General features: G+C 60.8%; 54 protein-coding genes (2 of these 54 only partly in view). 25 read left to right on the top strand and 29 right to left on the bottom strand.

Annotated elements, in window-relative coordinates; translation table 11 throughout:
* The 8 genes from FF098_RS10660 to FF098_RS10625 form a co-directional block, all read left to right on the top strand.
* Positions 1–972 carry the 3' portion of a bifunctional folylpolyglutamate synthase/dihydrofolate synthase gene (locus FF098_RS10660; protein WP_188544099.1) on the top strand. 351 nt of this gene lie to the left of the window's left edge, so 972 of the gene's 1,323 nt are visible here — the last part of the coding sequence; the start codon falls outside the window, past its left edge; its stop codon occupies positions 970–972.
* A 74-nt stretch (positions 973–1,046) separates the two neighbouring features.
* Complete coding sequence (locus FF098_RS10655; protein ID WP_155140305.1) at positions 1,047–2,036, top strand: glycoside hydrolase family 5 protein; 990 nt, start codon at positions 1,047–1,049, stop codon at positions 2,034–2,036.
* Between the two features lie 78 nt (positions 2,037–2,114).
* Positions 2,115–2,591, top strand: a complete 477-nt coding sequence (gene dut / locus FF098_RS10650; protein ID WP_229714575.1) for a dUTP diphosphatase — start codon at positions 2,115–2,117, stop codon at positions 2,589–2,591.
* A gap of 199 nt (positions 2,592–2,790) precedes the next feature.
* Entirely contained in the window at positions 2,791–3,543 is a 753-nt protein-coding gene (locus FF098_RS10645; RefSeq protein WP_155140303.1) for a HesA/MoeB/ThiF family protein, read from the top strand.
* An 83-nt stretch (positions 3,544–3,626) separates the two neighbouring features.
* Positions 3,627–4,391, top strand: a complete 765-nt coding sequence (locus FF098_RS10640; RefSeq protein WP_155140302.1) for a tryptophan 2,3-dioxygenase family protein — start codon at positions 3,627–3,629, stop codon at positions 4,389–4,391.
* On the top strand, positions 4,391–5,509 hold the full coding sequence (locus tag FF098_RS10635; protein ID WP_155140300.1) for an aminotransferase class V-fold PLP-dependent enzyme: 1,119 nt from the start codon (positions 4,391–4,393) through the stop codon (positions 5,507–5,509). Before FF098_RS10640 ends, FF098_RS10635 begins: the two co-directional genes overlap by 1 nt.
* 10 nt (positions 5,510–5,519) lie before the next feature.
* Positions 5,520–6,149, top strand: coding sequence for a YceI family protein (locus FF098_RS10630; RefSeq protein WP_166426481.1), 630 nt, complete (start codon positions 5,520–5,522; stop codon positions 6,147–6,149).
* A gap of 70 nt (positions 6,150–6,219) precedes the next feature.
* Positions 6,220–6,855 carry a YceI family protein gene (locus FF098_RS10625; RefSeq protein ID WP_155140296.1) on the top strand — a complete coding sequence of 212 codons (636 nt, stop codon included), beginning with the start codon at positions 6,220–6,222 and terminating at the stop codon, positions 6,853–6,855.
* On the opposite strand, the gene FF098_RS10620 is transcribed toward FF098_RS10625, so the two are convergent.
* Positions 6,836–7,822 (bottom strand): 2-hydroxyacid dehydrogenase, encoded by a 987-nt coding sequence (locus tag FF098_RS10620; RefSeq protein WP_155140294.1) that lies wholly within the window; start codon positions 7,820–7,822, stop codon positions 6,836–6,838. The genes FF098_RS10625 and FF098_RS10620 overlap by 20 nt on opposite strands.
* A gap of 205 nt (positions 7,823–8,027) precedes the next feature.
* On the opposite strand from FF098_RS10620, the gene FF098_RS10615 reads away from it, so the two are divergent.
* The gene (locus FF098_RS10615; RefSeq protein ID WP_166426480.1) at positions 8,028–8,471 is read left to right on the top strand and encodes an SH3 domain-containing protein; all 444 of its coding nucleotides are present in this window, start codon (positions 8,028–8,030) and stop codon (positions 8,469–8,471) included.
* Between the two features lie 6 nt (positions 8,472–8,477).
* Here FF098_RS10615 and FF098_RS10610 read toward each other — a convergent pair whose 3' ends face one another.
* Positions 8,478–10,763: a hypothetical protein gene (locus tag FF098_RS10610; RefSeq protein WP_155140290.1), complete on the bottom strand. Its 2,286-nt coding sequence runs from the start codon at positions 10,761–10,763 to the stop codon at positions 8,478–8,480.
* A gap of 235 nt (positions 10,764–10,998) precedes the next feature.
* On the opposite strand from FF098_RS10610, the gene fabA reads away from it, so the two are divergent.
* Together fabA and fabB are read left to right on the top strand one after the other, a co-directional pair.
* Positions 10,999–11,526 (top strand): bifunctional 3-hydroxydecanoyl-ACP dehydratase/trans-2-decenoyl-ACP isomerase, encoded by a 528-nt coding sequence (gene fabA / locus FF098_RS10605; protein ID WP_155140288.1) that lies wholly within the window; start codon positions 10,999–11,001, stop codon positions 11,524–11,526.
* Between the two features lie 104 nt (positions 11,527–11,630).
* On the top strand, positions 11,631–12,851 hold the full coding sequence (gene fabB, locus FF098_RS10600; RefSeq protein ID WP_155140286.1) for a beta-ketoacyl-ACP synthase I: 1,221 nt from the start codon (positions 11,631–11,633) through the stop codon (positions 12,849–12,851).
* Between the two features lie 9 nt (positions 12,852–12,860).
* Here the strand turns inward: fabB and FF098_RS10595 are convergent, their stop codons facing one another.
* Entirely contained in the window at positions 12,861–13,475 is a 615-nt protein-coding gene (locus FF098_RS10595; protein WP_155140284.1) for a hypothetical protein, read from the bottom strand.
* A 136-nt stretch (positions 13,476–13,611) separates the two neighbouring features.
* Here FF098_RS10595 and FF098_RS10590 point away from each other — a divergent pair, with 136 nt between their 5' ends.
* Entirely contained in the window at positions 13,612–14,985 is a 1,374-nt protein-coding gene (locus tag FF098_RS10590; protein ID WP_155140282.1) for an NAD-dependent succinate-semialdehyde dehydrogenase, read from the top strand.
* Between the two features lies 1 nt (position 14,986).
* On the opposite strand, the gene FF098_RS10585 is transcribed toward FF098_RS10590, so the two are convergent.
* Positions 14,987–15,874 carry an ABC transporter six-transmembrane domain-containing protein gene (locus tag FF098_RS10585; RefSeq protein ID WP_155140279.1) on the bottom strand — a complete coding sequence of 296 codons (888 nt, stop codon included), beginning with the start codon at positions 15,872–15,874 and terminating at the stop codon, positions 14,987–14,989.
* A gap of 122 nt (positions 15,875–15,996) precedes the next feature.
* On the opposite strand from FF098_RS10585, the gene FF098_RS10580 reads away from it, so the two are divergent.
* Positions 15,997–16,254 carry a hypothetical protein gene (locus tag FF098_RS10580; protein WP_155140278.1) on the top strand — a complete coding sequence of 86 codons (258 nt, stop codon included), beginning with the start codon at positions 15,997–15,999 and terminating at the stop codon, positions 16,252–16,254.
* Positions 16,255–16,456: 202 nt separating this feature from the next.
* Positions 16,457–16,771: a hypothetical protein gene (locus FF098_RS10575; RefSeq protein WP_155140276.1), complete on the top strand. Its 315-nt coding sequence runs from the start codon at positions 16,457–16,459 to the stop codon at positions 16,769–16,771.
* Positions 16,772–16,784: 13 nt separating this feature from the next.
* Here FF098_RS10575 and FF098_RS10570 read toward each other — a convergent pair whose 3' ends face one another.
* Complete coding sequence (locus tag FF098_RS10570) at positions 16,785–17,387, bottom strand: TetR/AcrR family transcriptional regulator (protein WP_155140274.1); 603 nt, start codon at positions 17,385–17,387, stop codon at positions 16,785–16,787.
* Positions 17,388–17,549: 162 nt separating this feature from the next.
* Between FF098_RS10570 and FF098_RS10565 the strand changes: the two genes are divergently transcribed.
* Together FF098_RS10565 and FF098_RS10560 are read left to right on the top strand one after the other, a co-directional pair.
* Positions 17,550–18,380, top strand: coding sequence for an enoyl-ACP reductase FabI (locus FF098_RS10565; protein WP_155140273.1), 831 nt, complete (start codon positions 17,550–17,552; stop codon positions 18,378–18,380).
* An 8-nt stretch (positions 18,381–18,388) separates the two neighbouring features.
* A complete protein-coding gene (locus tag FF098_RS10560) occupies positions 18,389–19,078 on the top strand; it encodes a YitT family protein (protein ID WP_166426479.1) in 690 nt (229 codons plus the stop codon).
* A gap of 16 nt (positions 19,079–19,094) precedes the next feature.
* Here the strand turns inward: FF098_RS10560 and trhA are convergent, their stop codons facing one another.
* A complete protein-coding gene (gene trhA, locus FF098_RS10555) occupies positions 19,095–19,802 on the bottom strand; it encodes a PAQR family membrane homeostasis protein TrhA (protein WP_166426478.1) in 708 nt (235 codons plus the stop codon).
* A gap of 249 nt (positions 19,803–20,051) precedes the next feature.
* Between trhA and FF098_RS10550 the strand changes: the two genes are divergently transcribed.
* Complete coding sequence (locus FF098_RS10550; protein WP_155140266.1) at positions 20,052–20,366, top strand: PilZ domain-containing protein; 315 nt, start codon at positions 20,052–20,054, stop codon at positions 20,364–20,366.
* Positions 20,367–20,427: 61 nt separating this feature from the next.
* On the opposite strand, the gene FF098_RS10545 is transcribed toward FF098_RS10550, so the two are convergent.
* From FF098_RS10545 to rpsO, 3 genes are all read right to left on the bottom strand, one after another.
* Positions 20,428–22,332 (bottom strand): DUF885 domain-containing protein, encoded by a 1,905-nt coding sequence (locus tag FF098_RS10545; protein ID WP_166426477.1) that lies wholly within the window; start codon positions 22,330–22,332, stop codon positions 20,428–20,430.
* A gap of 169 nt (positions 22,333–22,501) precedes the next feature.
* Positions 22,502–24,691 (bottom strand): polyribonucleotide nucleotidyltransferase, encoded by a 2,190-nt coding sequence (gene pnp, locus FF098_RS10540; protein ID WP_155140261.1) that lies wholly within the window; start codon positions 24,689–24,691, stop codon positions 22,502–22,504.
* A 137-nt stretch (positions 24,692–24,828) separates the two neighbouring features.
* Positions 24,829–25,098, bottom strand: coding sequence for a 30S ribosomal protein S15 (rpsO, locus tag FF098_RS10535; protein ID WP_155140259.1), 270 nt, complete (start codon positions 25,096–25,098; stop codon positions 24,829–24,831).
* Positions 25,099–25,300: 202 nt separating this feature from the next.
* On the opposite strand from rpsO, the gene FF098_RS10530 reads away from it, so the two are divergent.
* Positions 25,301–26,344, top strand: coding sequence for an alpha/beta hydrolase (locus FF098_RS10530; protein WP_205967472.1), 1,044 nt, complete (start codon positions 25,301–25,303; stop codon positions 26,342–26,344).
* Here the strand turns inward: FF098_RS10530 and FF098_RS10525 are convergent, their stop codons facing one another.
* From FF098_RS10525 to FF098_RS10505, 5 genes are all read right to left on the bottom strand, one after another.
* The gene (locus FF098_RS10525; RefSeq protein ID WP_166426476.1) at positions 26,345–27,394 is read right to left on the bottom strand and encodes a sensor histidine kinase; all 1,050 of its coding nucleotides are present in this window, start codon (positions 27,392–27,394) and stop codon (positions 26,345–26,347) included. It lies immediately after the preceding gene.
* A 91-nt stretch (positions 27,395–27,485) separates the two neighbouring features.
* A complete protein-coding gene (locus FF098_RS10520; RefSeq protein ID WP_205967471.1) occupies positions 27,486–28,841 on the bottom strand; it encodes a glucuronyl esterase domain-containing protein in 1,356 nt (451 codons plus the stop codon).
* 85 nt (positions 28,842–28,926) lie between these two features.
* Positions 28,927–29,955, bottom strand: a complete 1,029-nt coding sequence (locus FF098_RS10515) for a zinc-dependent alcohol dehydrogenase family protein (protein WP_155140255.1) — start codon at positions 29,953–29,955, stop codon at positions 28,927–28,929.
* Positions 29,956–29,970: 15 nt separating this feature from the next.
* A complete protein-coding gene (locus tag FF098_RS10510) occupies positions 29,971–31,272 on the bottom strand; it encodes a Gfo/Idh/MocA family protein (RefSeq protein ID WP_155140253.1) in 1,302 nt (433 codons plus the stop codon).
* A 69-nt stretch (positions 31,273–31,341) separates the two neighbouring features.
* Positions 31,342–33,132, bottom strand: coding sequence for an ATP-binding protein (locus FF098_RS10505; RefSeq protein WP_155140251.1), 1,791 nt, complete (start codon positions 33,130–33,132; stop codon positions 31,342–31,344).
* 177 nt (positions 33,133–33,309) lie between these two features.
* On the opposite strand from FF098_RS10505, the gene mltF reads away from it, so the two are divergent.
* Together mltF and FF098_RS10495 are read left to right on the top strand one after the other, a co-directional pair.
* Positions 33,310–34,806, top strand: coding sequence for a membrane-bound lytic murein transglycosylase MltF (gene mltF / locus FF098_RS10500; protein WP_155140249.1), 1,497 nt, complete (start codon positions 33,310–33,312; stop codon positions 34,804–34,806).
* 88 nt (positions 34,807–34,894) lie between these two features.
* A complete protein-coding gene (locus FF098_RS10495; protein WP_155140247.1) occupies positions 34,895–35,209 on the top strand; it encodes a polyhydroxyalkanoic acid system family protein in 315 nt (104 codons plus the stop codon).
* A gap of 14 nt (positions 35,210–35,223) precedes the next feature.
* Here FF098_RS10495 and FF098_RS10490 read toward each other — a convergent pair whose 3' ends face one another.
* Positions 35,224–36,546, bottom strand: coding sequence for an amidohydrolase family protein (locus FF098_RS10490; protein WP_166426475.1), 1,323 nt, complete (start codon positions 36,544–36,546; stop codon positions 35,224–35,226).
* Positions 36,547–36,560: 14 nt separating this feature from the next.
* Complete coding sequence (locus FF098_RS10485) at positions 36,561–37,997, bottom strand: amidohydrolase (RefSeq protein ID WP_155140243.1); 1,437 nt, start codon at positions 37,995–37,997, stop codon at positions 36,561–36,563.
* 191 nt (positions 37,998–38,188) lie between these two features.
* Between FF098_RS10485 and FF098_RS10480 the strand changes: the two genes are divergently transcribed.
* Both FF098_RS10480 and FF098_RS10475 read left to right on the top strand, forming a co-directional pair.
* Entirely contained in the window at positions 38,189–39,244 is a 1,056-nt protein-coding gene (locus FF098_RS10480; RefSeq protein WP_155140241.1) for a hypothetical protein, read from the top strand.
* A gap of 102 nt (positions 39,245–39,346) precedes the next feature.
* On the top strand, positions 39,347–39,508 hold the full coding sequence (locus tag FF098_RS10475; protein WP_155140238.1) for a hypothetical protein: 162 nt from the start codon (positions 39,347–39,349) through the stop codon (positions 39,506–39,508).
* A gap of 10 nt (positions 39,509–39,518) precedes the next feature.
* Here the strand turns inward: FF098_RS10475 and truB are convergent, their stop codons facing one another.
* The 10 genes from truB to cysG form a co-directional block, all read right to left on the bottom strand.
* Positions 39,519–40,487 (bottom strand): tRNA pseudouridine(55) synthase TruB, encoded by a 969-nt coding sequence (gene truB / locus FF098_RS10470; protein WP_155140236.1) that lies wholly within the window; start codon positions 40,485–40,487, stop codon positions 39,519–39,521.
* Between the two features lie 165 nt (positions 40,488–40,652).
* Positions 40,653–41,162 carry a hypothetical protein gene (locus FF098_RS17550; protein WP_188544098.1) on the bottom strand — a complete coding sequence of 170 codons (510 nt, stop codon included), beginning with the start codon at positions 41,160–41,162 and terminating at the stop codon, positions 40,653–40,655.
* Between the two features lie 171 nt (positions 41,163–41,333).
* Positions 41,334–41,753: a 30S ribosome-binding factor RbfA gene (gene rbfA / locus FF098_RS10460; protein ID WP_155140235.1), complete on the bottom strand. Its 420-nt coding sequence runs from the start codon at positions 41,751–41,753 to the stop codon at positions 41,334–41,336.
* 53 nt (positions 41,754–41,806) lie between these two features.
* Positions 41,807–42,697 (bottom strand): alpha/beta hydrolase, encoded by an 891-nt coding sequence (locus tag FF098_RS10455; RefSeq protein ID WP_155140233.1) that lies wholly within the window; start codon positions 42,695–42,697, stop codon positions 41,807–41,809.
* A 732-nt stretch (positions 42,698–43,429) separates the two neighbouring features.
* Positions 43,430–44,296, bottom strand: coding sequence for a hypothetical protein (locus tag FF098_RS10450; protein ID WP_155140231.1), 867 nt, complete (start codon positions 44,294–44,296; stop codon positions 43,430–43,432).
* A 69-nt stretch (positions 44,297–44,365) separates the two neighbouring features.
* Complete coding sequence (locus tag FF098_RS10445; RefSeq protein ID WP_155140229.1) at positions 44,366–45,097, bottom strand: phosphoadenylyl-sulfate reductase; 732 nt, start codon at positions 45,095–45,097, stop codon at positions 44,366–44,368.
* 21 nt (positions 45,098–45,118) lie between these two features.
* Positions 45,119–45,622 (bottom strand): DUF934 domain-containing protein, encoded by a 504-nt coding sequence (locus FF098_RS10440; RefSeq protein ID WP_155140227.1) that lies wholly within the window; start codon positions 45,620–45,622, stop codon positions 45,119–45,121.
* Positions 45,612–47,261, bottom strand: coding sequence for a nitrite/sulfite reductase (locus FF098_RS10435; protein ID WP_155140225.1), 1,650 nt, complete (start codon positions 47,259–47,261; stop codon positions 45,612–45,614). The genes FF098_RS10440 and FF098_RS10435 overlap by 11 nt, the downstream gene beginning before the upstream one ends.
* The gene (locus tag FF098_RS10430; protein WP_155140223.1) at positions 47,261–47,611 is read right to left on the bottom strand and encodes a DUF2849 domain-containing protein; all 351 of its coding nucleotides are present in this window, start codon (positions 47,609–47,611) and stop codon (positions 47,261–47,263) included. The genes FF098_RS10435 and FF098_RS10430 overlap by 1 nt, the downstream gene beginning before the upstream one ends.
* Before the next feature lies 1 nt (position 47,612).
* Positions 47,613–49,016, bottom strand: a complete 1,404-nt coding sequence (gene cysG / locus FF098_RS10425) for a siroheme synthase CysG (protein ID WP_166426474.1) — start codon at positions 49,014–49,016, stop codon at positions 47,613–47,615.
* A gap of 252 nt (positions 49,017–49,268) precedes the next feature.
* Between cysG and gcvA the strand changes: the two genes are divergently transcribed.
* Both gcvA and FF098_RS10415 read left to right on the top strand, forming a co-directional pair.
* Positions 49,269–50,198: a transcriptional regulator GcvA gene (gene gcvA / locus FF098_RS10420; RefSeq protein ID WP_155140221.1), complete on the top strand. Its 930-nt coding sequence runs from the start codon at positions 49,269–49,271 to the stop codon at positions 50,196–50,198.
* Between the two features lie 76 nt (positions 50,199–50,274).
* Positions 50,275–50,643: a VOC family protein gene (locus FF098_RS10415; RefSeq protein ID WP_155140219.1), complete on the top strand. Its 369-nt coding sequence runs from the start codon at positions 50,275–50,277 to the stop codon at positions 50,641–50,643.
* A 57-nt stretch (positions 50,644–50,700) separates the two neighbouring features.
* On the opposite strand, the gene putP is transcribed toward FF098_RS10415, so the two are convergent.
* From putP to FF098_RS10400, 3 genes are all read right to left on the bottom strand, one after another.
* On the bottom strand, positions 50,701–52,224 hold the full coding sequence (gene putP / locus FF098_RS10410) for a sodium/proline symporter PutP (protein ID WP_155140216.1): 1,524 nt from the start codon (positions 52,222–52,224) through the stop codon (positions 50,701–50,703).
* A gap of 281 nt (positions 52,225–52,505) precedes the next feature.
* Entirely contained in the window at positions 52,506–54,743 is a 2,238-nt protein-coding gene (locus tag FF098_RS10405) for a S9 family peptidase (RefSeq protein ID WP_205967470.1), read from the bottom strand.
* A gap of 83 nt (positions 54,744–54,826) precedes the next feature.
* Positions 54,827–56,680: a DUF4153 domain-containing protein gene (locus FF098_RS10400; protein WP_155140214.1), complete on the bottom strand. Its 1,854-nt coding sequence runs from the start codon at positions 56,678–56,680 to the stop codon at positions 54,827–54,829.
* Positions 56,681–56,818: 138 nt separating this feature from the next.
* Between FF098_RS10400 and FF098_RS10395 the strand changes: the two genes are divergently transcribed.
* Positions 56,819–57,017, top strand: the 5' end (the start) of a protein-coding gene (locus FF098_RS10395) for a Crp/Fnr family transcriptional regulator (RefSeq protein ID WP_205967469.1). 557 nt of this gene lie beyond the right edge of the window; 199 of the gene's 756 nt are visible here — the first part of the coding sequence; the start codon lies at positions 56,819–56,821; its stop codon lies beyond the right edge, outside the window.

Below are 57,017 nucleotides of genomic sequence, written 5' to 3'. Positions count from 1 at the left end.
ACCTATTTCGAGGCGGTCACCTGCGCTGCGTTCCTGGCCTTTGCCGAGACGCCAGCGGATGTGCTGCTGCTGGAAACCGGCCTCGGCGGCAGGCTCGACGCGACCAATGTAGTCGATGACCCGATCGCCAGCGTGATCACCCCCATCGGCCTCGACCACCAGTCCTATCTGGGTGACACGATCGAGAAGATAGCCTTTGAGAAGGCTGGCATCATCAAGAAGGGCCGCCCCGCCGTGATTGGCGCCCAGCGCCAGGAGGCGCTGAAAGTGCTGGAAGACCGGGCACTGGCCCTCGGCGCGCCGATGCATATCGCTGGGCAGGACTGGTCGGCCTTCATGGAACAGGGGCGGTTTGTCTATCAGGACGAGAACTCGCTGTCGGACCTGTCACCGCCGCGCATGCTGGGCGGACACCAGATCGAGAATGCCGGTCTCGCCGTCGCCGCGCTGAAGGCCGCTGGCGTTGCACCGAACGATGACAAGATTTCCGCCGGTCTTGAGGGGGCCTTCTGGCCTGCGCGCCTGCAGCGGCTGACCACCGGCCCTCTTGTCGAGATGGCAAAAGCCAAGGCCCATGAGGATGTCGAGATCTGGCTCGATGGCGGGCACAACCCCCATGCCGCGCGTGCCATCGCCCGCGCCATGGCCGACCTTGAGGAACGCCAGCCGCGCCCGCTGATCCTCATTTCCGGCCTGCAGGAAAACAAGGACGCAGACGGATTTTTCGGCTGCTTCGCCGACCTTGTCTCCATGGTCTATACAGTGCAAGCCCAGACCGGCACGGCCAGCGACCCGGAAAAGGTCGCCGTTTCCGCCCGCCATGCCGGGCTTCCGGCGCTTGCCTGCGAAAGCGTCGAGACCGCGCTGAGCGAAGCCCTCGACAGTGCCTTCCGCTCAAATGAAGGCGCGCCGCGCATCCTGATCTGCGGCTCGCTCTATCTGGCCGGTGAAGTGCTGGAAGATAATGGCTGACACGTCTTTGAGTCTTTGATTGCCGGGCTGCCATGGGGTAGCGTGACGGTAATCAGATATAAGGAGGCCGCCTCATGTTCCGATCCATCCTGCTTTCCACCGCCTGCGCGCTAGCCGCTCTCAGCGCCGCGAATGCCGCCGAGTTCGAGACGAAGAAATGCATCAATATCGGCAATACGCTGGAAGCGCCGCGCGATGCGTCATGGGGCAATGTGCCGGACCGGCGCTATTTCACCGCCATCGGCAAGACCAATATCGACACGGTGCGCATCCCCGTGCGCTGGTCGGCCTATGCGCCGGACGAAGCTCCCTACACGATCGAGCAGGACTGGTTCGACACGGTCGACGAGATGATCGGCTGGGCGATGGAAGAGGATCTGAAGGTCATCCTCAACATCCACCACTTCGACGAGCTGTATGAGAATCCGGCTGAGTACAGCGACAAGTTCACCGCCCTGTGGGAACAGGTTGCCCGCCACTACAAGGATTATCCGGATACGCTCTATTTCGAGATTTTGAACGAGCCGCGGGACGAACTCTCTGGCGACGTGATGCAGGAGGTCCTGCTCAACGGCCTTGCCGCAATCCGCGAGACGAACCCGGAGCGGATCGTGATCATCGGCGGCGACCAGTGGAATTCGATCCGCGGCCTGCCTTCGATCCCCGAGACGCCGGGCGATGAAAACATCGTGCATACTTTCCATTATTACGACCCCCACGCCTTCACCCACCAGATGGCGCCATGGGCCGGGATGCCGGAAGACCGCGAGGTCGACTGGGGCACGGAAGAAGAGCGCCAGCAGGTCATCGACGATGCCGCCATCGCCAAGGCCCATGGCGAGGCGACCGGCTATCCGGTCTTCCTCGGCGAGTATGGCGTCTATGATCGGGTGCCGCTGGAAAAGCGGGTGCCGTGGACGGCGATGGTGCGCGAAACCATGGAAGGCGCGGGTGTCGCCACCTGCCCATGGGCTTTCGCCAACACCTTCCCCGTCTGGGACCGGAACACCGAAGAATGGCTGCCGGGCATGAAGGACGCGCTGGGCGTTGTCGAGAAGGAATAACAGTTTTCCAGACCTGATTTTCCAGATTCGCGCGTTTCGCGCTTGCCCGACACGAAGCGGCGGCATAGGGATTTGAGAATGACCCACATGCCGATCGCAAAGCCGCCCGTCGTCCAGCTGAAACGCCTGCCCCATGCCGCGGGGCTGGCCCTGCCGAAATACGAGACGGCGCTGGCTGCGGGCGCGGACGTGCGTGCCGCGATCCCCGAAGGAGAACCTCTGGTGCTGAAGCCCGGCGAGCGCTTCATGGTGCCGACAGGCCTTGCCATGGCCCTGCCGCCCGGCTGGGAAGCGCAGATGCGCCCGCGCTCCGGCCTCGCCGCCAAGCACGGCATTTCCTGCGTCAATGCACCCGGCACGATCGACGCCGATTATCGCGGCGAGCTAAAAGTGATCCTGATCAATCACGGCGCGGAGGACTTCACCATCAATCGCGGCGACCGCATCGGCCAGATGGTGATCGCGCCGGTGTTCCAGGCGATCTATGAAGAAGTCGACGAACTGGATGAGACCGAGCGCGGCGAAGGCGGCTTCGGGTCGACGGGGTCTCAATAATCCGACCCTCGGTGTTTCACCGGCCCTGAATAGTCAAGGAGCGCAGCCCGCTCCGCGGCGGCCCCTTCGGGACCGTCCTTGACAATTCAGGACCGGTAAAACAATGGTCTGCCAAGCCTGTAAGGCAGAGTCTGCCTTACAGGCTGTTGGCGGAAAAAAGTCGTGCCATCCGCACGACAAAGATTACAGGCGAAACCCCATGCCCCTCACCCCCGACCAGTTGGAGCGATACAAGCGCCACATCCTGTTGCCGGAGATCGGCGGACAGGGCCAGCAGGCACTGCTGGATGCGCGGGTGCTGGTTGTCGGCGCCGGCGGGCTTGGCTGCCCGATCCTCGCCTATCTCGCCGCCGCCGGCGTCGGCCATATCCGTCTGTGTGATGACGATGGAGTCGCCCTGTCGAACCTGCAGCGGCAGATATTGTTCACCACGGACGATATTGGCAAACCGAAGGCTACGATGGCTGCCGAGCGCCTGCAGGCTATCAATCCGGACTGCACAGTCGAGGCCATCGAAGCGCGGCTGACGACCAACAATGCCAAAGAGCTGCTCGACGGCATCGATCTCGTCATTGAGGGGGTCGACAATTTCGACGCGCGCTATGCGCTGAACGATGCCTGCCTTGAGACGGGTACGCCGTTTCTCTCCGCCGCCATCGGCCGCTTCGACGGCCAGGTCGCGCTGTTTACCCCCGGCCCTGACCAGCCCTGCTATCGCTGCCTCGTGCCGGAGACACCACCCGATGCCGCCGATTGCGAGACGCAGGGCGTGCTCGGCGCCGTGCCGGGCATTGTCGGCGCTGTGGCTGCTATGGAAGCGATCCGTTTCCTGACCGGTTTCGGCGAACCGCTCGCCGGGCACGTCTTGATATATAATGGCATGAACGCCACGACGCGGCGCGTGAAACTGCCACGCGACCCCGCCTGCCCGGCCTGCTCTGCCAAAGGCTGACCTGCGTCTTGCGAGGGGTTCCGGCGACTGCTCTAGTGTCGGCAGACCGGCGCGCTCCGCGCCAGATATCCGGGAGACCCCGCATGAACCGCGACAAATATTACGAGATGATCGGCGGCGACGGCTCGCTCGATTACGAGATTTACCTCAACACCCATTCCCTCCTGTCCTGTCAGAAGCCCTATGACGGCCTTGCCAATCATGACGAGCTGCAGTTCCAGATCGTCCATCAGGTCGAAGAGTTGTGGATGAAGCTGATGGCCTTTACCCTGCTTGAGATCGACGACTATATGGACCAGCGCCAGTCGAACCGTGTACTGACACTGTTCAAACGCGTGCACCTGTTGCAGCAGCACCTTATCTCGCAGATCGCGCTCTTGGAGACCATGTCGCCGAAGGAATATCAGGAAATCCGCCTGCAACTCGGCAACGGCTCCGGGCAGGAATCGCCCGGTTTTCGCACGCTATTGAGGATGGCACCGGAGCTTTGGGACACCTATGAGCGGGTGTATCTGACCGGCGACGGCAAGAGCGTCGATGACATCTATGATGGCGGCTACGACCATGGTGATGCCTATATGGTCGCCGAGGCGATGGCCGATTTCGACGAGCTGTTCCAGCGCTTCCGCTATCACCACATCCAGCTGATCCACCGCTCCATCGGCCTCGATGCCAAATCGCTGAAGGGCCGCCCGGTCGAGATCCTGCAGAACGGGCTGAAGTCGCAATTCTATCCGGCCCTGTGGTCCGTGCGCGGACGGATGACCGATGAGTGGGGCGCCTCCTATGGTCGTGAGCGAGATGCACTGGGAAAGACCAGCGATGGCAGCGGTATCAAGGCGCATTGATGACCGGGCTGGATGACAGCGTGAGGGTACGTTTCCACCTGCCGGACGGGCACTATTTCCTGTCCCATTCCGTCGGACTGATGCCGACAGGGATTGCGGAAGGGTTGAGCGATGCTGTGCTGGCACCATGGCAGGCACAGGGCCAGTCATGGGATGAGTGGCTTGCGGTCATCGACCGGTTCCGGTGCGGACTTGGTGCATTCCTCAATACCGATCCGGCGATGATCTGCCCCCAGACGAATGTTTCTTCGGCGCTGACCAAGATCCTCTTTTCCCTGCCCGAACCCGGCAAGCGCAACACCATCCTGCTCAGCGAACAGGACTTCCCCACCATCGGCTTCGTCGCGCTGCAGGCCGAGCGGCTCGGCTGGCATTTGCGCTATCTGCCGCGCGAGGCTGACCTGACCGACGCGACCGTCTGGCTCGACGCCATGGGCGAGGATGTCGGCATCGTGCTCGTCACCCATGCCTATTCCAACTCGGCCATGCTGGCGCCTGTCGCGGCGATCACAGATGCCGCAAGGACACGCGGCATCGTCAGCACTGTTGATATCGCGCAGTCGGCCGGCACGATCGCCATCGACATCGCTGCGTGGCAGGCGGATTTTGTCATCGGCACCTCGGTGAAATATCTCTGCGGCGGGCCGGGTGCGGCGTTCCTCTGGGCCAGCCCGCAGATCATCGCGAAATGCCAGCCGCTCGATGTCGGCTGGTTCAGCCACGAGAACCCGTTCGAATTCGACCTGAAGGACTTCCGCTATGCCCCCGACGCAAGACGCTTCTGGGGCGGCACGCCGTCTGTCCTGCCCTATGCGATGGCAGCGCAGTCGATAGAGACGCTGACGGAAATCGGGATAGGGACGATCCACCGCCAGAACCAGCAACGCCTGGGGAGGCTGATCGATGGTCTCGATCCGGCCATGCTTAAATCTGAAACGCGAGAAGGCCGACGCGGCTCGCATTTGCTCTATGCGCCGCCTGATGTGGAGGCGGCCACCAAACGTCTGGAAGAGACCGGCATACGCCATGACTGCCGCGCCGGGGCTTTGCGCCTGTCGGTTCACCTCTATATCACGGAGGAGGATATCGATGCGGCGCTTGCCGCGCTCACTGGCTAAGGGGAAACACATGCGTTTTGCGCCCATTCTATTGGCTTTGAGCCTCGTTGGCTGTGCCAGCCTGGCCGACCTGCCGGGCGTGCGTGATGTGCTGACACCTGCGGTGAGGCAGGAACAGGCGGCGCTGAAACCCGGCCTATATCGTCTCGACCCAGACCACGCGAGCCTGTCCTTCAGTCTCGACCATATGGGCCTGTCGACCCTGACCGGGCGGTTTGACCGGCTGGAGGCGAGCCTGAACTTTGACGAGGCAACCCCGGAAGCCGCGACGCTGGACGTGCTGGTCGACATGAATTCGCTGGCCATCGCGACGCCGGATTTCACCGACACGCTGAAAGGCAGTGACTGGTTCGATGTCGAGGCTGCGCCGCAGGCCCGCTTCGTGTCGACCGGTATTTCCGTCACCGGCGCAAATATGGGCGAGGTGACCGGCGATCTGACCATCGGCGAGACGACCGCGCCGGTGACCCTGACTGTCACCTTCAATGGCGGGGCGGAGGTGCCGCTGACCGGCGCTTATACGCTGGGGTTCGATGCCGAGGGCTTGCTGAACCGGTCCGATTTCGGCCTCGGGCGGTTCTCCAGCTTTGTCAGCGACGAGGTGGTTATCAGCTTTTCCGGTGAGTTCCAGCGGCAATAGCGATCACATTTTCGCAGCTGCCCTGCCTTTTCCACAATTCGTGCTATACTCTGGCTCAGGGAGAAACTGTATGCATCGCATCGCTGCCCTTGCCGGATTGTTTGTCGTGACGGGCGCCTTCGCCAGCCCCGCCCTGATTGCTGATGGACTGCACCCGGATGCGACCCTGTTCCGCCTGAACCAGGACGAAAGCGACCTTGCCTTCGAGGTGCGCAAGATGGGTTTCATGTCCGAAAAAGGCAGCTTCGCTGATGTGACGGCGACGATCTATTCAGACAGCGCCAGCCTCGAGACGATACGTATGGAAACGGTAATCGATGTTGATAGCATCGTGTTATCGAGCGAGGACAAGCGCCAATGGCTGCTGGGCGAGGACTGGTTCGATGCCGCGGCCTACCCCCAGGCGACCTTCGAATGCGCCGAGGTGACCATGACCGGGCCGCGCCAGGCCGTTGCGGAAGGCATGATGACGATCCGCGGCATCACCCAGCCCGCGACCTTCAGTATCAGTTTTGACAGTGATGTGATGGACAGCCTGCGCGAGGGAGAGGTTTTGTCCTTCGAGGCGACGGGCAGCTTCAGCCGGTCGGCCTTTGGCATGACAAAAATGTCTGGCCTGCTGGGGGACACGGTGGAACTCGATTTCGACGGTCGGTTCGACAGGGCTGCGGTCGACCACCAAGCCCCTACAGAAATTCCGGGATAACCCGGTCAGGCGGTTTGTGCCCGTCGATGAACATCTTGATATTGATCAGCATACGTTCGCCCATGTCGAGACGGCTTTCCCGCGTGGCCGAGGCCATATGCGGCAGCATCACGACATTGGGCAGGCGCATCAGCTTGCGCGACACGGTCGGGCTTGGGTTGGTGACATCGAGCCCGGCCCCGGCGAGCTGTCCTTTTTCGATCATGTCGGCGAGCGCCGCCTCGTCGATGATCTCGCTACGCGAGACATTGACCACGAAAGCGTCCGGATGGAGCAGCTTCAGCCGCCGCGCCGAAAGCAAGTGATAGGTCGCTGGCGTATGCGGACAATTGACCGAGACGATATCGACGCGGGCGAGCATCTGGTCGAGGCTTTCCCAATAGGTTGCCTCAAGCTCATTCTCGACATGCGGATTGATGCGGTTACGGCTGTGGTAATGGACCGACAGGCCGAACGCCTTCGCCCTGCGCGCCACCGCCTGGCCCACGCGGCCAAGGCCGATAATGCCGAGCTTCTTGCCGCGCACCGAATGACCCAGCATCCATGTTGGCGACCAGCCATCGAACTTGCCACTCTCCAGCGCCTTGACGCCCTCCACCAGCCTGCGCGGCACGGCGAGGATCAACGCCATCGCAATGTCGGCGGCGTCTTCGGCCAGCACAGAAGGGGTATTGGTGACGGTCACCCCGTGGGCAATCGCGGCCTTCAGGTCGATATGGTCAACGCCGGCACCGAAATTCGCGACCAGCTTCAGCCGGTCGCCTGCGTTTGCAAAAAACTCCGCATCCAGCCTGTCGCCCAGCGTGGAGGCGATGACATCGCTGTCCCGGGCTGCTTCAACAAGCGCTTCAGGTGACATCGGCCTGTCGTCATCGCTGAGGGTGACGTCGAACAGGTCGGCAAGACGCAGCTCGATCTCGGCAGGCAGCCTGCGGGTCACGGTGATCTTGCACGGTGTGTCTGTCATCAAGAAACCTGAACGAAACCGGGTTCAATCTTTCCCCAATCGGGGCGCATCAACACTTCATTAACTGCACCTTAACGCTCGCTTGGCAAACATCTTCGGCAGTTCAACCAGATTATGCCGCATGCTGTGAATGATGACCATGCCCGCCCGTATTTTGTTTAGTATACTTACCCTCTGCCTGATAATCGCCCTGCCTGCTGAGGCAGTGGCGCAGAGTAACGCCCCCAAGACCGGCTATTCCGGCCTGCCGGTGCCGCGTTTCGTCAACCTGAAAAGCAACGAGACCAACGCCCGGGTCGGCCCGTCCATGGATTATCCCGTCCGCTTTGTCTTCAACCGGCGCGGTCTGCCCGTGCGGGTCATAGCCGAGACGCCGGACAATGTGTGGCGCAAGGTCGAGGACTTCGAAGGCGAGACGATGTGGATCCACCAGTCGCAACTCGTCTCCTCCGGCATGGTCATGGTCACCGAGGGCAACGCCCTGATGCATGCCCGCCCGGCTGAGGGCAGCGAGGTGCGCGCAGCGCTGGAGCGTGGCGTCTTGGCAGAGACCGAGAAATGCGATGGTGACTACAGCGGCTGGTGCCTGGTGCGCGTCGACGGCTATCGCGGCTGGGTTTCCAAATCGTCGCTCTGGGGTGTCGAGTAAAAGACTCTAATCCTGAAGAAATGCCTGCCGTTCCGGCGCAGTGCCAAGCCGGTCGCGCAGCTGCTTCAGCGGCTCACTTTGCAGCCGCTGGCGGCACATATGGTCCGTCGCCTCGTTGGACAGCGTCCAGCCGAGCGGCACGCGACGGCGATAGCGGGTCGTCTCGCGCGGGTTGATCTCGCTTGTCTCGACCGGCGTGCAGCCCAGCGCCTCCTCATGACGGTACCAGCCTGTCGCCAGCTCGATGCGCTGCAGGGGTTCCTCCCCCACACGGGCGAAGTCTGCGACCGCCGCCCGACCGCGGGCGCCGCGCGTGTTCATGAACGCGACAGGCGGCGAGAAACTTTCATGTAGCACGCGCGGCGGGTTCTTCGGCGCCGGCAGTTCCGACACGATGACGATGGGCACGACAGGCATGCGCGAGGCATCGCAGCGATTGCCTTCGGCGCACCAGCGGTCACGCACATCTTTCATCACCCGCATCGCCGTCGTTGCCGAGGTGGCGCCGGAATTCTCGTAATAGGCGCCATCAACAAAGCGGTCGAAGGTCCGTCCCGGGCAGAGCCCCTCGGGAAATTCCAGCCGCCCCGCCGGGGAGATGCCGGTAAACCGGGCCGACAGGTGCGCCGCGGCGGCGAGTGACAGGCCATCGCCCTGCGGGTCCATCAGGTCGACGAAATCGCCGCTGCGACAGCCGGGTTCATCGCCGAGGCGGACATAGCTGATCGCCCAGATCTCCCCCGTGCTGACTGACGTCGTATTGTAGATCGTCATCGGCGCAGCGCCGAGGCTGCCGGGGGCAGGCGCATCGCCCTGCCACAGGGTGCGGAAGTCGCGGTCGAAGGCATCGCCGCCGGTAACCTGGTTCCAGCCAAGCCGCCATGACGCTTCCAGCCAGCGGGCCCGGTCGAAATAGGGCATCGCGACAGGGATGAAATCGGTCAGAAGGTCAGGATACAGAAGACCTGCGGTAACTGGCGAGAGATGGTCCTGTTTCAGATAGGTGTCGACCGTCTCCATCACCCTGTCCGGCGTCTCGACAACGGACGCAGCGAAGGCAGCGCTGCCGAACGAGCCGCCGGAAACACCGGAGACGAGGAACATATGGTCGCGCGGCTTCAGCCCCATCGCGGTTTCACCCAGATCGAGGGTTGCGAGCACCGTGCCAGTCCAGTAGGCGGCCCTGACGCCGCCGCCCTCTGCCGCGACGAAATAGATCGGGAACTCGGCATCTCCCGGCCCCTTTGGCAGATAGTCCTGACGCGCGGTGAGCCAGTCCTCCGCATACTGCTCTATCGGCATGCTGGCAGGCGCATCGACGCTATCATTTTCAGCGGCCTGCGCCTCCATCACCTGCGGCGTGCCGAGGAAATGGTTGTCGTTGAACAGGGAAGACAGGGTCAGCACCACCGCCCACAGCATGATCGCCGGTGGCAGGCGATGCTGGCGCGGCCAGTAGGTGAAGACGAACACGCCGAAGGAGAGCACACCCGCCGTCGCCAGGAACAGGATCGCCGCCGCGCCCACTGCCCGCGGCGCGAAGACCGGCGAGAAGGCAAAGGTCAGCGCGACCAGCGCATGCAGGATGAGGATGCCGAAAAGGAGATATTTCAGCTTCGGCGGCAATTCCGCCGGCATCTCCCGGTCGAAGATTTCCCGGCCCGTTACCTCCTTGACCGTATAGTCCCACCACTCGGCCATGTGTTCGCGCAGGGTGTGTTCCTCCTTGCGCTTGGGCTTGGCATCCGGGTCGTAGATCCAGTTGCGCAGGAACGGCTTGAAGAAGATGAAGAGGAGCAGGAGGAAGAAAGACAGGCCGAGATAGATCGACCCTTCCACCGGCAGGCCGAGGCCGTAATAGGCGCGCGCGGCACACAGAGGGACGAGGATGCCTAGCACCCGCGCCATCCAGATGCGCATGGACACCTGCCAGTCAGGCGGGTCGAGCGGCGCCGGGGTGAACGGGAAGCGCACGGCCAGCAAACCACGGGTGAAGACCCAGGCGCAGAAGGCATAGACGGCGCAGGCGGTCAGCGCGGTCCAGAAGCGGCCGGATACGCCCACGGCTTCGGCGCTTTCGCTCGGGAAAACCCGCATGGCCGCGAGCAGGTCGCGGGTCTGGGCTTCGGCCAAAAGCAGGAAACAGACGACAAGCGTGGTTATGACCGTCCACCAGGCGGGGCGGATGACATGCCACGCCTCGACGAAATGATCCCACCAGTGATGGATAGGGTCGGTTTCACGCAGCCTGATCTGGTGACGGCGGCGTTCTGCGGGAAGCTCGTCGTGCATTCGCTCTCTCCCCTTGCACTGCACAATTCCGGGTTGCGGCCCATATCGAAAACCGCTGCTTTTTCAACAGCCTATACCCGATATGGCCTTTTAGGTGAAGTATGGATACGCAGCCATCCCCGGTTCGGGGGAAGACAGGCGGGCACGAAGCGTCATCTTCATGGACCAGCTTCATTGACGGGACGAACTGCCGCCTCTATGGCTTTGTTTCAATATATTTCACCGGACAAGAGCAATGACTGGCCAGAACAGCTACACAAAAGAAGAACTCATCGAATGCGGCATGAACGGCCTGCGCGGCCCGGGCACGGCCCAGCTGCCGGTGCCGCCAATGCTGATGTTCGATCGCATCACCAAGATCACCGCCGATGAAGGCGCCTATAACAAGGGGCACATCATCGCCGAACTGGATGTGAGCGAAGACCTGTGGTTCTTCGACTGCCATTTCCCGGGCGACCCGGTGATGCCGGGCTGTCTCGGCCTCGATGCGCTGTGGCAGCTGGTCGGCTTCTTCCTGACATGGTCGGGCGAGCCGGGTTCCGGCCGGGCGCTCGGCGCCAAGGAAATCAAGTTTTCCGGCCAGGTGCTGCCGTCGGCCAAGCTGGTGCGCTACGAGATCGACATCCGCCGGATGATGCGTGGCAAGCTGGTGCTGGGCATCGCCAATGGCACCATGTATTGCGACGACCGCAAGATTTACGAGGCAAGCGACCTTCGGGTCGGGCTGTTCACCCGCGAGGCGCTGAACGCCGGGGCCATGTAGGCGGGCCGTTCCGCACCAATAACAGCTGCGCGAACCACTGCATCCGGCTATGGGCAACGCAGCGTAATTGCGTACTATCGAACTAAGATAATAGGGAATCACTCATGCGACGTGTTGTAGTAACAGGTCTTGGCATCGTCTCCTCCATCGGCAACACAACTGCCGATGTGACCCGCGCCCTGCGCGAGAGCACTTCCGGCATCACCAAGTCCGAACAGTTCGCCGAGCTTGGCTTCAAGAGCCAGGTCTGGGGCATGCCGCAGGTCGATATCGACGCGCTGGTCGACAAGCGCGCCCGCCGCTTCATGGGCGATGGCGCTGCCTGGAACTACATTGCCATGCAACAGGCGATCGAGGACGCGAAGCTGGGCGAGGACGAAGTCAGCCACCCGATGACCGGCCTTGTCATGGGCTCCGGCGGTCCGTCGACGAAAGTGATCGTCGAGGCGGCAGCCACGACCCATGAGAAAGGCAGCCCCAAGCGCATCGGGCCGTTCGCGGTGCCGAAGGCGATGTCGTCGACCAATTCGGCGACGCTCGCCGTGCCGTTCCAGATCAAGGGCCTGAACTATTCGATCTCGTCTGCCTGCGCCACGTCGATCCACTGTATCGGTCATGCCTATGAGCAGGTCGCCATGGGCAAGCAGGACGTGATCTTTGCCGGTGGCGGCGAGGAACTGGAATGGACCCTTGCCAACATGTTCGACGCCATGGGCGCGATGTCGACGAAGTACAATGACAGCCCGGCGACCGCATCGCGCGCCTATGACAAGGACCGCGACGGCTTCGTCGTTGCCGGTGGCGCGGCCGTGCTGGTGGTGGAAGAGTTGGAACGGGCGAAAGCACGCGGCGCGACCATCTATGGCGAGATCACCGGCTATGCCGCCAATTCCGACGGCTATGACATGGTCGCACCGTCCGGCGAAGGCGCGGTGCGCTGCATGAACCTCGCCATGCAGACGGTCGACGGGCCGATCGATTACATCAACACCCACGGCACCTCGACGCCCGTTGGCGATGCCCGCGAGACAGGCGCGATCCGCGAGACCTTCGGCGACAACATCCCGCATTTCTCCTCGACCAAGTCGCTGACCGGGCACTCGCTCGGCGCTGTAGGGGCGCAGGAAGCGGTCTTCTGCCTGCTCATGCTGCAGAACGATTTCATCGCAGCCTCGGCGCATATCGAGGAGATCGACCCTGAGTTTGCCGACCTGCCGATCGTACGTGAACGGATCGACAATGCGGGCCTGCGCAATGTGATGACCAATTCGTTCGGCTTCGGCAGCACCAATGGCTGCCTCGTTATGAGCCGATACGACAGCTAGTCCCGACGATCAGTCGCCGACTGCACCACCATCTCGCCGGGCCATGATCCCCGGTTTCGGCAGGTAATCCTTCGGAATTGCATCAAAAGCGACCTGCCGCGGCCTGCCTTTCACGATCCATTTGAACAGGAAGGGCAGGAAGATAATGATAATCGCTGCCTTGATGAAAACAGTGACGGCAAGGTTGCCAAAATTGATCGGCAGCGAGAAAATTACCAGCGCCAGCACGAAGAATACGGCAGCGACGAAGAACAACTGAGCGAAATAACTCACCGCCGGGGCACCGGCCATCAACCTTGCTGTGGGTGAGGCGCTCCGCACACGGTCGATCACAAATCTCGTGAACTCCGAAAAAGCGACCGACCTGTCCTCGAAATCGGCGACCCCGGCAAAGTGCATGTTGTCATATTGCAGCTTGCCCTTCCTGCGGTCGGTGATGGTGGTGAGATAGCGGTTGGTCTTGGCCCGTGTCGGCGCATAGGCAACGCGGATCGTGTCGATCTCCGCCAGCTTCAACCCCCATGTATAGCCATCAGGCCTGACCATCTGAATCTCGTCATCGGTCAGGCGATAGATGTGCTCTGCCTTGGTCATAACGCTTTCGCGTTTCTTGTATTCGATCATGATGTTCCCCCTTTAGTGGCCTGAGCCTAGCAAGTCCGGTGAACCAAATCACCTGCTAACTGTCATTGCCTGTAGGCGGCCCTTCGCCGCCGCGCTAAGTCTCGAGCAGCGATGAGCCAGCAGATGGAGGATGAGAATGCCGATCCAGACCCTCAATCCCGCGACCGGCAAGGTCGAAAAGACGTTCGATGAGTTGAGCGATGCCGATGTCGACAAGGCCATTGCGCGCTCCGTCTCCGGCTTCCATGCGATGCGAGGCCTGAGCTTTGCCGACCGCGCAACGCTGATGATGCGTGCAGCGGACATTCTCGAGGACCGGCAGGAAACCTATGGCCGCCTGCTGACGACGGAGATGGGCAAGACCTTTGCCTCCGCAAAGGCCGAAGTGAAGAAATGCGCCTGGGCCTGCCGCTTCTATGCCGAGAATGCGGAAGAATTCCTTGCCGACCGACCGATTGAAACCAAGGCACAACGCTCCTTTGCCCGGTACCTGCCGATCGGGCCGGTACTGGCCGTGATGCCGTGGAACTTCCCGCTGTGGCAGTGCTTCCGCTTTGCCGCCCCTGCCCTCATGGCGGGCAATACCGGTCTTTTGAAACATGCTTCCAATGTACCGCAATCGGCGCTCGCCATCGAAGAAGTGTTCCGCGATGCAGGTTTCCCCGAGGGCGCGTTCCAGACATTGCTGGTCGGGTCCGGCAAGGTCGAGCGCATCCTGAAAGATGACCGAGTGCGCGCAGCAACGCTGACAGGCTCGGAACCGGCAGGGCGCGCCGTTGCCGCGACCGCCGGTGATCACATCAAGAAGACGGTGCTGGAGCTTGGCGGGTCCGACCCATTCATCGTCATGCCATCGGCGGACCTCGATGCCGCGCTGGATGCCGCCGTGACAGGACGCACCCTGAACAATGGCCAGTCCTGCATTGCTGCCAAACGCTTCATCATCCATCAGGATGTCTACAGGGATTTCCGCGACGGCTTCGTAGCGAGATTCGAGGCATTGAAGGTCGGCGATCCGATGGCGGAGGATACCGATATCGGGCCCCTCGCCATGGCACAGACCCGCGACGATCTCGACAAACAGGTGACCGAGAGCATCGCCAAGGGCGCCGACTGCCTGACCGGCGGCAAGGTGATCGACGGCGACGGCTTCTTTTATCGCCCAGGCATTCTGGAAAACATCCCGGAAGGCGCCCCCGCCTTTGCCGAGGAGCTTTTCGGGCCAGTCGCAACGCTGTTTTCGGCTGCAAGCCTTTCAGAGGCAATCTCTCTCGCCAACACATCCCGCTTCGGGCTCGGCTCGGCGATCTTTACACAGGATGAGGGCGAGATAGAACAAGCGTTCAACCAGCTCGATGCCGGCGGCACGTTCGTGAACACGATCACAGCGTCCGATCCGCGCCTGCCATTCGGCGGGGTAAAGGCCTCCGGCTATGGCCGCGAGCTGGCTGAGGACGGCATCAGGGAATTCGTCAACATCAAGACCTGCTGCGTCGGCTCGTCCAGCTGATCTAGCCTGTCGTATCATCCGTTGGTATACCTGACAGGCGCGTGCCAATCTCGCTTGTCCGCAGGAATTGCTGGTAAGTGTACGGAAGGATGATAACAGACTGCGAGAATTGCAGCACGTAGGACAGGGCCGCGAAGATTTCCCCCGTGCTCTTGTCGCCTGCACTGACCAGCACCCAGACGGCGAAGGCCGTCAGCATGAAGGTCAGCAGGAACACCCCGCCGAAATTGCGCGCCTCGAGGTCTGACAGCTGTATCCGCCAACGCACGAGAGAGAAGAAATGCGTCCGGGTTGAGAGAATCTCTCTCGCGTCGAGAATATCGACCTGCCGCTCGAATTCGTCATTGAGCCCTGTATTGAGGCGATTGATCTTCCCGGCACTGACCCCGAAGATCGCCGCAATCAGCCCGGCAACGACGACCGTTCCCAGGCACAGGAGCGGCGAGATGATCGCCATCATCACGATTGACCCAAGCAACATGAAAATCGAGACGATTGCTGCTGGCAGCATGTGCTCGAAGAAATCCACGAACTCCTGAACGAACCCGACATGGGCTGCGGTCTGGGCCGTTGGCTTTTCGTTCGTGAACTGACGCTCGGCAACGTCGCCAGCGGATTCGCGATAGATGCGGCCATAGATGCGCGTGTCATAGAGACGGCGGGAAACGCCTAATGCCATCGCGATGACGGCAGCAGCGAGATAGATGACGATGCCGAGGAAACTGTCGCCGATCAGGCTGTCTATGGCGCGACCGAGCAGCCATGGCTCGATAACCGTGAACAGGTTCTCCAGCGACAGCAGGGCCAGCGTGCCGGCAATCGCCCAGCGATAGCGCTTGACGATCCCTGCATGGGACAGGCCTTCGGGCATGGCCGACTGGTCGCTCATGATGCTCCACCCTTTTCCTGATCGCAGATAACTACTCACCCACTGCACTGCAACTGCTTGCGCAAATCGCGGGCTGACCTATGCTGCGGCAGATCAATGGGAAATATACGGAACAGCGTTTCATGAATAACAATATCGGCAAGGGCGATGCGTGGTTCATCCGCGAAGTGGAAAAGAGCGGGCGTACGTCTCTGACGCCTGCAAACAACATGATCACGCTCGCCTCGCTCATCGTGCTGCTGGCGACGATCTCGACGGCTATTGGCGCGATGTCGCTGGTCATGGCCCAGCAATATGCGCTGGCGCTGGCACCCGGCGCGGTCGCCGCCTGCCTGATCGCCTTTATCGGCTGGGCGCTGACCAAGAAGACAGCCGGTTAACCTTCCCCCTTAAACTCACAAAAAACCTCACCAAAGCTTAAGGTTTATTGGAGTTTCCTGCCATTGCCCGGTTTGCATCGCAGCGCGGCCCTTGTTAGGGTCGCTGCCATTCGTGATGCTTGTCTTTCAGCTATTGTCAGGCCGGTATTGTTTGTGAAGTGAGCCCTGTTGGCTCCGAACCCTTATTTGAATGAGCGAAGCCATGAAACTGACTGAAACCCAGGCAGAAGCTGCCAAACAAACACTTGGCGCCGACCCGATCCCAGAGGATCACCCGGTTGCCGTGCAACTCTCGCAGACATTCGGCGAGCACTCTTTCTATCTCGACAATAATGGCCTTCTGGTTTTTGAACCGACCAAGGAAGATCCAGCCAAGGCTGGCCTGTTCCTGATCGCGGCCTGGACCGATGAGGACAAGAAGGAACTGGGCGGTATCCAGCCGCAGCCGACGAACATCGTTCTGGATCTGGAAAACCCGCAGGCCCCAGAGGCCCCGCAGCCAAACGGCGCTGCATAAGAAGAATTTGCCGTCAGCCCTCTAACATCAGGGTGCTGACGGTTTTCACGAGGTCGGAGGCCTGCCTGCTGATGGCGCCTCCCTCCTCCAGCCTGCCGGCGATGGCGAGCTGCGACAGGCCCTGAAGCATCGACCACAGGAATGTTTCCATCAGCGTCGGCGTATGCGGCCCGGCGGGTCCTGTCCTTCGCGAGGCCGGCGCCGCAACTGCTGCGATTTCCGCCTTCAGCGCCGCCACCCCTTCAAGCAAGTCGGCATTGGCGCCATCGGTGCGCTCCCCATCCATCATCAAGGAAAACAGTGCGCTGTTGCCCATGGCAAAGCCGATATAGGCCGCGGCAATCGCCTCGATTGCACGGGCGGCATCGGTACCCGCTGACTTGCGGGCCGTGTTCATGGTTTGCGCCAGCGCCATGTACCCGCCTGCGGCGATGGTGCTGAGCAGCGTCTTCATGTCCCCGAAATGATGCGCCGGTGCAGCGTGGGAGACCCCGGCCCGGGCCGCGCAGGCGCGCAGGGAAAAGCCGGAGGCACCCTGTTCCTGCAGCAATTCAAGCCCTGCCATCAGCAAGGCCTCCCGCAGATTGCCGTGATGATAGGATTTTTCCTCGGCCATGCGCCGTCCCCCGGATTTGTCTCTCGCAAATCATGCTAGGCGATTGCTGCAGCGCGATAAAGCGGCCTCTCACCCGAAATCGCAAAATCATGCCGCCCGGCTTGCGCTGGAGCGGAAAAGCCGGTTTATCTGGGCAAATAAAAGAAGAGAAAGGCATCCCCGATGAGCGAAGACAGCCAGACATTCCCGACCGGTGACCTGATGAAGGGCAAACGCGGCCTCGTCATGGGCGTCGCGAACAAGAACTCCATCGCCTGGGCCATTGCCCAGCAGCTGCACGCCCAGGGCGCGGAAATGGCCTTCACTTACGTTGGCGAAGGGCTGGAGCGCCGGGTGCGCCCTCTGGCCGAGAGCCTCGGCGCCGAGGTGATCATCCCCTGCGATGTTACCGATGATGCCTCCATGGACGAGGCGTTCAAGACCATCGAGGAAAAGTGGGGCAAGATCGACTTCCTCGTTCACGCCATCGCCTTTGCCGACAAGGAAGCCCTGAAAGGCTCCTTCGTCGAGAACACCACGCGCGAAGTGTTCGCCCGCGCCATGGATGTGTCGGCCTTCTCCTTCGTCGATGCCGCCAACCGCGCCTCGAAGATCATGAATTCCGGCGGTTCGATGATCACCCTGACCTATCTCGGCTCCGAACGTGTCATTCCGAACTACAACATGATGGGCGTCGCCAAGGCGGCGCTGGAAGCGGCGACCCGTTATATCGCCCGCGACCTCGGCAAGCAGGGTATCCGCGTCAACGCAATCTCCGCCGGGGCGATCAAGACACTGTCGCTGGGTGGTATCGCGGGCGCTCGCTCGCTGCTTTCCGAAGGCCGGGCGTGGGCACCGCTGCGTGAGGATACCGATCCGGCCGGTGTTGCAGGCGCCGCGCTGTACCTGTTGTCCGATCTCGGCAAGTCCTGCACCGGCGAGACGCACCATGTCGATGCCGGCTTCCATATCGTCGGCATGCCGGAAGAAGATGCCATCAAGGGCGAGGAATAGACCGGCCCTTGACTGATACAGAAGCGACAGGGCCAGAGTCCGATAGCGACAAACCGGTAGCCGAGAAAGCGAAGCGGGAGCGGGCCAACCGGCTCGACCTGCCGCCCGGCGCGAAACACTCCGTTCTCGACGACCTGCAGGGCATCCTGATCGGGGCCCTGCTCCTGTCGCTGGCGATCACCCTGTTTCGGGAAGCGACGATCCTGACCGGCGGGGTTGCCGGTGTCGCGCTGCTGATCGAATATGCGACGCCCGCGCCGTTCGAGCTCGCCTTCATCATCCTGAACCTGCCGTTTTTCGTGTTGGCCCTGCTGCGCATGGGCGTGCGCTTCACCTTCGCAACGCTGGTGACGATCATCCTCGTCTCGGGACTGACGGCAGTCATCTCACGCTATCTGGTGATCGAGGATATCAACCCCATCTTCGCCGCGCTGGCAGGCGGCGTCTTGAATGGCGTCGGGATCGTCGCCCTGTTCCGCCACCGCTCGGGGGTTGGCGGGCTGACGATCCTGTCGAGCTACATGCAGGACAGGGGCATCGCCAGGGCCGGGCATGTGCATCTGGTCACGGACCTTGTCATCGCAGCCGTCGCGCTGTTCGTCATCCCGGCGGACCGGGTCGCGCTTTCTGTGCTTGTGGCTGTGATCTTCTCTTTCGTTCTGTCGGCCAATCACCGGCCGGGCCGTTATTTCGGCTGAGCCTTGCACACCCAAGTCAGGCGAAAGCGACCTTTGGCAAGTCGTGGCCGAGGACATAGCCATAGACGGCGATGAAGTGGCAGACGCTGCCGCCCAGCACGAAGACATGGAAGATGGTGTGGGTATAGGCGCGGGATTTCCACGCATAGAAGAACGCCCCGATGGTAAAGCTGAGGCCGCCCGCGACGAGCCAGATGAACCCTGCTGTCGGCAGGTTCACCCATAATTCGTGCACGACGAAGATCGCGACCCAGCCGAGGCCGAGATAGCTGGCCAGTGAGATCCAGTCATACTTGCGCAAATCCGTCATGAAATGCCCGGCGATCTTCAGCCCGATACCGATGGCAGCAGCGACCCAGACGAACACCAGCAGCGATATGCCCGTGCGCGGCGACAGGGTCAGCAGCGCGAACGGCGTATAGCTGCCGGCAATCTTCACATAAATGGCCGAATGGTCGAGTGCCTCGAGAAAATGCTGAACCCGCGCCCTGAGTGCGCAGGAGCAGTGATAGATGGTAGACGCAAGATAAAGGACGATCACGCTGGCGGCAAAGATCGTCACGGCGGTCACCTCAAGGGCACCGCCCTGCCGTGCCGCGCGGATCGCGAGAAAAACTAGCGCCACGATGCCGAGCACGATCCCGATACCATGGCTGGCTGTGTGGAGGATTTCCTCCAGCCGCGAATGGACATCCGGTTTTCTTTTTTTCGGCAACAAGAACATGGCTACTCCGCACTTGGTATTAACTGTAACAGCCATTGAAGGCGAAATTACGGGTGACGGCTGTTTTTTGTGTGAATACGCGGTGACTATTGCGTGAGGGCAACACCGGTGCCGTCCATTTTGTTCACATGGGGAGCGAATTCGATTTAACCATGGGGCATACGAACCGTAACGCAAAATTAGAGAATTTTAGCAAAGGTGTAATCACCAAGGGCGGGAGAGTGTCGTAGGCTGCAAAGGATACGCCACATGCCTGGTTTGAAATATGACAGCCTCGCGGCGAGCGAGGCATGCCGCCGCGCTTTCGAGCGGCTCGACACGGAAATAAAGGGACGCCTCATCATCAATGAAGGCTGCTCGCATCCGTGTACCATCAGCAATACGTCACCAGGTGGCGCGAGGATTGTCCTCCACAGCCCGGAGTATGTGCCGCCGCGCTTCGACCTTGAATTCACCGAAGACGAGATCGTGATCACCTGCCGCAAGGCATGGCAGTCAGGCGCCGATGTCGGCGCCCACTTCATCTCTGCCCTGATCGTTCACCTGAACAACACTCACAGCTGACCGAATACCTGACCCCCTATACGCTTGCACAACAGAGGGCAGGTTAGAGACGCAGGAAGGCTCAGCCTTTCTGCGTCTCTATCCAGGTATTGATCTTCCGCTCCAGAACCGGCAATGGCACCGCACCATCGAGCAGGATAGCGTCGTGGAAAGTGCGGATGTCGAAATCCTCACCCAGCTCAGACTCAGCCTTTTCGCGCAATTCCTGGATCTTCAGCATGCCGAGCTTGTATGACGTCGCCTGGCCCGGCCAGACGGCATAGCGCTCGACCTCGCGGGTCACCGCCGCCTCTGTATCTCCCAGGGTCTCGACCATGTACACGATCGCCTCTTCGCGGGTCCACTGCTTGGCATGGAGGCCGGTATCGACGACGAGACGCACGGCCCGGAAAAGCTCTGACTGCAGCCGGCCGAGATCGCCGAGCGGATCGTCCTCATACATGCCCATTTCCGCCGCGACCTCTTCGGCGTAGAGGGCCCAGCCCTCGCCGAATTCCGAATAGAAGAAGGTGTTGCGGATGAGCGGGAAGTTCTCGATATCCATCTGCAGGGCGACCTGGAAGTGGTGCCCCGGTACAGCCTCGTGATAGGTCAGCGTCTTCAGGGTCTGCTTGGGCCAGTCGGCCGTATCCTTCAGGTTGATCCAGTAGATACCGGGCCGTGAGCCATCGAGTGACGGCGCGGTGTAATAACCACCCGGCGCGGAATCCTGTTCATAAACCGGGATGCGCTGGACCAGCATGTCCTGCGGCGGCAGGGTGCCGAACCAGTCAGGCGACAGCTCCATGATCGCATCAGTCTGCGCTTTCAGTTCAGCCAAAAGTTCGGCGCGGCCCTCATCCGTATTCGGATAGACCATGGAGGGGTCATCGGCGATGGCGGCAAAGCGTTCGCCGACCGGCCCTTCAGTCGAGCCCAGGCCGACGAGGATGTCATCCATCGCCGCTTCGATCCGAGCGACCTCGTCAAGGCCGAGCTGGTGAACTTCGTCAGCCGTCATGCCATTGGCACCGAAACTGTTGAGCGCATGCTGGTAGAAATCCTCACCCTGATCGATACGCCAGATGCCGGCATCATTATTGGACTGTTCGACAAGCGAGGTGACCGTTTCGGCAAGCCGTGTATATGCCGGATAGACAACGGTCTCGACCAGTTCGGTCGCTTCTGCCACGGCGCTGGTTCTCGCGTCCTCGTCCATCGTGTCGATATCGGCAAGAGCGCCTTCGAGCTTGACAACCAGCGGATGCTCAGCTGGCGGAACATCGATAAACCCGTTGGCGGTGATCGCGACTTTTTCCAGCGCAAAGATCGGCGGTACGACACCGGCATTGGCATCAGCGACGAGCGCATCGCCCACCGCCTCGAACACGATACCGAACTTGCCGAGACGGGTGATGTAATCCTGCACATCGGACGAGCTTTCCAGCGGCTGCTCGGTCAGCATCATCTGGGGGATACCGATATGCGGTCCGACAAGCTGGTTGAGTACGTATGGCCCGTTCGAGACCATCACCGACGCATTGCCGAAATCATAGGTATTGCGCTGGGCCGCCATCTCATAGGCATCCTTCAGCACGTCATAGGTGACGAGCGCGGTGCCTTCGAGGTCGGCGCGGTCGAAGCGGCGCAGCTGTTCGAGGAAACGCTCATTCATGCCGATGGCTTCCTGATTGGCAACATAGCCATACTCGCCGAACATGGCATTGTAGGCGCGCCCTGCGACGGCGGTTTCGACGCCCAGGCTGGTCGCCTGTTCGGGATTTGCCTTGAGATAACGCGAGGCATGGCGCTCCGCCATTTCGAGGAACAGCTCGGACTGCGTCTTCTCGACGACTTCCTCGGCCTGCGCCGGAGCAGGCGTCGTTTCAGCGGATGTGGTCGCGTCCTCTTCGCCGGAGCAGGCGGCAAGCGCGAGGGCGGCTGCGCCCATCATCAGCGCGAAACGGTGTGTCACTTTCTTGGCCATGATCATAGATCCCCTTCCATACTGAGCGATAAACTAGGCCAGTCGGCGGCGTGCGCCAAGGGGCACGCCGCACAAAGCATGCACCAGGGGCCAGACACCAAAAGGCGGGCAAAGAAAAACCGCCCGGCGCGAACCGGGCGGCTTCTCAATTCAGTAGAGCGTCTGGCGACTAGTCGTCGTCACGCTTGCCGCGACCACGGCGCGGACGGCGCGAGCCACCGCCGCCACCGGTGTCTTCCTCGTCTTCCATGCCCGGCACGAGTTCGCCGGTTTCCTGGTCAACGACTTTCATCGACAGCTTGACCTTGCCACGGTCGTCAAAGCCCAGAAGCTTCACATAGACCTCGTCGCCTTCCTTGACGACATCGGAGGTCTTTTCGACACGGTCTGCAGCGAGCTGCGAGATGTGGACGAGACCGTCGCGGGCGCCGAAGAAGTTGACGAAAGCACCGAAGTCCATCGTCTTGACGACCTTGCCCTTGTAGATCTCGCCGACTTCCGGTTCGTCTGTGATCGACTTGATCCACTTGATGGCAGCATCGATCTGCTCTTTCTCGGAAGAGGCGATCTTGATCAGGCCATCATCGTCGATGTTGATCTTGGCGCCAGTCTTCTCGACGATCTCGCGGATCACCTTGCCGCCGGTACCGATCACTTCACGGATCTTGTCGGTCAGGATCTGCATCGTCTCGATGCGCGGGGCGTATTCACCCAGTTCGCCACGGGACTCGCCGATCGCCTTGTTCATCTCGCCGAGAATGTGCATGCGGCCGTCTTTTGCCTGGGCAAGAGCGGTTTCCATGATTTCGCGGGTTATGCCGGCAATCTTGATGTCCATCTGCAGCGAGGTGACGCCTTCACTCGTACCGGCGACCTTGAAGTCCATGTCGCCGAGGTGATCTTCATCACCCAGAATGTCGGACAGGACGGCAAAGCGTTCGCCTTCGAGGATCAGGCCCATGGCGATACCGGCAACGGCACGCTTGATCGGCACACCGGCATCCATCATCGCCAGCGACGAACCGCAGACAGTTGCCATGGAGGACGAGCCGTTGGATTCGGTGATCTCGGAAACCAGACGCAGCGTGTAGGGGAATTCTTCCTGGGTCGGAAGAACGGCACGAAGCGCGCGCCATGCAAGCTTGCCGTGGCCGATCTCGCGACGGCCCGGGGAGCCCATGCGGCCCGTCTCGCCGACGGAGTATGGCGGGAAGTTGTAGTGTAAGAGGAAGCTTTCCTGATACGTCCCGGCCAGCGCGTCGATATACTGCATGTCCTCGCCGGTGCCGAGCGTGGCAACGACGATTGCCTGCGTTTCACCGCGGGTGAACAGGGCAGAACCGTGCGTACGCGGCAGGATGCCGACTTCGGATTCGATCTGGCGCACGGTTTTCGTGTCACGACCGTCGATGCGCTCGCCGGTATCTAGGATACCGTTGCGGACGATATCGCTTTCCAGCTCTTTCAGCAGGGAGCCGACGATCGTCTTGTCGAGGGCGTTTTCGTCTTCCTCGTTGCACAGCTCGGCATAGACCTTGTCTTTTACCGCGCCGATTTTCTCGACACGGGCCTGTTTCAGGCGCTCGCCATAGGCATCCCGCAGACCTGCCTCAGCCAGCTCGCGGATCTTGCCCATATGCCCGGAATGATCCGCAGGCGTATAATCCCACGGCTCTTTCGCGCATTTCTCGGCAAAGGAGATGATGAAGTCGACGGCTTCTTTCGCCGCATCGTGACCGGCGACAACGGCACCGAGCATGATTTCTTCCGACAGCTCTTTCGCTTCGGATTCGACCATCATCACCGCGTCGGCTGTACCGGCCATGACAAGGTCAAGCTCGGTTTCTTCCATCTCGGCAAGGGTCGGGTTGATGATGTAATCGCCATCCTTCCAAGCGACGCGGGCGGCACCGATCGGGCCCATGAACGGCAGGCCGGAAATGGTCAGCGCAGCGGAGGCGGCAATCATCGAGACGACATCCGGATCGTTTTCCAGGTCATGGCTCATCACGGTACAGACGACCTGTACCTCGTTCTTGAAGCCCGGTGCGAAGAGCGGGCGGATCGGACGGTCGATCAGGCGCGAGGTCAACGTCTCTTTCTCTGTCGGACGGCCTTCACGCTTGAAGTAACCGCCGGGAATGCGGCCGGCGGCAAAGGTTTTTTCCTGATAGTTGACGGTCAGCGGGAAGAAATCCTGTCCCGGCTTCGTCTCGCGCTTGCCGACCACGGTGGCCAGAACGCTGGTTTCGCCATAGGTCGCGAGAACCGCGCCGTCGGCCTGGCGGGCAATGCGGCCCGTCTCGAGGGTCAGCTCCTTGCCGGCCCACTCGATAGTCTTCTTCGTAATTGTAAACATGAGAGTTTCTTTCAATTCGGACGAGTGCCGGATTGCACGCGTCCTGGTGTACGAGTGGCGGGCGTCAGCACCCTTGCTGCACGCCTGGCCACATAACAAAAGCGGGCCCATGAGGCCCGCTTTCCGGTTTACCTGCTTTAGCGGCGCAGGCCAAGCCGTTCGATCAGGGACTGGTAGCGCCCCTCGTCAATGCCTTTGACATAGTCCAGCAGCCGGCGGCGCTGGGAAACCATCTTCAGAAGGCCACGGCGGGAGTGGTTGTCCTTCTTGTGGTCCTTGAAATGTTCAGTCAGGTTCTGGATCCGCTCGGTCAGGATTGCGACCTGTACTTCCGGGGAGCCGGTGTCGCCCTCTTCGCGGGCATATTCCTTGATCAGCGCAGATTTGCGCTCAGCAGTAATCGACATTGCTTTTCTCCGAGTGCCGGGAATGGAAAAACCGCCTGCCGGGGCACCGTCCAGCAAGGGTTGGCGGGTGTTAGCCGATTATTGCGGGGCCTGCAAGTGATAATGGGGCAAGGGAAAATATGGGCAGCGTCAAGGGGCACCGCCAAGGCTTGCTGCCCGACCGGCGAGACGGTTAAATCAGGAAAAACCAGAAGGTGAGGACATGATGATTACCACGATGAGCACAGTTTTCCGCAAAGCCCTTCGCAAAGTGACGATCGCAGGTGTCGCGATGGTCATGCTGGCAAGCCCTGCCGGGGCGCAGGATGTAACTATCGAACAGGTGATGATCCCCGGCCCGTCGCTGGAGGGGAACCTCGAAGGCAATGCCGCGACACGCGACATCATCGTCTACCTGCCGCCGAGTTATGAGGCGGATGAGGAGAGACGCTACCCGGTGGTCTACGCGCTTCATGGCTATTCATCCAATAACGATGCTTTCCGCGGCGATCTCGCCCGCACCGACGCGGTCGCCACTGCCTTCGCCGCTGGCGCACAGGAAATGATCGTCGTCATGCCGGATGCCCAGACCTTGCATAACGGGTCGATGTACACAGCCTCGGTCACCACCGGTGACTGGGAAAGCTATATCGCCGAGGATGTCGTCGCCTATGTCGATGAGAATTACCGCACTATCCCGGCGCGGGAAGCGCGCGGCCTCGCCGGTCATTCCATGGGCGGGTATGGCACGCTGCGCATCGGCATGAAGCGCCCGGATGTCTTCGCTGCGCTTTATGCCATGAGCCCGTGCTGTCTGGAGCCCTCGCGCGGCGTCGATCCCGCCATGCTGAAGAAACTGCGCGCGTTTGAAGACCCTGCCGATACGCTGGAGCTCGGCTTTTTCGAGCGGGCGACGCTTGCCTCCGCCGCTGCATGGTCGCCGAACCCGGAAAATCCGCCCTTCTATTTCGACCTGCCGGGCGATGAGGACGCGGTCACCGATCCGGTCGCCCGATGGACGGCCAATGCGCCGCTCGCCATGGCCGACCAGTACAGGTCAGCGCTGATGACTTATGAGGCGATCGCCATCGATATCGGTGACGAGGACTGGCTGCTGCCTGGCGCCAAGAAAATGGATGAGTGGCTGACGCTGAACGGCATCGAGCACGAGTTCGAGATCTATGAGGGCGACCACGTCAACCGGGTCTCCGAACAGTTCCGGGACAAAGTATTGCCGTTCTTCTCCGACGCACTGCGTACAGAGTAATCAGTCCAGCGGGACGTCGATCCTGACCCGGAAGCCCTGTGCATCACTCAGGGTTTCCATGGTCGCGTCAAGCTGGCTCGACAGATTGGCGATGAGTGCCCGGCCGATGCCTTTTGCCTTGCCAGGGTCAGCATTGCCGAGGCCGCAGCCATTATCGGCATAGACTATGCTCAGCTGGTCTTCGGCAGCCTTGATCTCGAGGGAGATTTCCGGCTTTTCCGTATCGGCAAAGGCGTGCTTGATAGAATTGAGCAGCATCTCGTTCAGGGCAAGGACGAGTGGCACCGCCCGATCAATCTGGAAGATGGCCCGGCCTGTACTGCGCACCTTGATCGCGATGCGGTTATCCATTGTCATCGCCTTGAGGCTGTCGGTCATGTTCTGCGACAGGAAAGAAACGATATCGATTTCGTTATGGCCGCCGGTCTGATACAGGCTGCGGTGGAAGTCCTCCAGCACCGTGATGCGCCCTGCGAGGTCGTGAATAGCGCTCTTGGCCTGCTGGTCACCCAGTGATTGCGCCTGCAGCCGCAGGAGCGCAGAGACAAGGGCAAGGTTATTCTTTACACGGTGGTTTACCTCATACAGCAGCGCATCCTTGGCGCTCAATGCTGCATCCAGCTCCCGGCGTGTCTCGAATTCCTCGGTCCGGTCAGACATGGTCAACACCGAGCCGACCTGCTTGCCGTCCTCATCGAGAATGGGACGGGCGGTGCCGACGGCATCGACCATCACACCGTCGGGGCGGCGGATCTTCCAGTGGGCATCTTCGACGGTTTCGCCTTTTGCCACCGCCCGGGCGAGGGGCAGGTCCTGCGGCGGGTGCGGCTCGTCCTCGCTGGTCAGGAGCTGGTAGGCCTCCGAATAATCATCGGGCTCGACGTCCAGGCGTTTGACGCCATGAATGCGCGCGGCTGCTGAATTGATGAAGACCAGCCGGCCATTGGCGTCAGCGACAATCACGCCTTCACCAAGCTGTTCCAGAGCAGAAATCAGGATCTTGTCATTCGACAGACCGATCCGGTCGAGCAGATCTTCGATGATTGGCATAACTCTCCCGGCTGGTGCCTTGATGGCCACCAGCTGCGACATTAGCACCGCTTACATCTGAAACAATGTCTTATGTTAATGCGCTGAGGCCCTACTCGTCCGCCCACTCCCGCTTGGCGAAATCCAGGAAGCTTTCCCAGTTGAGGTGGTTGGAGTGCCCGCCTTCCTGCTGGCGGAAGACGATAGCCCCCTCGCCGACCTCGACCTTCTCGCCCGGAAAGTCGACATCATGGATTGAACCCGCGCCATAAAGCTCCCATGCCGGGCTTGCCGCTTTCGTCGCCATGAAGATGCCGACCGGGTCGACCCAGGCATCGCCCTCTTCTGACTTGCCTGTCCCGACAAAAAGCGGACGTGGCGCGGATAGCGCAATCAGGGAGTGGGCGTCGATGGGCAGGTCATCCCAGCCGAGCGGATCCGCGGCATATTTCAGGAAATTGCCGCCCATCCAGTGGTACTCCCCGGAGGACGCGACATTTTCCAGCACCTCGCCATTGTCGCGGCGATAGAGCGAGGCCCCCGCTTCGCCGGAGGAGCCGGAAAACCCGGCGGCGAAGCGCTCGTCATAGGCCATGGTCACGAGGGCCGCCTTGCCATAGCGCGACAACCCTTCGATGGCGACGCGGGTCTCGTCGATCTCTTTCATCCCTTCGAACTCATCGAGCACCCGGCTCGCACCCCAGGCCCAGGCCCTCAGCGCGCCCCAGTCATCGGCATCGCGGGGTTGGCCCTTGTTGACGAGCCCGATGATGCCCTTGGTCAGCCCGGCCCCATTGTCTGCCTGCACGGTCGTCGGTACCAGCTCGGCATGGGCCCAGCCACGCGACAGGATGCGCTCGGTGGCTGAGGGGCTAGGCGGCTCCCACCCTGCGGGTGCCTCCCAGTTCGCCGGGAAGCGGAAGATGAAGCTGACGATGGCTGGCACAGGGCCCTCCGCCTCAGCCGGCAGGGTCAGGGTCATGTCGATATTGACCTCGATCGCCGGATACGCGCTGTTATCGACACGGCCGACATAATCGCGCACGATGGCAGGCACGCCGGCGACCGTCTCTTCACGCTCGGCGACCACTTCCCAAGTGACGGACGGCGTCACCGCCGGGGCATGGCCATAGATTTCCTCACTGAAGATACCGACCAGCTCGGGTCGGCGGGTCTCTTCCCACATTTGCGGGCCGGTTACCGGCTCTCCATTTTCGGTGATCATAAGTGGCGGCAAGTCCGGGTACGGATTGGACGTCGCCTCATCGTAATTGGCATAGTTTTCCGCTTCCGGGTCCATCCCGTTGCGCCCAGGGCGCAGCGCCTCCAGGCCGAGAAGGTCTAGCATGCGGCGATGATCCTCCTCGGCTGTCAACTCGACCGGCGCCTCATTTTGCGCCATGGCGCTGCCATTGACGGACATTGACCCAGCAACGAGGCTCAAAGCCAAAAGGAAATGCGTCTTCATCCTGCCCTCATCTGTTTTTTGGTAACGCTACCTTTCTGGCGAGGGCGCGGTCAAGCGGCAGGTGCCCCTCAGGCCAAACCCTCAATCAGCGCAATGGCGGAAAAGGCCTCGCATCGGCATTCTGTCCGATATCGATGACGATCTTGCCAATGGCATCACCTGATTTCAGGTGGTCGTGGGCCGCGCCGATTTCCTCCAGGGCGAAACGGCGGTCATCGATCAGCGGCCTGATGAACCCGCTCTCGATCATGCGCGCCAGCCGCATCAGGATGTCGCCATGGTGGTCGAGGCCCTGATCTTGAAGCATCGGGATCAACATCAGGACAACATCAAGGCGGGCATTCTTCATATGCATTGGCGCCAGCTCCGGCGACGCACCGCCGCCGACGGTCGTCACCACGCGGCCATTGACCTTGACGCCTTGCAGGGATTTTTCCAGATGCGGGCCGCCGATCGTGTCGAAGACGACATCATACCCTTCGCCGCCGGTCTCTTCTGCAATATAGTCGTCTACGGACTTTTCCTTGTAGTCTATCGCACGCTCGGCCCCAAGATCATAGGCGATGGCGGCCTTTTCCTTCGAAGAGATCGTCGTGTGCACGATAGCGCCCATGGCCCGGGCAAGCTGCACGCCGATATGGCCGACCCCGCCAGCGCCGCCATGGACGAGCACGCGTTCACCCGGCTGGACCTTGGCGCGATCCACCAGCGCTTCCCACGCGGTGATGGCGACGAGCGGCAAGGCCGCCGCCTCGCGGCAGGACAGGCTCTCCGGCTTGTGGGCGATGAGACGCGCATCGCAGACCATTCGTTCCGAATACGCCCCATCGCGGCCCTTCACGCCGCCGGCGCAGCCATAGACGGCATCGCCCGGCCTGAAGCCCTTAACGGCCTCACCGACTGCCACGATTTCACCGGCAACATCGCAACCCAGCACATGAGGCGCATCCGGCCCGACCGGCGTGGCCCCCTGGCGTATTTTCAGGTCGACCGGATTGACGCTGGAGGCCTCGACCATGATCGCGACCTCGTTCGGGCCGGGGTCGGCGTCCGGCTTGTCGAAGGCCTCGAACGGCGCCTTGCCGTCATAGGCGGCGAGCTTCATCGCTTTCATGAAGTTACTCCCAATCTAGTTTGCCATGGTTGCGTCGGGGTTCAGCTTCACCGGGCGCCCTTCACGCGCAGAGGTATAAATAGCCTCGATAATGCGGCAGTCGCGCAGGCCCATTTCGCCGGGCGTGATGATCGGTGTATCGTCGAGCACGGCACTGGCCATGTGATCCAGCTCGGCGGCAAACTGCACGCTGCTGTTGCCCGGGTTCAGTTGCTCGGCAGAGCGGCCACGGCGCAGGGTCAGCGTGTTGCCGCCATAGAAAGTCGCCGGGTCCATGGAGACACGGCCTTCCGTTCCGTACACATCAATCGTGTTGGAGTTCTCTGTGTTATAGCTTGTCGACAAGTTACCCATCGCTCCGGACGGGAAGGTCAGCAATGCCGAAACATGGTCCTCGACCTCGAGAAAGCGCGGATCGTCAGCAGGCGTTGTGATTCGGGCGGATACCTCCACCGGCTGTTCGCCAAGGAAATACTGCATGCCGTTCAGGCCATAGATGCCGTAGTCCGGCAAGGCCCCGCCGCCGGCCAGGGACCGGTCGAGCCGCCAGACATCGCTGGGGTTGGACAGGTTGGCGACGCGATGGTTCGTCGTGTTCAGCATGCGCGGCATGCCGATCTCGCCACCGCGGATCAGCTCCTTCGCCTTCATATTGTACGGTTCGAAATGGACGCGGTAGGCAACCATCAGCTTTTTGGCCGCGGCCTCTGATGCAGCGATCATCTCCTCGCATTCGGCGGGTGATGTCGCCATGCATTTCTCCACCAGCACATGCTTGCCCGCGGCAAAAGCCTTTTTCGTCCATTCCGCATGCAGGCCTGTCGGCAGGACGATATAGACGACATCGACCCGGTCATCATTGGCGATTTCGTCAAAGCGCTCATAGGAATAGATCGCGTCCTCCGGCAGGCCATAGGTGCGGGCGATGCCTGCGCCCTTTTCCGGATTGCCGGTGACGACGGCCGCAAGCCGGCAATGATCGGTGCGCATCAGCGCCGGGATCATCTGGTTCAGGGCGAACGAACCCAGCCCGACGACGGCGAAGCCGACCCTGCGCCCGTCCTTCGGGATGCTGACAGCCTCTTCCGGGAACGAAAACCCGCCGGGCAGGGGACGGCCAACGGCGCGGTCAGGCAGGACGGTACCGGCAGGCTGGACGCCGTTGGACCGGATCACCTCTGCCGCTGCCGTGCCTGCGATCAGGGGCGCGGCCATGGCGCCGCCGGCAGCGCCCTTGAGAAAGGACCGGCGGGATGGACCAGAGCCCCGGATTTCCAACGATTTGCCTGTGTTGTTGTCTGGCTTCTTGCCGCTCATCCTGTGTCTCCCGTTAGCGTTCACAGGAAGACTATAGATCGCACGACGCGCGAGACTAGCGCAAACGGATCAGGCGGATTTGCGCATCTTCGCTGCGGCACGCCTTGTGCCGAGGACACGGCGGATGGAGCGGACCATTTCGACCCGGTCGACCGGTTTGGACAGGTAACCGTCCATACCGACAGCGAACAGCCGGTTGGCGGCGCCGCTCATGGCATCGGCGGTCAGGGCGATCACAGGCAGGGCCTTGCTGGCGAGGGAGCCGGAACGAAGCCGCTTTATCGTCTCGATCCCGTCCATGACCGGCATGTGCACGTCGAGCAGCATGATATCGACCTCATCCTGCTCCAGCATGTCCAGCGCTTCGCGGCCGTTTTCAGCCTCGGTCACGATGGCGCCGGCCTCCTGCAGGAATATCTGGGCGACCTTGCGGTTGACCGCCTGGTCATCGACGACGAGGACGCGCACACCGTCGATCCGCCCTTTTGTAGACGCACCCGTTCGATCCGTCTCGGTGACGTGCTTCTGCTCCGCAGGCGCGGCAACGAAAGTAAAGACAAAGCGAGAGCCGACGCGAGGTGTCGATTCAACGGAGATATCCCCACCCATCTGTTGCGACAGGTTACGGGCGACAGTCAGGCCAAGGCCCGTACCGCCAAACCGGCGCGAGATTGACGCATCGGCCTGCGCAAACGCCTGGAACAGGCTGGCGAGCTTTTCTTCCTCGATGCCGATGCCCGTATCCGTGACGCTGACGGTGACGAAATGGCCATTGGCGCGGCCCTTCATCGGCTTGGCGAGCACCTTCACGGAGACGCCGCCCTTCTCGGTGAACTTGACCGCGTTGGATACCAGGTTTGAAACGCACTGGCGTATACGGATCGCATCGACATGCACCCATTGTGGCACATCGGGGTGAACTTTCAGGACCAGCTTCAGGCCCTTTTCGCGTGCCAGCGGCATGAACAGCTCATGGGTGCGCTGGAAGATCGTATGCAGGTTCTCGTCCGATGGGGACAGGAGCGTGCGCCCTGCCTCGATCTTTGACAGATCGAGCACATCGTTGAGAATGGCCAACAGTGTGTTGCCTGAATCCTGTATCGTATCGACCATCGCCCGCTCTTCAGACCCGAGCTGGCGGCTTTGCAGTGCCTGCGCCATGCCGAGAACACCATTGAGAGGTGTACGGATTTCATGGCTCATATTGGCAAGAAACTCTGTCTTTGCGCGACTGCCGGAGTCTGCTTCCTGGCGCGACTGGGTCAGGCTGTTGGTCGCGGCGGCCATGCCGTGATGATAGACAAGGGTCGACAAGGTGATACCCATGACGATGATGCTGAGGCCCACGAAGTTCCAGTAAAGGAAGACTTCCGGCAGGACATTGTTGTCATAGGGCGCAAGACTGTCGCGCAGGAAATAGAAGCAGCCATAGAGTACCATCACACCAGCGAGGTAGCTGAGACCGGCACGCAGGCCGATTGCCAGCACCGCGATCGGCGGCACGGCAGCGAGATAGAATGTGCCCAGCGAGAAAAAGCCACCACCGGTATAGGCGGCAAGGATCCCGGCAAAGGTAAACAGCACCAGAAACAGATGCGCCGTGGCCGTCGTGCTGCTGCCCTTGCGGCGCAGGATCAGGGGCGGGATGAAGAACAGGAATGGTGCGATCAGGATGAAGGTGCTGATGGCAGTATTGCGCTTCATGACATCCTCGAAGGCGAGGAAGTTTGAGACGTTGCCGGCGATGAGCACGCCGACAGACATGATGATCAGCAGGCGCCTGCGGGCAGCACTCAGGTGATCGTCACCCTCGACCGGTGGCCACATGAAATCTTTCAGATGACGGAATAACAAGGTCAAAGACCTCTCCCACGCACAGTTTACCACCTGAAAAAGACCCTTTTCAGTACGCGCAAGGTAATGATGAAAGATTAGAAAAAAGTAAAATTAGACCTAACGCCATGGTTAGCACTGGTTTAACAGCAAGCTCGAAATCACCCTGAACCATGATGCGAGCTGTGGTGTTTTCAGGGCACAATGGCAAATACGCAACGACAACAGACTGTCATCGGGCAGAAAGGCGTGTGGCTGTTTGCGGCACTGCTTCTGGCGGGGCTCATCGCTATCGCCTTTGCCTTTTCACGCAATAACGTCACCGACCGGGCCGATGGGCCCGGTGCGGCCGATGAACTGATCGTGCTGACCGTGAATGGCCCCGCAACCTATCGCCAGCGGGATGGCCGGGAAACGGGATATGAATATGCCCTCACCAATCGGCTTGCGGGCGACCTCGGGATCGATGTGCGTTACGAGATTTTCGACAATCTTGATGCATTGACCAGAGCCATTGAAAACAATGAGGGCCATATCGCTGCTGCCGGACTTACCAGGCGTGAACGTGCTGAAACAGACGTTCCTTACGGACCAGCCTACAAGAATGTGACGCCCCAGATTGTGTGCCGCCGGGGCGGATCTTTGCCTGCTGATATCGCGGACCTTGAAAGCGTGGAGATTGCGGTCGTCGCGAACTCCGGCAGCGAGGAATTGCTGCTCGAGCTTACCGGATCTGAACAGGCTTTCTGGCAAAGACGAAATGTCACCTCGGCCATGCCCCTGCTGCGAGAGGTCAGCGAAGGCCGTGTCGATTGCGCCGTCGCAGAATCTCACATCATTTCGCTTGCGCGGCTTGATTATCCAGATCTCGCCCTCGCCTTTCGACTGGGCGATGAAGACCGTCAGCTCGCATGGCTGGTCGCGCCAGAGGCGGACAGCCTGCAGGAGTTTCTGCCAGGCTGGATGCAGTCCCTGCACGAAGATGGCACGCTGGAAGATCTTGACGAGCGCTTCTTCGGACACCTGGAAGATTTCGACTACCTGAACATCACGACCTTCCGTGAGCGTATCGATACACGCCTGCCGGATTACGAAGATCATTTCCGCGATGCGGCAGACATGGAGAACCTCGACTGGACCCTGCTCGCAGCCCAAGGTTATCAGGAATCCCATTGGGACCCCAAGGCGAAGAGTCCAACCGGCGTTCGCGGCCTGATGATGCTGACACGCCCAACAGCGCGGGAGCTTGGCGTCGAAAACCGTCTCGACCCGGTACAGAGCATTTATGGCGGGGCGGACTATATGGACCGACTATACAACAGACTGCCCGATGCCGTGACCGGTTATGACAGGCTGTGGATGGCGATGGCCGCCTATAATGTCGGCTACGGTCACCTGCTTGATGCACGCCGCCTCGCCGACCGTCGCGGGCAGGACAAGAACAAGTGGCGCGTCATCGATGACATGCTGCCCCTGCTGACCAAAAAACAGTATTACTCGACCGTGCCCCATGGCTATGCCCGCGGGTATGAGCCGGTTCACTATGTCAGGCGTATCCGCGAATATGACGATGTACTGACCAACAATATCGCCAACCCTGAACAGCCGCCTTTCGTCATCGAGGACAACAGCATGCCCGCAAACGAGCCGAATATGGCAGAGGAAGAAAATCTGGCTGAACAGGTGTTACCCCCGCAGTAGCAGCAAGCGCTATCCGCTTAAATATCCTTGCGAGCACTGTAAATTCTCCCTCGACGCCCCCACATGAGAGTGAAACGGAGGATTTTCCATGGCACGTCCCGTCACGATCACCCTGTCTCACGACCTCGGCAAGGAAGAGGCCCGTCGCCGCATCGAGGAAGGCTTTGCCAAGCTGAAAGGCGCCATGACCGGCGGCATGATGTTCAAGTTCCGGGAAAGCTGGGAGGAGGACAAGCTGTCCTTCACGGCCAAGGGGCTGGGCCAGACCATTACCGGCGAGATCGATGTCTTCCCTGCCCATGTGCGCATCGTGGCGACGCTGCCGGGCCTGCTTGCTTCCCTCGCCGAAACCATTTCCGGCAAGGTAGAGCGCGAGGGCAGGCTGCTTCTGGAGAAGAAATAGCCCGCCCTGTATTGTTATTCACCCTGATAGGCGATCGGCAGGTCCTGTCTCGACAGGTCGAGATAGCGCCGCGCAAGCATAGTCTGCCTTGTCGTGCGATCCATCTCCTCACCGGCAATGATGACAGTCGTTGGCCGTGACGTCAGCTCCAGCGGATCACCGTCCCAGATCACGATATCGGCGGTCTTGCCGGCCTGGATCGTGCCGAGCTCGGCTTCCAGACCCCAGATGATCGCCGGATTGAGCGTAATCGCCGCGAGTGCATCCTTGTGGCTCATGCCATAGGCAACGGCATTGCCGGCCAGCTGGGTCAGTGCCCGCAAGTTATGCGTGTATCCGATATCGGAATCGTAGAAGGACACGCGAACACCCTCCTGCTGCAACATGGCAGCATTGGTGAGGGTCGCGCCCATCGCCTCGAACCGGACAGGCAGGTTCTGAAGCGGATTGATGATCACCGGAATGTCGGCCAACGCCAGTTCCTCCGCGACCATCCACGCTTCGCGGGCAGACAGAAGGACCAGATCAAGCCCGAACTCGCGCTGCATCTCGATCAGGCGGCGAATATCGGGCGCGCTTTCTACCTCGACCAGCAGCGGCTTTTCGCCATTCACATATGGCACGAGCGCTTCGAGGTCAGGGATTGTCAGCTCACTGACATTCGTCATGTAGCGATAATCCTCCGGCGCCTGCGAGTAACGCCGGGCCTCGTTAAGATAGTAACGCAGAAGCGCGATGGCCCCGGCCTTGGTATCACCGGCACGGTTCGCACCGGCCTGGCCCATGGCGACATGCTGGGCAACGCAGGACTTCGTCACGGGGTCGATACTGCCCGACAGGTCGATGACCATGCCGCAGCCGCCGAACAGCTTGCCGCCCGGGTCGGGTGTCGTATAGGCACGGGTCACGCCGCCGGCTGCGTTGATCGGAATAATTGAGCTGGATGTGTTGAGCGCATCCTCGGCGTTCAGCGAAGCGGACAGCGGGAAGCCGCGGTCAGCACGGCGGTCATTGCCTTCGTCATTGCCGCCGATTTCCTCGATACCCAGGGCAGACACCGGGGCGAACAGGCCGGGGGTCACCGGCATGCCGCCTGCATCGATGATACGGAACTCATCGCTGGGCGGTGTTACGTTGGCGCCAACGGCAACGATACGACCGTCATTGATGATGATGGAGCCACTGCGGATCGTGCGCGGATTTTCCGCCGGACCTGCCATGTGGATCTCTGCATTGATGATCGCGATCGGCTCTGCCTGTGCATAGGCTGGATGCCCCACTGCCAGGGTGGCGGCGGCACAGAACACGCTGGCGGTTACGGCAAGCAATTTCTTCATTTCAGAAAGCATCCTCATTGTCCCGCCCCTCCGGTTGTCGTGTTGTCGAGCTGGCCGATCTCAAAATCGGTCCGTGGGCTGATTTCCGGATTCTGGCGATCAAACATCAGCGCCCCGTCGATGAAGACCTTGTCGGTCTTCGTGTAGACAGAGAACGGGTCACCATCCCACAGCACCACGTCGGCCATCTTGCCGGCCTCTAGCGTACCGGTCTCGTCGAGGATACCCATGGCCTTGGCCGGGTTCGAGGTGATCCAGCTGATTGCTTCTTCCGGTGCGATGTTCAGGCCCAGATTGTTGCCATCGGCCATCGCCTTTGCCGTTTCCTGGTTCAGGCGCTGGATGCCCATCTCGGAGTCCGAATGGATGATCGTGCAGCCGCCGGGCTGGGCATGAATGAGAGCCGCATTTTCCGGCACCCCGTCATAGGACTCCAGCTTGAAGCCCCACCAGTCCGCCCAGACGGAGGCGCAAATGCCATTTTCCGCCAGCTTGTCAGCGAGCTTGTAGCCCTCGACAACGTGGTGGAAGGCCGTGACCTTGTAGCCGAATTCCTCAGACATATCGAGGATCTGGGCCATTTCATCAGCACGGTAACAATGCATGTTGACGAGAATGTCGCCGGACAGGACACCGGCCAGCGTTTCGTTCTTCAGGTTCCGCTCGGGCGCATCCTTGCCTTCCGGGTCATCGAGATAGTCATCCCATTTCTTCTTGTAGGCTTGGGCGTCGATCCACGCAGCGCGATAGCCAGCCATATTGCCCATGCGGGTAGACGGACCAGAGTTCGAATAGACCCGCTTGGGGTTCTCGCCGCAGGCCATCTTCATGCCATAGGGCGCGCCGGGAAACTTCATCTCCTGCGCGGTACGGGCCGGTACGTTTTTCAGCGTTACCGCACGGCCACCGAAGAGGTTCGCCGAGCCGGGCAGGATCTGCAGCGAGGTGATGCCGCCAGCCAGCGCCCGGGTAAAGCCCGGGTCCTGCGGCCATACCGAGTGCTCGGCCCAGACATTGGCCGTGTTCGGCGAGGTCGCCTCATTGCCATCGGACGTCGAGCTGAAGCCCGGTGACGGATAGACCCCGAGATGGGAGTGATTGTCGATCAGACCGGGGGTTACGAACATGCCGGCCCCGTCAATGGTGACGATATCGCCTTTGGGCGCATCGATCTCGCCTGCCGGGCCAACCGCCTCGATCCTGCCGTCGCGCATGAAAATCGAGCCGTTCTCGATCTTCTCGCCAGTACCGGTATAGATCGTTGCGCCGGTGATCAGCGTCGGCTGGGAGGCATAGCGCTCATAGGTCGAAGGATAGGGATTGGTCAGCATCGACTGGACTTCGCCCTTGTCGGCCTTTGCCTCTTTCTCCTCGCCGCCGCAGCCAACCAGTAGCAGGCATGCGGCAAGGGCTGCCCCTATCCCCGCAGAACCCGTCAGTTTATCGATCATCTGTAAACCTCGCTCTTGTTCAGGCTCCCACCTTAGAGATCAGGCCGTGTCTGACAAGCGCCCACCGACAGAAGTCTGACGTCACGGTGTTCAATTTTCCGAAATAACGACCACAGCATCATCCGGGTCGCATTGTGCCCTGAGGGCGGTTATAAATTGCTTCTTTCGTAGTTCTTCGGGGAGCGGACTGGATGAAAGTCATCATACATGGCGGTACGCACAAGACCGGCACCACCTCGCTTCAGTCTGCCCTGAAGAAACACCGCCTGCGACTGCTGGACAGTGGCATCTGGTACCCCCGCGATGGCGAACAGCAATCCCATTTCCTCCTCAACGTAAAGCGGCAGGGGTGGAATGATACGGCGCTGAAAAAGACCATTGCAGCGGTCCGGCGAAAGGGCGCCCACACGATGATCCTTTCGATGGAAGGCGTTTCGACCTTTTCAGAAGACTATTTCAGGCGCCTGACCGCCTCGCTTGAAGGGTGCGAGCTTGCCTATGTTTTTACCTTCCGCCACTGGAGTCAGTATCTGCCGTCACGTTGGCGGCAATATCTTCGCCGCCGCGACAGCCAGACCCTGCGACAATATCTGGATCGCATCGTGCAGGATGATCACATAGACTGTCGCCCGGATCGCATACTGGATAACGCCCTCGGCAGCGGGAATTGCGCGGTGAAGGCCGTCTCCTATGACCACGCTGTCGCGGATGATGGCAGCGTCCTTCGGCCCCTCTATGCCGCCTTCGGTTTCGGTGAGGACCTGCAACAGGCATTGCTGAGCGAGGAACCATGGCTGCATCAGTCGACCGAGACGGAGCCATTCGAAATCTTCAGGCTGATCAATGGCGTGATCGCGGACATGCTGGGACTGCCGCAGGACGATAATTATCACGCTGTCCTGCAGGGCCGGGTCATCGATGTGCCGTTCATCCTGGGCCGACAAAAACTGCCCGTGGAAATCATAAGCCGTGCAAGAGAAATCATCCCGGCACAGGATGAGCACCTGCATTTCGGTGAAGGGTGGCAGATATCGGAGAGATTGAGCCGCTTTCGTCACCTGTTCACCAATATCGGTGACCGCCCGATCTTCCCGGACGTGCCAGTCACGGACCTGACCTGCAATCCCGCACAATGGCAGGATATTGCAGGGGACGACATGATCCGCGCCTTTGCGGAAAATCAGTTACCAGCAATCCTGGAAAGGCTGGAAAAGCGCCGCGCAGCAACCGCTGAGCACATGTCCTGATCATTATGCCGGGGTACTGGGCCGGTGCCCCCCGCCCCGCACCACGGAACGGGCCGCCATCCTTCCTGTTAGCAACAGGTTAGACAAGACAGGAGAAACGCCATGAGCCGTGAAGGCCCCCTTACCGAGAACTCATCGCTGGAACGCCTGCGCCGCGAGGTCAGCAATCTCGAGCCGAAGACAAAGGCCGAGACACGCCAGCACAGTCAGGAAAAGCAGCCAAACAAGGCTGGCGGCAAGTCCGCTGGTGGCAGCAAAAGCTGATACCTGCTCTTTACTGGCCGGTCTGGAATACCCGGACCGGCTGCAGCTTCAGCCCGTCCAGACGGCAGATCGCGACGGCCTCGTCATGATGCATGGCAAGCACGGCCTCGATCTCCCCGGCCCGGTCGCCGCGAATGCCCTTGGCAACCGGCGGCGGCACGATGGCCGGCTGGCCTGAGCGGAGACGCCCGGCATCAGCGCCGGTAATCGCCGCTGATGGCAGGTCGGCAAGACCTGCCTCAACCGGTTCCAGAAACGAGTCCAGGTCAGCTTGCTCCAGCATGTCGCGATGAACGTCCGCGGCAAAATCCTTGCCGGTCAGTTCCTCTATCGTCACCGCCATCTCTTCCGTGAACGGACCGACGGCCGTGCGTCGCAGGGCACTGACATGGGCCTGCGTTCCCAGCGCCTTGGCTATGTCGCGGACAAGGGCCCGCACATAGGTGCCTTTGCCGGTGACCGCCTCAAACACCGCATGATCTGCATCCGGCATATCCACCAGAATGAAATCGTGAACCGTGATGGTGCGCGCATCCAGCTCGACCTTTTCGCCATCGCGGGCAAGGTCATAGGCGCGTTCGCCGTCGACCTTGATCGCTGAAAAGGCAGGCGGAACCTGGTCGATGTCACCAATGAAATCCGGCAGGGCCGCTTCGATCTCCGCACGCGATGGCCGCTTGTCGCTGGTTGCGGTGACCTCGCCCTCCGCATCGTCAGTCGACGTTGCCTGCCCCCAGCGGGCGGTGAACCGATAGCGTTTCAGCCCGTCCTGGACGAAGGGAACCGTCTTGGTTGCCTCGCCGAAGGCAATCGGCAAGATGCCTGTCGCCAGCGGGTCGAGCGTGCCGGCATGGCCCGCCTTGTTCGCATCGAACAGCCACCGCAGGCGGCCAACGGCCTCGGTCGAACCAACATCATAGGGTTTGTCGAGGATCAGCCAGCCATTGACCGGCCGGCCCTTCTTGCGCCGTCTTCCCATCTTCTCACCCTTTGCGCCGGGCAAATCCGGCCGTCAGTGGAAACAAAAAGGGCAGCACCGGTTCGGACGGTGATGCCCCTTGAAATAATTTCGACGGGTTGAACCACTCCGGCGGGTCCGGGTCAAGAGTACCCGAGCCAGCCATATGGAAAACGCCTTGTTGTCTTACAGCTTGTGGACCAGCTGCTCTGCGTCATAGCCGTAACCGATCAGCAGGCGGTCAAGGTCGTTGTCTTCCTCGTGGATCTGCTCAAGGATTGCCTTGTTGAACATCGGCGGCAGCGGGAACCACTTGGCCGAACCGGCCTTCCAGCGCATCAACAGCATCGGGGCTTCTTCCTCAATACCGTAATCGGCGGATTTGAAGCCGGCATAGCCGATCTCGAAAGGCTGGTTCTCAAAGCCCGGGAACAGACGGACCATGGAGGTCTCATCGGCGGGCTTGTCGGCATTCTTGGCAAGAGGCGCTTCTGCCGGCTTTTCCTCGGCAGGCGCATCAGCAGCAGCTTCGGTTTTCACCTCTGCCGGCTTTTCTTGTGCTTTCAACTCCGGCACCACGGCCATATCGAGTTCGCTCTTCAGGTCGCGGCGCGTCTCGGCGACCTTGTCGCCCTGCAGGTCCTTCTGACCGGCATCGGTGCTCACGTCTTTCTTCTTCGACTTGAAAAATCTCATTGTACCAACCCCAATTACTGTGTCCCCATCACAGACACCAATTTCGCTACACTATCACAGCGAACCCGTTTGACCAGAGGCAAATGCCTCCCGCCGCGGGGTGTCGTCGTAACATCATGAAACCGTTGGGAAAACCGCACAGCCCCGTTCCGTCAGGACAGGGATCCCGCCTCAGTCATCGTCCTGCGAGGGCAGGTCGCGCCTGACCTCGGGCCGGGAGAGCAACTGGTCGATATGGCGCGCCGTATCGAAGCTGTCATCATAGCGGAAGGTCAGCTGCGGCGTGAACTTCATGTCGATCCGCTTGCCCAGTTCCCCGCGCATATGCGGCGCAGCCTTGTTGAGGGAGGCGACGACCGCCGGTCCGCGCCGGTCATCGGCCAGGGCACCGCCAAGGGCCGTGCAGAAAACCGTCGCCTGCTTAAGGTCAGGGGCGGCGCGCACCTCCGTCACCGTGACGGACACGCCCTGCAGTTCCGGCTCGCGCAATTCCTCGCGCTGCAGGATTTCGACCAGGGCATGACGGATCAGTTCGCCGGCACGAAGCTGGCGCTGGGAGGGACCGCGGTCTGAAGAAAATCTTTTTGCCATGCGCCACACATAATGGGGAGGAACGGCGAGTGCAACGGGCCTGCGACCTGCGCCTATTCGTAAACGCTTTTCCAGTCGTCGGCCTCGTCCTCGAACAGCCAGAGCATGGCATCGCGATAGACATCGACGATGCTGGCCGAGTGGGTGCCGCCGGGCACGCTCGCCATCTCCAGCCGCCAGGGCAGGCTTTCCTGCCCTTCCAGATGGGCGAAGAGATCCAGCGCCTCGCCGCGCAGCCGCTCGATGTCGTTTTCGCCGGAGGAGAAATAGAGATTGGTGCCTGCGTCCGGCATGGCGGCGTAGTCGGCATAGAAGCTTTCAGTATTGGGGCGCAAAGACGGGTTAGACGCGATCATGCCCCAGAACAGCTCCGGCCGCTCCCGCGCCGCATAGAGCACGAAATGGGCACCGCGCGACTGGCCGACGATGATTCGGCGCTCAGGATCGGCACGATAGCCCATATTCACATGGGCAAAGACCTCTTCCTCGATGAACTTCAGATAGGTGTCGGCACCATGGCCATATTCTTCCGGCATGGCGGCAGCGATATCTTCCGGCAGGGGTGGCGTCGAATAATCCTCATACCGATAATTGCCCTCGCCGAAAGAGCCATAGCCGATACCGACGACAATCGCGTCCGGCACCGGCAGGTCGTAGTGCAATAGCAGGTGGTAGGAGCCGAGCATGGGAAACAGGATGTCGCCATCGAGCAGGAAGACGACCGGCCAGTGCTTGCCCGGCTCCTCGTCATACTTCTCCGGCAGGCGGATGAAGATCTGGTGCTCGCGGCCTGTGTGCTTCGAGGTGACGACATGGTGGTCGGCAGGCGCAAGACCCGGCAGGGCATCGAGCGCGCGATATTGCGCGGCGGCGGGTGTGGCGAGAGCAGTGATGCAGGCAAGCAGGGCCAGGATGGTCAGGCGGACAGGCATACGGGCAGACATGGGTGATCTCCTCTCGCAAGGGAAGATAGCGGTGAAAATGACAGGTGACCAGTAAGGATGGCGGGGTGTTCCACCGGTGCCGATCTGTCAAGGACGGCCCTTCAGGGCCGCCGCCTCCGGCGGGCTACGCTCCTTGACTGATCGTCGCCGGTAGAACAATGGGCAGCCATGCCTGTAAGACAGATTCTGCCTTACAGGCACTTGGCGAAACTTTTCCTACAGCGGTATCGCCGCGAGCGGATTGCCCGAAGCGTTGAAAGACATCCGCCTTCGCCAAGGCTACGGCGCGACTGAGGGGGCCCGTGGGAGCGCTACCGGCTCCATAAGCAAAATAATAAGTGTAGGTAGCCTCACGTTGCGCCTTTTGACTCAGGGGGGCGGTGATCTGGTGCGGGGCCGATACCCAGCTCTCCCGTCCAGCCAGCTAAAGACTGGAACACCGCTCGGATGGACGATGCGGTGAGGCGGAAAAGCGATTGATCCAGCGAATCAATCGCCCGCCGAACGCGCCACCGTTCGCCTGAAATTGGGGCCCGATCCCCAATTTCTGTAGGCTCACCCTGATGCACCAATGCTCCGTGCAGGTCACACTTCGCGGTCAGCGCCTCCGCCAGGTCCTCACCCGGCTTGGGGAGAGTTATAAGCGGGGTTCAGTGCGGCGGGGATAAATTTTACTTCTGACATGCTGAATTCATTATGAGTGGAGTCACAGGGCCTAAACCATGTCATGTCTTACTGGACAATAAGCTCGACGGCTGGCGCCTTTGACAAGACGAAATCAAAGAAGACGCACTTACCGGAATGGACGTCAGCGACTCTCTCACCCGCAGAATTGTAGAGATATTTCTCTCGCTGCTCATCTGACAGCTCCTCGAGGCGATTAATGTAAATAGCCCCTATCTCATATTCTCCCGGACCAATGCCCAGATCAGCAACAGCTATTGAGACTGTCTCCGAAATCCTTTCGCCGGGAGCCATGTACACGGCCTTTTCAATAGGGATCAATCCTCTAATCCTGAAAACACTATCCAATAAAGGGTCCGGGGTTGAATTCGCCGGGTCATAGTCGTTGAAAGGAATTTCTCGCGTATCAATGGAGCGACTTCGGTCCGCCAAGAGTACCTTTTCACGATCCAGTATTTCCACCGCGTACAATATTATGGAACGATCTTCCCCCTCCAAATCGAGACCATGAACATATGCGCCACGATCCGGAATGATCCATTGAACATATTCTGTGCAATCCGGATCATTCCGACAAGTGCGTTCGCGGATCTCATTGCTCAGGACATAGCTTCTGTACGGATCGTATTCGAGACTGAAGTCCAGCGTAATTGTGTCTGACAATTGAACCAGACTTTTGTCTGACGAAACCCGAAGCTTCAGGGGATCACCATCGGCCGGCTTTACCGGGCAAGGATCATCAGGGTCATACCATTCCGGCACTTCGTAGATTATTCTTTTGTCAGGGGTAGATGTGAGCTGTTCGCCAGCTGGGCCTTTTTCAGTGTCTGCCCGCGGTGAGCTACCGCCAATCTGAGCATAAGATGCTTCGAGGCCAGCAGCTGCCAAAAGAATACTGAACAACAGGATACGCATAGCTTGCAGGCTCCAGTTTTTTGCACGCGCAAAGATTGAACGAGCCTAGCCTGCAATCTCAGAAGAAAGCTACCCCTTCCCGTGTATCCCGCATTCCGTCTTGGCCTGGCCGCGCCAGCGGCCGGAGCGGACGTCCTCGCCGTCGGCGACGGGGTGGGTGCACGGCCAGCAGCCGATGGAGGGGAAGCCTTGTGCCACTAGCGGGTGGGATGGCAAGTCGTGTTCCTTGAAGTAGGCATCGACCCGATCCGGCGTCCACGAGACGATCGGGTTCACCTTGAAATGCTTGCCCGCAAATTCGAAGGCGGGCAGGCGTACGCGGGCGCCGCCATGGAACTGCTTGCGGCCGGTGATCCATGCCTCGTACTCCGACAGGGCGCTGTCGAGCGGGCGCACCTTGCGCAGGGTGCAGCAGGCATCTGGGTTCTTGCGCCACAGATCGCCATCCGGGTCTTCCTCGGCGACCTCTGCCTTGACCGGCTTGATCTCCTGCACATTGGTCAGGCCAAGCTGGGTGGAGAGCTTCTTGCGATAGGACAGGGTCTGGGCGAAATGCTTGCCGGTCTCAAGGAAAATAACCGGGACGTCGGGCGCGACCTGCGCGGCGAGGTGCAAGAGTACGGCGGATTCGGCCCCGAAGGAGGAGACGAGCGCGATCTCGCCCGGGAATTCCTCTTTCAGCGCGGCATGGAGGATCTCCAGCGCGTCAGCACCGGCGTATTTCGCGGACAGCATCTCTGCCCGCTCCTCGGCAAGGGAGACGGTCTTGGGCGTTTGCAGCTTGATCACCGATCCGGACATATTTTTACTCCGTGTACCCCGTTACCCTTTTATCCCCGCAGCGGCCAGACGCTCTTTTTCGGTCGCCCCTGAAAGCCCGCGCAGGCGCCACAACGCCGTGCCCTTGACCCCCGGCTGGTAGAACAGGTCGAAATCCTTAAGGGATTTCTCGAAACCTTCAACCCCGCCGGAGCGCTCCAGCACGCCATCGGCAAGCTCGAACGAGGTGAAGCCGCAACGGGCCATGAACAACACCTGGTCGCGCAACACGTCGCCCGCCGCGCGAATATCGCCCTCAAAGCCATAGCACTCGCGCAGGGTGCGGGCCTGTGTATAGGCGCGGCCATCCTTGTATTTCGGGAAGTCGAGCACGATCAGCTCGAGACCCGACGGGTCAAATTCCTCCGCCGCCAGATTGATGTCATTGGCGATGCGCACGGCGGTGCCGCGCGGCTCCTGCGCCTGCCACACCCCAAAGTCGGGAATGTCCTGCGCCGCCTCGGCGTTGACGCGTGCGAGGGTTTCGTTTTCCAGTTTAAGCAACATAAAGCGCTTCCTTGAATGGGTCCGGCCCGAGCCGGCGATAGGTATCGACAAAGCGCTCGCCGTCAGAGCGCTCGCCTAGATAGAAAGAGATGAGATTCTCGATCGCATCGACCACTTCATCCGTGGACAGACCGCGCCCGACGATCTCGCCGATCGAGGCATCCTCCGCCGCCGAGCCGCCAAGGGTGACCTGATAGAATTCCTCACCCTTCTTGTCGACGCCGAGAATGCCGATATGGCCGACATGGTGGTGGCCGCAGGCATTGATGCAGCCGGAAATCTTGATCTTCAGCTCACCGATGTTTTCCTGTCGGTCGAGATCCTCGAACCGCTTCTGGATGCGCTGGGCGAGCGGGATGGAGCGGGTGTTGGCAAGGTTGCAATAATCAAGCCCCGGGCAGGCGATGATATCCGACACCAGCCCGGCATTGGACGAGCCAAGACCGTAAGGCGCGAGCTTTTTATAGATTGCGTGGAGGTCCGCCTTTTTCACATGGGGCAGGACGAGGTTCTGCTCGTGCGTGGTGCGCACCTCATCGAAGCAGTGTGTCTGCGCGATATCGGCGATGAGCTCCATCTGCTCCGAGGTGATATCGCCTGGCGCCATCGAGGTCGGCTTCAGCGAGATGGTGACGGACGCATAGCCCGGCTGCTTGTGGGCGCGGACATTGTGGCGCACCCAGCGGGCGAAACCCTTGTCGCTCTTTTGCGCGCTGTCGAAATCGCCCGTGTCCAGATCATCTTCGAAATCCGGCGCAGCGAAATAGGCATGGATGCGCTCGATCTCATCGCCCGGCAGGTCGATGCGCGACTTGTCCATCACCGCCCACTCGGCCTCGACCATATCGCGGAAGGCTTCGGCGCCCAGCTCGTTGACGAGGATCTTGATCCGCGCCTTGTAGATATTGTCGCGGCGGCCAAGCGAGTTATAGACGCGCAGGATCGCCTCCAGATAGGAGAGGAGGTGATCCTTGGGCAGGAATTCGCGAATGACCTGGCCGATATAGGGCGTGCGCCCCAGCCCGCCGCCGACCAGCACCTCGAAGCCGACCTCGCCTGCCTCGTTCTTCTTCATATGCAGGCCGATATCGTGGACACGCACGGCGGCGCGATCCTCCGGCGCGGCGGTGACCGCGATCTTGAACTTGCGCGGCAGGAAGGAAAACTCAGGATGAAATGTCGACCACTGACGGATGATCTCGCACCACGGGCGCGGGTCTTCCAGCTCGTCGGCACCGGCACCCGCGAACTGATCTGAGGTGACGTTGCGGATGCAATTGCCCGACGTCTGGATCGCGTGCATCTCGACCTCGGCCAGATGGTCGAGAATGTCGGGGATATCGGTCAGCGCCGGCCAGTTGAACTGGATGTTCTGGCGCGTGGTGATGTGGCCGAAATTCTTGTCATAGGTACGCGCGATGAAGGCGAGCTTGCGCAGCTGCGCGGCATTGAGCGTGCCATAGGGGATGGCGATGCGCAGCATATAGGCATGCAGCTGAAGATAGACGCCGTTCATCAGGCGCAGCGGCTTGAACTCGTCTTCGGTGATGTCGCCCTCGACCCGGCGCGCGACCTGGCCGCGGAACTGGGCGACACGGTCGGCAACGATCTTGGCGTCGAATTCGTCGTAGCGGTACATTACAGAGCCTCCGTACGGGAATAATTGCTCTTGATCGTCGGGCCGGCGGAGCGGATCGTCTCGCGCAGCAGGGCGCGGCCTGCGGGCACGACCGTGTCGCCGTCCTGCACCACATCCATCAGGTACGGGCCGACGACAATCGTTTCCTGCGCCGTCGCCTGTTCCAGCGCGGCGAGGGCGTCATCCCCCTCGAACACCGCCGCACCGCGCAAGGCATCCTGCCACGAGCCGTCGTCATACAGATAGACGGTGATACCATCGGACAGGCGGTTGGCGGTGACGGCCTTCTCACCTTCATTGCGGCCTTTTTTCACGCCGCCAGTTGAGATTTTTACCGGTTTGTCAGCCATATTACGCTCTCATTCTTTGCGGTTCGGCCAGATCAACGAGGCCACGGCCATCGGCTGCGGCGGCAACATCGCCGATGATCAGCACTGCCGGTCCTTCGATACCGCCAGTGACGATATCTGCGCCGAGGCTATCGAGCCGGGTGCGGATGATTTTCTGTTCAGGCAGCGATCCCTTCTCGATGATCGCAGCAGGGGTTTGCGCGGCCATGCCGGCGTCGACGAGATTGCGGGAAATCGCGCCCGCCGTGCCGACGCCCATATAGACGACGAGGGTGTGGCCGAGATCTGCCAGTGCCTGCCAGTTCAGGTCGGGGTCCGTGTCGCCTTTTGCGTGCCCCGTTACAAACGTCACCGCCTGCGCATGGTCGCGGTGGGTCAGCGGAACGGAGGCTGCCGCGCCGCAGCCGGTTGCCGCAGTGATGCCGGGCACGACCGCAGCCGGGATACCCGCCGCCTTCAGCGCTTCCAGCTCCTCGCCGCCGCGCCCGAAGATGAACGGATCGCCGCCCTTCAGCCGCACCACGCGCTTGCCCTCGCGGGCGAGCTTGACCATCAGCGTACCGATGTCTTCCTGCGGCATTGAGTGGTCGGATTTCTTCTTGCCGACATAGACGCGCTCGGCGTCGCGGCGGATCATCTCCATGATGCCGTTGCCGACCAGCGCGTCATGCAACACAATGTCGGCCTCCTGCAGGATGCGCAGGGCCTTGAGCGTCAAGAGTTCCGGGTCGCCCGGACCGGCACCAACGATATGAACGAAGCCTTTGGCTGAATCCTGCGGACGGTTCAGCTGCGCGACCATTTCCTCGCGCGCATCCGCCTCGCGGCCCGACAGGAACAGGTCGGAGATCGTGCCGGAGAAGACATTTTCCCAGAAGCGGCGGCGAAGAGCTGGCTCAACCTTGGCGGTCACCGCATCCCGGAATGAGCCCGCAAAGGAAACGAGGCCGCCAAGGCGCTGGGGCAACAGCGCCTCCAGCTTCTCGCGGACCTGGCGGCCGAGCACAGGCGCGTTGCCGCCGGTAGAGATGCCGATGGCAAGGTCGCCGCGCTCGACGATGGACGGCACGACGAAATCACACAGCTCCGGTCGGTCGACGACATTGACCGGCACGCCAGCGCCTTTGGCGGCGAAGGCAACGGCTTCGTCAGCGTCGGCATCGCCTGTCGCGGCGATGACAAGCACGGCATCGCCATCGGTATCGACGGCGGCGAATGGCTTGTGCAGGAATTCAGCGCTTTGGCCGAACTCGGCGATCAGCGCATCATCGAATTCGGTCGCGACGAAGACGAGCCGCGGACCGGCCTTGGCCAGCAGCCGGGCCTTGCGCAGGGCCAGCTCACCGCCGCCGACGATCAGCACGGGCTTGTCTTTTACGTCAAAAAACGCCGGGAAATAGCGCACGTCGCAGAACCTTTAGAAAAACTATTCAAAATCACAAACGCCGGGCGGACCCGGCTGATGCAAGCGGAACCTAGGCACTCTTAGCCATGGAAACAATCGAAATCTCTTGGTGTATCCGATAGAAAATCTATTTTTTTGCGAATTTTCTGCTTTTCAGCGCTCTCGTGATGGCATAAACACGCTTTCGTGACTCTTCAGATTAGAATTTCTATTTAACAAGGCCCCTCTATACATTTTGGGGCGAGGCCCGACATGAGACGATTACCCCCCTTGAACGCCCTGCGCGCCTATGAGGCCGCCGCCCGCCACCTGTCTTTCACCAAGGCAGCCGAAGAGCTGAACGTGACCCCCGGCGCGATCTCGCAGCAGATCAAGGCGCTGGAGGACTATCTCGGCGTGCCAGTGTTCAAGCGCCAGAACCGCACGCTGCTGTTGACAGAGGAGGCGCAGTCGAGCCTGCCGATCATGCGCGATGCCTTCGACAAGCTGGCGACGGCGGCGAGCCTGCTGGCCTCTGGCGCCGACCAGGGCAAGCTGACCGTCTCCGTCGCGCCGTCCTTTGCCTCGAAATGGCTGGTGCCGCGTCTCGACAGCTTCCAGGCCGCCTTCCCCGATATCGACGTCTATGTTCATGCCAACATGAACCTCGTCGATTTCGCCGCCGATGATGTCGATGTCGCGATCCGCTATGGTGGCGGCACCTATGACGGGCTGACGGTGCACAAGCTGATGGAGGAACGGATCATCCCCGTCGCCTCCCCCGCCCTGATGCGCGGCGAGCACCCGCTGCACAAGCTGTCGGACCTCGCCTTTCATACGCTGCTGCATGACGGCTCGCCGGACAACGATGAAGACTGCCCGACCTGGCCGATGTGGCTGCGCGCGGCAGGCGCGAAGGACGAGAATGGCGAGATCCTCGACGGCACGCGCGGGCCCCGCTTCAACCAGTCATCGCTGGTGATCGAGGCGGCGGTCGCGGGCAAGGGCGTGGCGCTCGCAAAATCAGCTCTTGCGCTGGCGGATCTCGAAGCAGCGCGGCTGGTGATCCCGTTCGATTTCACCACGACGACGGACTTTGCTTACTATGTCGTCCATCCGCCCGCGAAAGCCGCGCTGCCGCAGGTGAAGGCCTTCGTCGACTGGGTGCTGAAACAGGCAGAGCCGGAAGAAACGCCGGCCTGAGGGCAACTGCTTTTTCGACTCGACAAGACGCATATGTTCTGCTTATGTTCCCTTGCCGCTCAGGATGGAGAGAACAATGATCGGATACGTAACCCTCGGCACGAATGACCTGCAGAAAAACGCCCCCTTCTATGACGCGATCGCGGCGGAGATGGGCATCAAGCGGATGATGGATTTCGAGACCTTCATCGCCTGGGGCACGCCGGACGGCCCCGCCGGTGTGGCGCTGACCATGCCCTTCGATGGGGAACCAGCGACCGTCGGCAATGGCGTGATGGTCGCGCTTCAGGCAAAGGACAAGGACCAGGTCCACAAGCTGCACGAGATCGCCCTTGCCAATGGCGGCACCTGCGAGGGCAAGCCCGGCCCGCGTGGCGAGGGTTTCTATGCCGCCTATTTCCGCGACCCGGACGGCAACAAACTGAACGCCTTCATCATGGGCTGACATTAAAAAAGGCGGGGCAAAACCCCGCCTTTTCTTATTGGTGATGGAGGGCGCCGATCAGCTTTCGACACCTGCCTCCTTCATTTTCTCTTTGACCCGGTCATGGGTTTCCAGAACGCCCGGCTTGGATTGCGGCGACATCAGCGAGACCACATAGATCGCGATCCACGAGATGATGAATCCCGGCACGATGGAATAGAGTTCCGCGTTCAGTGGCCGCATGTCACCGCCTGCCTCTGCTGGCGGCAGCACCGGCACATAGGTCCAGAACAGGACGATCACCGCGCCCAGCACCATGCCGGCGAGCGCGCCCCAGCGGGTCATCTTGCGCCAGTAGAGAGAGATGATGACCAGCGGGCCGAAGGCCGCACCAAACCCGGCCCAAGCATTCGACACAAGATCAAGCACGGAGGAATTACGGTCATAGGCAAGGAAGATCGCGACCAGCGCAACGCCGATCACCGACAGGCGGCCGACGATGACCAGTTCCTTGTCGCTCGCCCCGCGGCGCAGGAACAGCTTGTAGAAATCCTCCGTCAGCGAGGATGAAGACACCAGCAGCTGCGAGGAGATCGTCGACATGATCGCCGCAAGGATGGCGGCAAGCAGGAAGCCGGCGACCAGCGGGTGGAACAGCACCTGAGACAGGAAGATGAAGATCGTCTCAGGGTCGGCGAGGTCGCCGCCCGTCCGGGTGATATAGGCAAAGCCGACAAAGCCGGTCGCCAGCGCGCCGATGATGGTGACCAGCATCCAGCTCATGCCGATATTGCGCGCAGTCGGGATATCCTTGACCGAGCGGATCGCCATGAAACGCACGATGATGTGCGGCTGGCCGAAATAGCCAAGGCCCCAGCTCATCAGCGAAATGATGCCGATCAGCGTCATGCCCTGGAACAGGTTTGTGCGGGATGTATCGATCCCGTTGACGATGCTCATCGTCTCACCCCAGCCGCCAAGATTCATGATCGCCACGATCGGCACCATGACGAGGGCGATGAACATGATGCACCCCTGCACGAAGTCGGTGATCGACACGGCCATGAAGCCACCGAACAGCGTATAGGCGACGACGACACCTGCGGTTGCCCACAACCCGATGCGATAGTCGAAGCCGAACGCTTCCTCGAACAGGAGGCCGCCGGCAACGACGCCGGATGACGTGTACACCGTAAAAAAGATGATGATGACGATGGCGGAAATGATTTTCAGGAGGTGGTGATTGTCCTCGAACCGCTTGGCGAAATAGTCCGGGATCGTCACCGCGTCATTGGCCTCGACCGTATAGACCCGCAGGCGCGGCGCAACGATGAGATAGTTGCACAAGGCACCAATCAGGAGACCGATGGCGATCCAGCTGGCCGACAGGCCCGAGACATACATCGCCCCCGGCAGGCCGAGCAGCATCCAGCCCGACATGTCGGATGCCCCTGCAGACAGGGAGGTGACCGCCGGGCCGAGCTTGCGCCCGCCGAGCATGTAGCCCTCGACGTCCTCGTCGGTATTCAGATAGGAATAAAGTCCGATCCCCAGCATCACGACGAAATAGATGCCGAGAGAGATCAACTGACCAGTTTCCATTTATAACCCTCCGAACTAATCCCCGAACCCGTGCGTTCCCCTGACGGCACCCGGCGATCCGGCCACGCGGGCCGTATATGAAACACAATATGTCTTTCATGCCGCGCCCATGGGACGCGGCCTGCTCGCGAAGAGACTTAAGGCAATCCTGCCAAAATTCCAACCGTGGGCGAACAAACCATCAACATCGAGATCGTTGTGTACGGAGCATGATGTAGAGAAGCGTCTAAGAAAAAGCCCCGCACGATGGCGGGGCTTTTCCTGTTTCCTTATGTATCAGCCTATTCCGAATGGCTGACCGGCTCTGCCTCTTCCATGCCCCATAGTTTCAGGGCGAAGGCATAGAGGTGGGCGCGCTCTTCCAAGCGCTCGAACCGGGCCGCCGAGCCGCCATGGCCGGCCTCCATGTTCATGCGCATCAGGAAGGGCCCGCCCTCGGCACGGTCACGAAGGCGCGCGATCCACTTTGCAGGCTCCCAATAGGTGACGCGATAGTCGGTCAGGCCGCCCGTCGCCAGGACCGGCGGATAAGCAACGCCCTCGCGGATATTGTCGTAAGGCGAATATTCCGCGATCCAGGCATATTCGTCGGCACTCGTGATCGGGTTGCCCCATTCCAGCCATTCCGGCGGGGTCAGCGGCAATGTCTCGTCGGAGATGGTGTTGATCACGTCGACGAAGGGCACTGCACCGAGGACACCGGCAAACAAGTCTGGCTGCAGGTTCACCGCCGCCCCGACGAGGAGGCCACCGGCCGACCCGCCATAAATGACGATGTCGCCCCTGGAGGTGTAGTCCTTCTCGACCAGCATCTCACCTGCACGGACAAAGTCGGTGAAGGTGTTCATCTTCTTGTCGAGCTTGCCGTCGAGATACCATTGCTGGCCCTTGGCCGAGCCGCCGCGGATATGCGCAAGGGCATAGATCACGCCGCGATCGACCAGCGGCAGGATACCGGTGGAGAACGAATCCGGGATATACGCCCCGTACGAACCATACCCGTAAAGCAGCACGGGTGCGCTGCCATCAAGCGGGGTGTCCTTCAGGCGCAGCACCATGACCGGGATTTCAGCCCCGTCATCGGCAACCGCCGTCAGCATTTCGACCACATAGAGGTCCGGATTGTGGCCGGACGGCACTTCCTGGGTCTTGCGCAGCTCGCGCTCACCCGTCGCCATGTTGTAGTCGAAGGTCTGCTCGGGCTGCGACGGCGATTCATAACGCACCCGCAGCGTATCGGTGTCATACTCACGACCCGAGGAATAGCCGGCAGCGAAGGCAGGCTGGTCGAAATTGATCGGCGTCTCATTGCCATCGTAATCGGAAATGACGATGGCCGGTTTGGCGTCGGAACGTTCCGACCAGACGAGGTAGTCGGCGAAGGTCGTCATGGAGGAGATCAACGTCCCCTCCTCGTAAGGCACGACCGTTTCCCAGTTCTCCCGCGCCGTCTCGCCGACCGGTGTACGGACGATCTCGAAATCGACCGCATCGCCGCGATTGGTGCGCACGTACCACCAGTCGCCATGATGGTCGGGGTAATATTCCTCACCCTGCTGACGCGGTGCGAACAGGGCCGGGTCGGCGGTCGGATCATCGGCGGGGATCGTGTACCACTCTGTCGTGATCTGGTCGCCAACATAGATCATGATGTAATCGCCGGACTGGGACTTGCCGAGGCCGAGGAAAAAGGCGTTGTCATCCTCCTCGTAAATGACCGGGTCCTCAGCTGCATCCGTGCCGAGCACGTGATATTTGACGCGTTTCGGGCGCTGGTTGTCGTCGCGCTCGATATAGAAAAAGCTGCCGGAATCCGCTGCCCAGGCAACGCCGCCATCGGTCGAGGTAATCTCGTCGGCCATTTGTTCGCCGGTTGCAGCGTTGCGGACATTGATCGTGTAATATTCAGACCCGAGACGGTCTGCCGACACGGCAATCAGCTCGTGGTCGGGGCTGTTCGACACGGTGCCGATGGAGAAGAACGGCGAGTCGCCCTCCTCGGCATCGCCGTCATAGAGAACCTGCTCTTCGCCCGTTTCGATTAGCGTACGCCCGAAGATCGGGTAGTTTCCGCCTTCGCGGAAGCGCGTGAAATATTCATAGGGACCGTCCTTAACCGGTACTGAGGTGTCGTCCTCCTTGATCCGGCCGCGCATCTCGGCCACCAGCGTCTGGCGCAGGCCATCAAGATCGGCGGTCATGGTCTCGTAATAGTCGACCTCGGCCTCCAGGTACTCGCGCACATCCTCGCGCAGCACGCTCGGGTCGCGCAGCACCTGCTGCCAGTTGTCGTCACGGATCCAGGCATATTCATCGGTCCGGGTGATGTCGTGCTGGGTGATCTCGACCGGTTCTTTCCTGGCGGTCGGCGCGGTCGCCTCCGGCCATTCGACGGGGGTATTCTCGCTGGTCATGGTTTCCTGACTTTGGGTGTCTGGTTGGGCAGTCTCTTCTGCGGGGGTGCAGGCCGCAATCGCGGTCATGGCGGCCCCGGCGACAAGGAAAATAGGCAGTTTCATGGAAAATCCCTTCCTCTCGGCATGAATCTGCCCAAGAGACTAGCTCGCACCTGCAGCATTTTCCAGTACTATATTTTTAGGATTTAAGGCTGATCCGGCGCGAACGGCTCCGCCTCACCAGATTGTACGATCGAGAATATCTCCCGGTCGGTGTCGTCGAGCCCCTCAGGTATAATGATTTCCCCGCCGATCTCGATAGTCTCAATGGTCATCGTCGCCGGTTGAACATCACCAGCGCGCGCTGCATCGAAGAAGGCGTTGGCGGCACTGCGCGAGGAGAACCGCATCTGCTCGGTGTCGATGATGTCCCATCCGCCTTCCCAGTCATCATAGATGATATGAACACTGACATTCGTGCTGCTGTAATGGCGCAGAAGGATGTAGCGCCCGCTTTCCGCGGTGAACGCATCTGTGCGCAGGAGCAGGCACTGGATCGCATCGCCCTCGATACAGCTGCTCACCGTCCACCGCGCCGTGGAAAGGGCCTCGACAAGGGTATCGGGCACCTCCAGCCCCTCGGGGCTGACCTCGAGGCGCTGCTCCGTCAAGGCAGCCTCGATTGTCCTGCCGGTAATGTATTCATTGTTGCGGAATTCCCACTGGTTCTCGGCGGCGCGGACAGCCTCTATCTTTTCCAGGATCAGGTCGTGGTCCGGCAGGCTGTCATCGGCGGCCAGCCGGTCGAGACCGCGCTCGCCCGCCTTGCCCAGCACGAACTGGAAATAGGCATAATCGAATTCTTCCGCACTGACATCGCCGCGTTCCAGCCGGGCGATCTGGTCGTTGACCGACCAGGACCAGGCGTTGAACAGCGGCGTCTGGACCAGGATGGCAACGATGAAGACAAGCCCGGCGAGACCGAGATTGGCGCGCCGGATAAAGTCCCAGCCAGATGGCAAGAGCGCGCTGATGAAATAGGCCACCGCATAGGCGGCAGCGAAACACACGATGATCGCGGCATAGATGCGCTCCACCGTCAGGCCATAGTCACCGATCCTGATCCACAATCCGTAGATTGCGAAGCCGGCCAGCACCGGCAGGACAATCGCCTGCAACCTTACCGTCCAGCGGAGCAAGGGGTTGGCGGGCTGGCCCGCCTCGCCCACGACCGCATTGCTGAGCGCGACAGCAAGCGCCACCGCACAGACCATGGTCGTCGTCGCCGACCAGTTGTCCCACAACAAGTCCAGCCCCTGCACCAGCGCAGCGACAGCAAACAGCACCGTGGCAATGGCAAGGATTGGTGCCAGCACCTTCAACAGCGCGAACAGCACGCTGCGCAAGGCAAGCACGATGGTCTCGCGCTCGCGCACGATGGCGATGGCGATCGCGCCGGCAGCGCCGGAGATCGGGAAAGCCGCCCACGGCTTGCCGAAAATGTTTGAGAAGAAATCGATCCCGATCAGGCTGAACAGCGCCGCCCACAGGCCGAGCACGATCCACAGGGCGATACCGAAGAACAGCGTGCCGACGCCAATCACCGGCAGGTTCCATGCGAACTCGAAAAGGGAGGGGTAATGGGTCGGGACTTCGCGCCGCTCCATCACCGTGCGGAAGAAGGGCGCGGAAATATAGGCGATGAGAAATCCGCATACGGCGGAGATGGCCAGCAATGGCCCTTCGACATCCGCGCTTGCCCCGAAGCTGGCCTCCGCCAGCAGGTAGAGCCCGGCGATGAGGACACCAAGCCCCAGCGCATAGGCTGCCGCGATGACCCGCGTGCCGCGAGTCGTCGTCAGGAAATGAGCGACCGGCACGACCATGACGGCCATCATCAGGGCAACGATGAGTGACTCCGACCCCGCCTCATCGATCCTGTCCGTCAGATACCAGAAAGCGATGCCCTGCAGGAAGCCGGGCAGCAGGAAGAACAGCACCGCCTCCAGCGGCGAGGCATAGACCTCGTTGTCGTGAACTGACTTTTTTTCTTCAGACATGATCTCCCCCTTATTGCTGCCTCAGCCCTGATTTCTCTCGGTTATCCAGTAACTCCGGGGCCATTTTATGGCCGTTCCCGGTTTTGATGAAGAGAAGTTTATTTGGATAGTATGCTCTGCGCGTGTGTTTCATGGGTGATGACACAAACGTACCCGGCAGGGCAAACCCGCGAGACCCTGCCGCGACCCCATCGCAATATGCTCGTCCGCAAGCTGGAAGGCTTCGGCCCCCTGCCCGAGGCTGACCGGAAGCTGGTTGCCAGGCTGGCGGACGGCGGGCGGCAATTGCCGCCGCGCAGCGATATCATCACCGAAGGGCAGAACCCGGAAAACGTGC

The organism is Aquisalinus luteolus (assembly GCF_009712425.2).
Taxonomy (GTDB): Bacteria; Pseudomonadota; Alphaproteobacteria; order Caulobacterales; family Parvularculaceae; genus Aquisalinus; species Aquisalinus luteolus.
This window is presented reverse-complemented; position numbering and strand designations above follow the sequence as displayed.

Coding starts and splice junctions, on each gene's coding strand:
- FF098_RS10640 (WP_155140302.1), top strand. CDS start 3,627: ATGAACCGCGACAAATATTACGAGATGATCGGCGGCGACGGCTCGCTC.
- FF098_RS10630 (WP_166426481.1), top strand. CDS start 5,520: ATGCGTTTTGCGCCCATTCTATTGGCTTTGAGCCTCGTTGGCTGTGCC.
- FF098_RS10430 (WP_155140223.1), bottom strand. CDS start 47,611: ATGGCTGACAAACCGGTAAAAATCTCAACTGGCGGCGTGAAAAAAGGC.
- FF098_RS10415 (WP_155140219.1), top strand. CDS start 50,275: ATGATCGGATACGTAACCCTCGGCACGAATGACCTGCAGAAAAACGCC.
- FF098_RS10400 (WP_155140214.1), bottom strand. CDS start 56,680: ATGTCTGAAGAAAAAAAGTCAGTTCACGACAACGAGGTCTATGCCTCG.
- FF098_RS10580 (WP_155140278.1), top strand. CDS start 15,997: ATGAATAACAATATCGGCAAGGGCGATGCGTGGTTCATCCGCGAAGTG.
- putP (WP_155140216.1), bottom strand. CDS start 52,224: ATGGAAACTGGTCAGTTGATCTCTCTCGGCATCTATTTCGTCGTGATG.
- FF098_RS10475 (WP_155140238.1), top strand. CDS start 39,347: ATGAGCCGTGAAGGCCCCCTTACCGAGAACTCATCGCTGGAACGCCTG.
- FF098_RS10645 (WP_155140303.1), top strand. CDS start 2,791: ATGCCCCTCACCCCCGACCAGTTGGAGCGATACAAGCGCCACATCCTG.
- FF098_RS10510 (WP_155140253.1), bottom strand. CDS start 31,272: ATGAGCGGCAAGAAGCCAGACAACAACACAGGCAAATCGTTGGAAATC.
- truB (WP_155140236.1), bottom strand. CDS start 40,487: ATGGGAAGACGGCGCAAGAAGGGCCGGCCGGTCAATGGCTGGCTGATC.
- FF098_RS10445 (WP_155140229.1), bottom strand. CDS start 45,097: ATGTCCGGATCGGTGATCAAGCTGCAAACGCCCAAGACCGTCTCCCTT.
- fabB (WP_155140286.1), top strand. CDS start 11,631: ATGCGACGTGTTGTAGTAACAGGTCTTGGCATCGTCTCCTCCATCGGC.
- trhA (WP_166426478.1), bottom strand. CDS start 19,802: ATGTTCTTGTTGCCGAAAAAAAGAAAACCGGATGTCCATTCGCGGCTG.
- FF098_RS10655 (WP_155140305.1), top strand. CDS start 1,047: ATGTTCCGATCCATCCTGCTTTCCACCGCCTGCGCGCTAGCCGCTCTC.
- FF098_RS10635 (WP_155140300.1), top strand. CDS start 4,391: ATGACCGGGCTGGATGACAGCGTGAGGGTACGTTTCCACCTGCCGGAC.
- FF098_RS10495 (WP_155140247.1), top strand. CDS start 34,895: ATGGCACGTCCCGTCACGATCACCCTGTCTCACGACCTCGGCAAGGAA.
- rpsO (WP_155140259.1), bottom strand. CDS start 25,098: ATGTCGATTACTGCTGAGCGCAAATCTGCGCTGATCAAGGAATATGCC.
- FF098_RS10545 (WP_166426477.1), bottom strand. CDS start 22,332: ATGGCCAAGAAAGTGACACACCGTTTCGCGCTGATGATGGGCGCAGCC.
- FF098_RS10570 (WP_155140274.1), bottom strand. CDS start 17,387: ATGGCCGAGGAAAAATCCTATCATCACGGCAATCTGCGGGAGGCCTTG.
- FF098_RS10440 (WP_155140227.1), bottom strand. CDS start 45,622: ATGTTGCTTAAACTGGAAAACGAAACCCTCGCACGCGTCAACGCCGAG.
- mltF (WP_155140249.1), top strand. CDS start 33,310: ATGGCAAATACGCAACGACAACAGACTGTCATCGGGCAGAAAGGCGTG.
- rbfA (WP_155140235.1), bottom strand. CDS start 41,753: ATGGCAAAAAGATTTTCTTCAGACCGCGGTCCCTCCCAGCGCCAGCTT.
- FF098_RS10520 (WP_205967471.1), bottom strand. CDS start 28,841: ATGAAGACGCATTTCCTTTTGGCTTTGAGCCTCGTTGCTGGGTCAATG.
- fabA (WP_155140288.1), top strand. CDS start 10,999: ATGACTGGCCAGAACAGCTACACAAAAGAAGAACTCATCGAATGCGGC.
- FF098_RS10550 (WP_155140266.1), top strand. CDS start 20,052: ATGCCTGGTTTGAAATATGACAGCCTCGCGGCGAGCGAGGCATGCCGC.
- gcvA (WP_155140221.1), top strand. CDS start 49,269: ATGAGACGATTACCCCCCTTGAACGCCCTGCGCGCCTATGAGGCCGCC.
- FF098_RS10525 (WP_166426476.1), bottom strand. CDS start 27,394: ATGCCAATCATCGAAGATCTGCTCGACCGGATCGGTCTGTCGAATGAC.
- FF098_RS10515 (WP_155140255.1), bottom strand. CDS start 29,955: ATGAAAGCGATGAAGCTCGCCGCCTATGACGGCAAGGCGCCGTTCGAG.
- pnp (WP_155140261.1), bottom strand. CDS start 24,691: ATGTTTACAATTACGAAGAAGACTATCGAGTGGGCCGGCAAGGAGCTG.
- FF098_RS10620 (WP_155140294.1), bottom strand. CDS start 7,822: ATGACAGACACACCGTGCAAGATCACCGTGACCCGCAGGCTGCCTGCC.
- FF098_RS10585 (WP_155140279.1), bottom strand. CDS start 15,874: ATGAGCGACCAGTCGGCCATGCCCGAAGGCCTGTCCCATGCAGGGATC.
- dut (WP_229714575.1), top strand. CDS start 2,115: ATGACCCACATGCCGATCGCAAAGCCGCCCGTCGTCCAGCTGAAACGC.
- FF098_RS10530 (WP_205967472.1), top strand. CDS start 25,301: ATGATGATTACCACGATGAGCACAGTTTTCCGCAAAGCCCTTCGCAAA.
- FF098_RS10610 (WP_155140290.1), bottom strand. CDS start 10,763: ATGCACGACGAGCTTCCCGCAGAACGCCGCCGTCACCAGATCAGGCTG.
- FF098_RS10490 (WP_166426475.1), bottom strand. CDS start 36,546: ATGAAGAAATTGCTTGCCGTAACCGCCAGCGTGTTCTGTGCCGCCGCC.
- FF098_RS10575 (WP_155140276.1), top strand. CDS start 16,457: ATGAAACTGACTGAAACCCAGGCAGAAGCTGCCAAACAAACACTTGGC.
- FF098_RS10455 (WP_155140233.1), bottom strand. CDS start 42,697: ATGTCTGCCCGTATGCCTGTCCGCCTGACCATCCTGGCCCTGCTTGCC.
- FF098_RS10565 (WP_155140273.1), top strand. CDS start 17,550: ATGAGCGAAGACAGCCAGACATTCCCGACCGGTGACCTGATGAAGGGC.
- FF098_RS17550 (WP_188544098.1), bottom strand. CDS start 41,162: ATGAGATTTTTCAAGTCGAAGAAGAAAGACGTGAGCACCGATGCCGGT.
- FF098_RS10590 (WP_155140282.1), top strand. CDS start 13,612: ATGCCGATCCAGACCCTCAATCCCGCGACCGGCAAGGTCGAAAAGACG.
- FF098_RS10450 (WP_155140231.1), bottom strand. CDS start 44,296: ATGCGTATCCTGTTGTTCAGTATTCTTTTGGCAGCTGCTGGCCTCGAA.
- FF098_RS10595 (WP_155140284.1), bottom strand. CDS start 13,475: ATGATCGAATACAAGAAACGCGAAAGCGTTATGACCAAGGCAGAGCAC.
- FF098_RS10480 (WP_155140241.1), top strand. CDS start 38,189: ATGAAAGTCATCATACATGGCGGTACGCACAAGACCGGCACCACCTCG.
- FF098_RS10625 (WP_155140296.1), top strand. CDS start 6,220: ATGCATCGCATCGCTGCCCTTGCCGGATTGTTTGTCGTGACGGGCGCC.
- FF098_RS10435 (WP_155140225.1), bottom strand. CDS start 47,261: ATGTACCGCTACGACGAATTCGACGCCAAGATCGTTGCCGACCGTGTC.
- FF098_RS10405 (WP_205967470.1), bottom strand. CDS start 54,743: ATGAAACTGCCTATTTTCCTTGTCGCCGGGGCCGCCATGACCGCGATT.
- FF098_RS10485 (WP_155140243.1), bottom strand. CDS start 37,997: ATGATCGATAAACTGACGGGTTCTGCGGGGATAGGGGCAGCCCTTGCC.